This is a genomic window from Bradyrhizobium sp. CB3481, from assembly GCF_029714305.1.
Classification (GTDB): Bacteria; Pseudomonadota; Alphaproteobacteria; order Rhizobiales; family Xanthobacteraceae; genus Bradyrhizobium.
On the sequence record NZ_CP121647.1, the window covers coordinates 6404241 to 6461508 of the forward strand.

52 protein-coding genes, 1 tRNA gene and 2 riboswitches (2 of these 55 only partly in view) are annotated in these 57268 nt (G+C 63.0%); of the genes, 30 read left to right on the forward strand and 23 right to left on the reverse strand.

Going from position 1 to position 57268, the window contains the following annotated elements:
* The 6 genes from xylB to bluB all read right to left on the reverse strand — a co-directional run.
* On the reverse strand, positions 1 to 55 hold the start of the coding sequence (gene xylB, locus QA643_RS31065; RefSeq protein ID WP_283029476.1) for a xylulokinase. Its footprint begins 1403 nt before the window's first position; the window shows 55 of its 1458 coding nt (coding positions 1–55); the start codon lies at positions 53 to 55; its stop codon lies beyond the left edge, outside the window.
* A gap of 80 nt (positions 56 to 135) precedes the next feature.
* Entirely contained in the window at positions 136 to 1179 is a 1044-nt protein-coding gene (locus QA643_RS31070; RefSeq protein ID WP_283029477.1) for a LacI family DNA-binding transcriptional regulator, read from the reverse strand.
* An 82-nt stretch (positions 1180 to 1261) separates the two neighbouring features.
* Complete coding sequence (locus QA643_RS31075; protein WP_283029478.1) at positions 1262 to 2317, reverse strand: ABC transporter permease; 1056 nt, start codon at positions 2315 to 2317, stop codon at positions 1262 to 1264.
* 11 nt (positions 2318 to 2328) lie between these two features.
* Positions 2329 to 3831, reverse strand: a complete 1503-nt coding sequence (locus QA643_RS31080) for a sugar ABC transporter ATP-binding protein (RefSeq protein ID WP_283029479.1) — start codon at positions 3829 to 3831, stop codon at positions 2329 to 2331.
* A 40-nt stretch (positions 3832 to 3871) separates the two neighbouring features.
* Entirely contained in the window at positions 3872 to 4825 is a 954-nt protein-coding gene (locus tag QA643_RS31085; protein WP_283029480.1) for a sugar-binding protein, read from the reverse strand.
* Positions 4826 to 5229: 404 nt separating this feature from the next.
* Positions 5230 to 5883: a 5,6-dimethylbenzimidazole synthase gene (gene bluB, locus QA643_RS31090; protein WP_283029481.1), complete on the reverse strand. Its 654-nt coding sequence runs from the start codon at positions 5881 to 5883 to the stop codon at positions 5230 to 5232.
* Positions 5884 to 6034: 151 nt separating this feature from the next.
* A riboswitch (cobalamin riboswitch) is annotated at positions 6035 to 6231 on the forward strand.
* A 31-nt stretch (positions 6232 to 6262) separates the two neighbouring features.
* Here bluB and QA643_RS31095 point away from each other — a divergent pair.
* The 3 genes from QA643_RS31095 to QA643_RS31105 are packed head-to-tail and all read left to right on the forward strand — an operon-like array spanning position 6263 to position 10127.
* Entirely contained in the window at positions 6263 to 8332 is a 2070-nt protein-coding gene (locus QA643_RS31095) for a TonB-dependent receptor (RefSeq protein ID WP_283029482.1), read from the forward strand.
* The gene (locus QA643_RS31100; RefSeq protein WP_283029483.1) at positions 8326 to 9348 is read left to right on the forward strand and encodes an iron ABC transporter permease; all 1023 of its coding nucleotides are present in this window, start codon (positions 8326 to 8328) and stop codon (positions 9346 to 9348) included. Before QA643_RS31095 ends, QA643_RS31100 begins: the two co-directional genes overlap by 7 nt.
* Entirely contained in the window at positions 9345 to 10127 is a 783-nt protein-coding gene (locus tag QA643_RS31105; protein WP_283029484.1) for an ABC transporter ATP-binding protein, read from the forward strand. The genes QA643_RS31100 and QA643_RS31105 overlap by 4 nt, the downstream gene beginning before the upstream one ends.
* A gap of 12 nt (positions 10128 to 10139) precedes the next feature.
* Here QA643_RS31105 and cobD read toward each other — a convergent pair whose 3' ends face one another.
* Entirely contained in the window at positions 10140 to 11126 is a 987-nt protein-coding gene (gene cobD / locus QA643_RS31110) for a threonine-phosphate decarboxylase CobD (RefSeq protein WP_283029485.1), read from the reverse strand.
* Here cobD and QA643_RS31115 point away from each other — a divergent pair.
* Both QA643_RS31115 and cbiB read left to right on the forward strand, forming a co-directional pair.
* Positions 11118 to 12002: an ABC transporter substrate-binding protein gene (locus QA643_RS31115; RefSeq protein ID WP_283034981.1), complete on the forward strand. Its 885-nt coding sequence runs from the start codon at positions 11118 to 11120 to the stop codon at positions 12000 to 12002. The genes cobD and QA643_RS31115 overlap by 9 nt on opposite strands.
* 1 nt (position 12003) lies before the next feature.
* Entirely contained in the window at positions 12004 to 12975 is a 972-nt protein-coding gene (cbiB, locus tag QA643_RS31120) for an adenosylcobinamide-phosphate synthase CbiB (protein ID WP_283029486.1), read from the forward strand.
* Here the strand turns inward: cbiB and QA643_RS31125 are convergent.
* From QA643_RS31125 to QA643_RS31150, 6 genes are read right to left on the reverse strand one after another with little or no spacing between them, the layout of a single operon-like run.
* Positions 12948 to 14435: a cobyric acid synthase gene (locus QA643_RS31125; RefSeq protein ID WP_283029487.1), complete on the reverse strand. Its 1488-nt coding sequence runs from the start codon at positions 14433 to 14435 to the stop codon at positions 12948 to 12950. The genes cbiB and QA643_RS31125 overlap by 28 nt on opposite strands.
* Entirely contained in the window at positions 14435 to 15067 is a 633-nt protein-coding gene (gene cobO, locus QA643_RS31130; RefSeq protein WP_283029488.1) for a cob(I)yrinic acid a,c-diamide adenosyltransferase, read from the reverse strand. The genes QA643_RS31125 and cobO overlap by 1 nt, the downstream gene beginning before the upstream one ends.
* Positions 15064 to 18774, reverse strand: a complete 3711-nt coding sequence (cobN, locus tag QA643_RS31135; RefSeq protein WP_283029489.1) for a cobaltochelatase subunit CobN — start codon at positions 18772 to 18774, stop codon at positions 15064 to 15066. The genes cobO and cobN overlap by 4 nt, the downstream gene beginning before the upstream one ends.
* An 18-nt stretch (positions 18775 to 18792) precedes the next feature.
* A complete protein-coding gene (gene cobW, locus QA643_RS31140) occupies positions 18793 to 19806 on the reverse strand; it encodes a cobalamin biosynthesis protein CobW (RefSeq protein WP_283029490.1) in 1014 nt (337 codons plus the stop codon).
* A 13-nt stretch (positions 19807 to 19819) separates the two neighbouring features.
* Positions 19820 to 20344 carry a bifunctional adenosylcobinamide kinase/adenosylcobinamide-phosphate guanylyltransferase gene (gene cobU, locus QA643_RS31145; protein ID WP_283029491.1) on the reverse strand — a complete coding sequence of 175 codons (525 nt, stop codon included), beginning with the start codon at positions 20342 to 20344 and terminating at the stop codon, positions 19820 to 19822.
* Positions 20341 to 20793, reverse strand: a complete 453-nt coding sequence (locus QA643_RS31150; RefSeq protein WP_283029492.1) for a DUF1636 domain-containing protein — start codon at positions 20791 to 20793, stop codon at positions 20341 to 20343. The genes cobU and QA643_RS31150 overlap by 4 nt, the downstream gene beginning before the upstream one ends.
* 109 nt (positions 20794 to 20902) lie before the next feature.
* Positions 20903 to 21095: riboswitch (cobalamin riboswitch) on the reverse strand.
* A 96-nt stretch (positions 21096 to 21191) separates the two neighbouring features.
* Between QA643_RS31150 and cobT the strand changes: the two genes are divergently transcribed.
* Both cobT and QA643_RS31160 read left to right on the forward strand, forming a co-directional pair.
* Positions 21192 to 22247 carry a nicotinate-nucleotide--dimethylbenzimidazole phosphoribosyltransferase gene (gene cobT, locus QA643_RS31155; RefSeq protein ID WP_283029493.1) on the forward strand — a complete coding sequence of 352 codons (1056 nt, stop codon included), beginning with the start codon at positions 21192 to 21194 and terminating at the stop codon, positions 22245 to 22247.
* A 1-nt stretch (position 22248) separates the two neighbouring features.
* Entirely contained in the window at positions 22249 to 23013 is a 765-nt protein-coding gene (locus tag QA643_RS31160; protein ID WP_283029494.1) for an adenosylcobinamide-GDP ribazoletransferase, read from the forward strand.
* On the opposite strand, the gene QA643_RS31165 is transcribed toward QA643_RS31160, so the two are convergent.
* Positions 23003 to 23521: a protein tyrosine phosphatase gene (locus QA643_RS31165; protein WP_283029495.1), complete on the reverse strand. Its 519-nt coding sequence runs from the start codon at positions 23519 to 23521 to the stop codon at positions 23003 to 23005. The genes QA643_RS31160 and QA643_RS31165 overlap by 11 nt on opposite strands.
* A 125-nt stretch (positions 23522 to 23646) precedes the next feature.
* Here QA643_RS31165 and QA643_RS31170 point away from each other — a divergent pair, with 125 nt between their 5' ends.
* The 4 genes from QA643_RS31170 to QA643_RS31185 all read left to right on the forward strand — a co-directional run bounded on the left by QA643_RS31170 (position 23647) and on the right by QA643_RS31185 (position 25710).
* Positions 23647 to 23919, forward strand: a complete 273-nt coding sequence (locus QA643_RS31170) for a hypothetical protein (RefSeq protein ID WP_283029496.1) — start codon at positions 23647 to 23649, stop codon at positions 23917 to 23919.
* 46 nt (positions 23920 to 23965) lie between these two features.
* Complete coding sequence (locus QA643_RS31175; RefSeq protein WP_283034982.1) at positions 23966 to 24154, forward strand: CbtB domain-containing protein; 189 nt, start codon at positions 23966 to 23968, stop codon at positions 24152 to 24154.
* Between the two features lie 6 nt (positions 24155 to 24160).
* Positions 24161 to 24868 (forward strand): CbtA family protein, encoded by a 708-nt coding sequence (locus QA643_RS31180; protein WP_283029497.1) that lies wholly within the window; start codon positions 24161 to 24163, stop codon positions 24866 to 24868.
* 281 nt (positions 24869 to 25149) lie between these two features.
* Positions 25150 to 25710, forward strand: coding sequence for an HD domain-containing protein (locus QA643_RS31185; protein ID WP_283029498.1), 561 nt, complete (start codon positions 25150 to 25152; stop codon positions 25708 to 25710).
* 55 nt (positions 25711 to 25765) lie between these two features.
* Here the strand turns inward: QA643_RS31185 and QA643_RS31190 are convergent, their stop codons facing one another.
* Positions 25766 to 26572, reverse strand: coding sequence for an amidohydrolase family protein (locus QA643_RS31190; RefSeq protein WP_283029499.1), 807 nt, complete (start codon positions 26570 to 26572; stop codon positions 25766 to 25768).
* A gap of 588 nt (positions 26573 to 27160) precedes the next feature.
* A tRNA-Gln gene (locus QA643_RS31195) sits at positions 27161 to 27235 on the reverse strand.
* A 288-nt stretch (positions 27236 to 27523) separates the two neighbouring features.
* On the opposite strand from QA643_RS31195, the gene QA643_RS31200 reads away from it, so the two are divergent.
* The gene (locus tag QA643_RS31200) at positions 27524 to 29305 is read left to right on the forward strand and encodes an acyl-CoA dehydrogenase (protein WP_283029500.1); all 1782 of its coding nucleotides are present in this window, start codon (positions 27524 to 27526) and stop codon (positions 29303 to 29305) included.
* Between the two features lie 310 nt (positions 29306 to 29615).
* Entirely contained in the window at positions 29616 to 30920 is a 1305-nt protein-coding gene (locus QA643_RS31205; RefSeq protein WP_283029501.1) for a peptidase M15, read from the forward strand.
* Between the two features lie 160 nt (positions 30921 to 31080).
* Here the strand turns inward: QA643_RS31205 and QA643_RS31210 are convergent, their stop codons facing one another.
* Both QA643_RS31210 and QA643_RS31215 read right to left on the reverse strand, forming a co-directional pair.
* Positions 31081 to 31455, reverse strand: a complete 375-nt coding sequence (locus QA643_RS31210) for a GcrA family cell cycle regulator (RefSeq protein ID WP_283029502.1) — start codon at positions 31453 to 31455, stop codon at positions 31081 to 31083.
* A gap of 122 nt (positions 31456 to 31577) precedes the next feature.
* Positions 31578 to 32747: a hypothetical protein gene (locus QA643_RS31215; RefSeq protein ID WP_283029503.1), complete on the reverse strand. Its 1170-nt coding sequence runs from the start codon at positions 32745 to 32747 to the stop codon at positions 31578 to 31580.
* 651 nt (positions 32748 to 33398) lie between these two features.
* Between QA643_RS31215 and QA643_RS31220 the strand changes: the two genes are divergently transcribed.
* The gene (locus QA643_RS31220) at positions 33399 to 33614 is read left to right on the forward strand and encodes a hypothetical protein (protein WP_283029504.1); all 216 of its coding nucleotides are present in this window, start codon (positions 33399 to 33401) and stop codon (positions 33612 to 33614) included.
* 97 nt (positions 33615 to 33711) lie between these two features.
* Here QA643_RS31220 and QA643_RS31225 read toward each other — a convergent pair whose 3' ends face one another.
* Positions 33712 to 34665: a ring-cleaving dioxygenase gene (locus QA643_RS31225; RefSeq protein WP_283029505.1), complete on the reverse strand. Its 954-nt coding sequence runs from the start codon at positions 34663 to 34665 to the stop codon at positions 33712 to 33714.
* 110 nt (positions 34666 to 34775) lie between these two features.
* Here QA643_RS31225 and QA643_RS31230 point away from each other — a divergent pair, with 110 nt between their 5' ends.
* The 9 genes from QA643_RS31230 to QA643_RS31270 all read left to right on the forward strand — a co-directional run bounded on the left by QA643_RS31230 (position 34776) and on the right by QA643_RS31270 (position 45318).
* Complete coding sequence (locus QA643_RS31230; RefSeq protein ID WP_283029506.1) at positions 34776 to 35540, forward strand: crotonase/enoyl-CoA hydratase family protein; 765 nt, start codon at positions 34776 to 34778, stop codon at positions 35538 to 35540.
* Between the two features lie 125 nt (positions 35541 to 35665).
* Complete coding sequence (locus tag QA643_RS31235) at positions 35666 to 37330, forward strand: bifunctional metallophosphatase/5'-nucleotidase (protein WP_283029507.1); 1665 nt, start codon at positions 35666 to 35668, stop codon at positions 37328 to 37330.
* A 265-nt stretch (positions 37331 to 37595) separates the two neighbouring features.
* Complete coding sequence (locus tag QA643_RS31240) at positions 37596 to 38522, forward strand: histone deacetylase family protein (protein ID WP_283029508.1); 927 nt, start codon at positions 37596 to 37598, stop codon at positions 38520 to 38522.
* A gap of 57 nt (positions 38523 to 38579) precedes the next feature.
* Positions 38580 to 38831 carry an exodeoxyribonuclease VII small subunit gene (locus QA643_RS31245; RefSeq protein WP_283029509.1) on the forward strand — a complete coding sequence of 84 codons (252 nt, stop codon included), beginning with the start codon at positions 38580 to 38582 and terminating at the stop codon, positions 38829 to 38831.
* Positions 38832 to 39016: 185 nt separating this feature from the next.
* Positions 39017 to 40315, forward strand: a complete 1299-nt coding sequence (locus QA643_RS31250; protein ID WP_283029510.1) for a hypothetical protein — start codon at positions 39017 to 39019, stop codon at positions 40313 to 40315.
* A 326-nt stretch (positions 40316 to 40641) separates the two neighbouring features.
* Positions 40642 to 42588, forward strand: a complete 1947-nt coding sequence (dxs, locus tag QA643_RS31255) for a 1-deoxy-D-xylulose-5-phosphate synthase (RefSeq protein WP_283029511.1) — start codon at positions 40642 to 40644, stop codon at positions 42586 to 42588.
* A gap of 174 nt (positions 42589 to 42762) precedes the next feature.
* Positions 42763 to 43320, forward strand: coding sequence for a nucleoside 2-deoxyribosyltransferase (locus QA643_RS31260; RefSeq protein WP_283029512.1), 558 nt, complete (start codon positions 42763 to 42765; stop codon positions 43318 to 43320).
* A gap of 20 nt (positions 43321 to 43340) precedes the next feature.
* On the forward strand, positions 43341 to 44078 hold the full coding sequence (locus QA643_RS31265; protein WP_283029513.1) for a TlyA family RNA methyltransferase: 738 nt from the start codon (positions 43341 to 43343) through the stop codon (positions 44076 to 44078).
* The gene (locus QA643_RS31270; RefSeq protein WP_283029514.1) at positions 44071 to 45318 is read left to right on the forward strand and encodes a methyltransferase; all 1248 of its coding nucleotides are present in this window, start codon (positions 44071 to 44073) and stop codon (positions 45316 to 45318) included. Before QA643_RS31265 ends, QA643_RS31270 begins: the two co-directional genes overlap by 8 nt.
* Before the next feature lie 35 nt (positions 45319 to 45353).
* On the opposite strand, the gene QA643_RS31275 is transcribed toward QA643_RS31270, so the two are convergent.
* Positions 45354 to 46436, reverse strand: coding sequence for an ISAs1 family transposase (locus QA643_RS31275; RefSeq protein WP_283029515.1), 1083 nt, complete (start codon positions 46434 to 46436; stop codon positions 45354 to 45356).
* A 123-nt stretch (positions 46437 to 46559) separates the two neighbouring features.
* Positions 46560 to 47423 carry a DUF1194 domain-containing protein gene (locus tag QA643_RS31280; RefSeq protein ID WP_283029516.1) on the reverse strand — a complete coding sequence of 288 codons (864 nt, stop codon included), beginning with the start codon at positions 47421 to 47423 and terminating at the stop codon, positions 46560 to 46562.
* A 409-nt stretch (positions 47424 to 47832) separates the two neighbouring features.
* Here QA643_RS31280 and clpS point away from each other — a divergent pair, with 409 nt between their 5' ends.
* Complete coding sequence (gene clpS / locus QA643_RS31285) at positions 47833 to 48138, forward strand: ATP-dependent Clp protease adapter ClpS (RefSeq protein ID WP_283029517.1); 306 nt, start codon at positions 47833 to 47835, stop codon at positions 48136 to 48138.
* A gap of 1368 nt (positions 48139 to 49506) precedes the next feature.
* Here the strand turns inward: clpS and QA643_RS31290 are convergent.
* Complete coding sequence (locus tag QA643_RS31290) at positions 49507 to 50451, reverse strand: hypothetical protein (RefSeq protein WP_349253244.1); 945 nt, start codon at positions 50449 to 50451, stop codon at positions 49507 to 49509.
* Positions 50435 to 51484: a helix-turn-helix transcriptional regulator gene (locus QA643_RS31295; protein WP_283029519.1), complete on the reverse strand. Its 1050-nt coding sequence runs from the start codon at positions 51482 to 51484 to the stop codon at positions 50435 to 50437. Before QA643_RS31295 ends, QA643_RS31290 begins: the two co-directional genes overlap by 17 nt.
* 361 nt (positions 51485 to 51845) lie before the next feature.
* Between QA643_RS31295 and QA643_RS31300 the strand changes: the two genes are divergently transcribed.
* The 6 genes from QA643_RS31300 to QA643_RS31325 form a co-directional block, all read left to right on the forward strand.
* The gene (locus QA643_RS31300; protein ID WP_283034983.1) at positions 51846 to 52085 is read left to right on the forward strand and encodes an AraC family transcriptional regulator; all 240 of its coding nucleotides are present in this window, start codon (positions 51846 to 51848) and stop codon (positions 52083 to 52085) included.
* 110 nt (positions 52086 to 52195) lie between these two features.
* Positions 52196 to 52912, forward strand: a complete 717-nt coding sequence (locus QA643_RS31305) for a hypothetical protein (RefSeq protein WP_283029520.1) — start codon at positions 52196 to 52198, stop codon at positions 52910 to 52912.
* Between the two features lie 152 nt (positions 52913 to 53064).
* Positions 53065 to 54492, forward strand: a complete 1428-nt coding sequence (locus QA643_RS31310) for a DUF1254 domain-containing protein (protein WP_283034984.1) — start codon at positions 53065 to 53067, stop codon at positions 54490 to 54492.
* A gap of 160 nt (positions 54493 to 54652) precedes the next feature.
* Complete coding sequence (locus tag QA643_RS31315) at positions 54653 to 55762, forward strand: biotin/lipoyl-binding protein (RefSeq protein ID WP_283029521.1); 1110 nt, start codon at positions 54653 to 54655, stop codon at positions 55760 to 55762.
* Positions 55763 to 55851: 89 nt separating this feature from the next.
* On the forward strand, positions 55852 to 56286 hold the full coding sequence (locus QA643_RS31320; RefSeq protein ID WP_283029522.1) for a DUF2721 domain-containing protein: 435 nt from the start codon (positions 55852 to 55854) through the stop codon (positions 56284 to 56286).
* A gap of 319 nt (positions 56287 to 56605) precedes the next feature.
* Positions 56606 to 57268 carry the 5' portion of a transporter gene (locus QA643_RS31325; protein WP_283034985.1) on the forward strand. The gene runs 351 nt beyond the window's last position, so 663 of the gene's 1014 nt are visible here — the first part of the coding sequence; it begins with the start codon at positions 56606 to 56608; its stop codon lies off the right edge, out of view.

Sequence of the window (57268 nt, forward strand, 5' to 3'; positions counted from 1 at the left end):
CGTTCACAAGCACCGCCTTCACACCTGACGTGCCGATGTCAATTCCGAGATACACTTCGTCGTCCTCCCTGCCCGCCAGATTGGAGATCTTTGTCGCCTTCTCCTGTCGGGCCGCCTTACAATCAGTTCCGCCGGCTACGGCAGATTGTCCCGCATCACGATGTCGATCCGGATCTTCTCCTGTTCGCTCAGGATCGGCTCGCCGCGGGCGAGCGCGAGCAGCACGCGCACGGCGGCGCGGGCCTCATGTCCCGGGTTTTGCGAGATCGCCGCATCCATCACGCCCTGCAACAACAGCTTGCGCGTCAGCGAGGTGACGTCGTGGCCGACGAACACCACCTGCTTCTCGCGGCCGGAATCGGTTAGCGCCTTGGCAACGCCCTGCGTGCCGGCGCCGACATTGTAGAGGCCGACGATATCAGCATGTTTACCGAGCAGCCGCGACATCAGCCGTTCCGAGCGCTCGTCCTCGTCGCGTCCTTCGAGCAGGGGCAGGACGTCAAGCCCGGGAAACTCCGCTGCCATCACCTGATTGAAGCCGAAGATGCGCTCGGCATGGTCGCGCAGGCCTTGCGATCCGGCAACGATCGCGACCTTGCCGGATCTTTGACCAACGAGCCGCCCGACCAGCGCGCCGGCGGTGCGCCCGGCGGCGATGTTGTCGATGCCGACATAATGATGGCGGCGCGACGACGGCACGTCAGAGACCAGCGTCACCACCTTGGTGCCGCCATCGACGAGATCGTTGATCGCGGCCCGCACGGCGGGATGATCGAGCGCGACGACCGCTGCCCCGTCATACTCGCCGGCAAGCGCTTCCAGCGCGCTCGCGAGAACGGGGCCGTCGAATACGTCGGTCGCGACCATCTTGAGCGCGAGGCGGCGCGCCGACAGCCAGCTCGACATCTCACCGAGATAGGACTCGATCTGCTGCATGAACGGGTTCGGCCCCGACGGCATCACGAAGGCGAAGCGGCGTGAACGGCTACGGGCGAGCTCGGCGCCGGCGACATGCGGCTGAAACGAGTTGCGCGCGATCGTGTCCTTGACACGGCGCACCGTGTCCGGCCGCACGCCGGGCCGGTTGTGCAGGACGCGATCGACCGTCGCGAGGCTGACGCCAGCCTGGCGGGCAATGTCCCTGAGCGTCAGCGGGCTGTCGGTGTCCGGCTCCTTCATGGCTGAAGGCTAGCAGAGGTTATTTGAGGTACGCAACTCATTTTGAGGGACAAACATGGAAGCTGGCCGTAACCCCCAGCCGTCACTCTGCTTTCGCCCGATCGAGCAGCGGCGCGGCCATCTTGGTTTCTGGCCGCTCAGTTTCCGGCCGTTCAGTTTCCGGCCGTTCCCTGGCAACCTTGGTGCGGCGTCCGCGCTGTGTGAGATACTGATCCGCGACAACACCGATGAGGATCACCGTCCCCATCACCGCAAAGTTGAGGGAACTCGGGATGCCCAGCAGATTGACGAGATTTTGCAGCACCTGGAGCAGCACGGTGCCAAGTACGACGCCGATGATCGAGCCCTCGCCGCCACGCAGCGAGCAGCCGCCGAGCACGGCGGCGGCGATGGCGTAGAGCTCGTAGAACGAGCCGTGCACCGCTGGAGAGATGGAGCGCGTGTACATCGCGATCAGGATTGCCGAGAACGCGGTTAGTCCGCCACAGATAATGTAGGCGGAGATGACGACGCGATTGGCGCGAATGCCGGAATAGCGCGCCGCCTCCTCATTCTTGCCGACCGCATAGAGATAACGCCCGAATACGGAGCGGTGCAGCACGACCCAGGCAACCACGGCGACGAGGATCAGCGCCACCACGCTATGTGGCAGTGGAAAGCCCAACACGTTGGTGCGGCCCGCGGTCAGCCATTCGAGCATCGGGAAGCTCGCGCCGAAACCAAAACCCGCCGTGGCATCTTCGGTATAATAGCGTGCGGCGCCGCGGTAGATCAGCAGTCCGCACAGCGTGACCACGAAGGCTTGGATACGCATCCTGGTGACGAGCGTGCCGTGCACCACACCGATCGCCAGCCCGGCGGCAATAATGATGGCGAAGGCCACGAGCCAGTGGACGTCGTGATTGACGATCAGGTCGATGAACAGGACGCCGAGCAGTGCGATCACCGAGCCGACCGACAGTTCGATTCCGCCGATGATGATGACGAAGGCCTCGGCGATGGAGATGATGCCGAACAACCCGATCTGGTTGGCGGTGTTGGAGAGATTGCCGACCAGAAGGAAACGTGGATTGATGAAGGCGACAACGGCGCCGACCACCAGGATCAGGACGAGCAGGCTCAAGTCTTTCTTGTGCAAGGTACCCTCGCCTAGACTGTGTGGCCGACGGCAAGCTGAAGCACATTGTGCTCGCTGAACTGCGTGCGATCAAGAAACCCTGAAATCGCACCCTCGTGCATGACCGCGATGCGGTCACTGACCCCGATAACCTCCTCCATGTCGCTCGAGATCATCAGAATCGCGACACCCGCGTCGGTGAGGCGGCGCAACATGTCGTAGATCTCCGCTTTGGCCCCGACGTCGACGCCGCGCGTCGGCTCGTCAAAGATCAGAACCTTCGGCCGCATCGAGAGCCATTTGGCGAGCACGACTTTCTGCTGATTGCCACCGGACAACGTGCCCACGGGCGTGGCCACATCAGGCGAGCGGATCATAAGGCGCTTGTGCTGGCGCTGGGCGTTCTCGGTCTCGCGCGCGGTGTCCACCATCCAGAAGCGCAGGTAGGATGCCAGATCCGGCAGCGAGATGTTTTCTGCGATCGAGACGTCGAGCAGCAGACCTGACCCCTTGCGGTCTTCCGGAATCAAGTAAATCCCGTGCTCGATGGCCGCGCGCGGCATGGCAATGCGGATCGGTTGTCCATCGAGTTTGATCGCACCGCCGCGGAGCGGATCGATCCCGAAGATAGCGCGGGCAAGCTCGGTACGCCCGGAGCCGACGAGGCCGGCGAGACCGAGGATCTCGCCGCGGCGGACCGACAGGCTCACGGCGCGGTCCGGGTAGGTGTCAGTAACGGCCCCGACGATTTCGAGCACGCTGTCGCCGGGAGGGGCCGCCGGCGGCACGTATAGCGATTTCAGGTCACGCCCGATCATCAGGCGGATCATCGCGGCCGGCGTAAGTTCGGCGCGTTTGAGCGCTCCGACCATGCGCCCGTCACGCAACACCACCGCGCGATCGGCACATTGCATCACCTCGTTCAGGCGGTGCGTGATGAAGATGATGCTGACACCGTCTGCCTTGAGCCCCTCGATGACCCGCATCAGACGGCCGGTCTCGGTCAGGGTCAGGCTGGACGTCGGCTCGTCCATGATGACAAGGCGCGCGTTGAGCGACAACGCTTTGATGATCTCGACGAGCTGGCACTGGGCCAGCGACAGCTCGGCGAGCGGCGCATCGGCCTCGAAATCGGCGCCGAGACGATCGAGCAGCGGCCGCACCTGCGCATGCAGCCGTCTGCGGTCGATGAGTTTCAATAGTCCGCCATGCACGGGCTCGCGGCCGATATAGACGTTACCCGCAACGTCCAGATTGTCGAAAAGATTGAGCTCCTGATGGACAAAGGCGATACCCGCCTTGATCGCGTCGGCCACCGTGAGCGACCGCCGCTCGACGCCTTCGAGCCGGATGACGCCACTATCCGGCTCGACCACGCCACCGAGCACGCGCATCAGCGTCGACTTGCCGGCGCCGTTCTCGCCGATCAGGGCAATCACCTCGCCGCGCGATACGGACAGGCCGACGTGGTCGAGCGCGACCACGCCGGGATAGCTCTTGCTGATATCGACCAGTTCGAGGAACGGCTCTGGCATTTGCGCTGACACCCCGCGAACGGCCTTGGCGCTCCCGCCCTTACTTACGAAGCATCTGCTTCATCTGCCCCATGAAGTCGTCGACGTTCGACTGCTCGATGACCTTGCCGGGCACGATGATGATGCCGTTCGCGGGAATGCCCGACTTGTCACCCTCGATGTATTTCGCCATCAGTTTCATGCCCTGATAGCCCCACTCGAACGGCTGCTGCACGACGGTGCCGACGATTTTGCCTTCCTTGACGCCGCCGAGCGTGATCGGATCTTCGTCAAAGCCGATGATCTTGATCTTGTCGAGCTTGCCCGCCTCCTTCAGCACTTCGTAGATGCGCGGCGTGTTGTAGGAATAGAAACCGACGAGACAGCTGACGTCGGGCATGGCGGCGAGAATGTCTTCTACATTGCGCTTGGCACGGGTCTGATCGATCTCGTCGCCGCGAACGTCGACCAGCTCGATCTTCGACCCCTTGATCGTCTCCTTGACGCCTTCGATGCGCTCACGTGCATTGTCGGCCCCAGGCAGCCCGACGAAGCCGACGCACTTGCCGCCATTCGGCAGAGCCTTCAGCATCAGCTTGCCCGCTTCCTTGCCGAGATCGGTGTTGGAAGAGCCGATATAGGCGACCCGTTTCGATTGCGGAGCGTCGCTGTCGGTCGTGAATAGCACGGTCTGGGAGGCGACCTTGTCGAGCTGCGCCGTCTGGTTCTTCGGATCCACCGAGCTGACCATGATGCCGGCTGCGCCCGCGGCCACGAGGTCTTCCATCACCCGTTGCTGCACGGCGGCTGCGGCCTGTTCAGGATATTTGAACTGAAGATCGTATTTGGGCAGTTCGCCCTGCGCCTTCTTCACGCCGGCCTCGGCGATCTTCCAAAAGTCGGACGCACCATTGACGACGAATGCCAAAACCTTCTTGTCCGCCGCGTTCGCCGAACCGAAACCAAGCGCTGCCGCAAAGGCGACCGAAAGACCCGCAACCAAGAGACGCTGCATTCCACCCTCCCTGTTTTCGTGTGGTCGGCCATCTAAGTGGGGCCAACTCTTCCTACTGTTGAGCGACCGCCCCATCTCCTGCCATCAGAGGCTGCGCTACAGACCGCATCGTCAGCTCGGATCGCGAGATAAATGAGGCACGCACCTCAGATACCAGACGCCCGCCATGCGTGCAACTGCAGGAATCCGCCCTTCTCGCCTGATGGTGGTGAGGACCCGCTGATTCAGGACCTGATCCGCTGCACGCTTACGCCAGCCTGGCAGGGGCGGTGTCGTTGATCGTGGCAGGGCCGCCGGCAACCTGCTTCATGGCCCTGAGGGCCAGCAGGCGGCAGTTTGAGGTGCGAAACTCATTCGAGTACAGTCGGACCGCGGTGCGCAACTGGTCGCATGCATAGAAGCGATCATCGCCGAAAAATGAAATCGCCCGCAGGCCGACGCCCTTCCCAGCCGACACGTTCAAGTTCCGGACGATCGTCGTCAGCCTGCGGATAGCCGAGACAGAAATATCCAATCAGGCGCCAGTCCTTCGGCACATCCAGTATCCCGGCGATTGTGAGGCGATCGAGGATCGATACCCACCCCATGCCGATGCCCTCGGCACGGGATGCAAGCCAGATTGAAAAGACTGCAGTCACGACGGAATAGTCTGCCATCTCGGGCATCGTGCGCCGGCCAAGACCGTGGCCGAGGCCTGTCGAACGATCGGCAAACACCGCCAGATGACATGGCGCCTCGCGCAATCCGGCCAGTTTCAACGCGGCGTACCGAATGGATAAATCGCCAGAATACGCTTTGAGCGCATCGCGGTTGCAGGACTCGAAATTTTCAATCACCTTCTGCCGGCGGCCGGGGTCGTCCACCACCACGAAACGCCAGGGCTGACACAGCCCGACCGACGGCGCCTGACAGCCGATTTCGATCAATCGCTCCAGCAGGCCGGGCGGCAGAGGATCGCTGCGAAACCGGCGCACGTCGCGGCGCCAGCCAAACAGATCGTATAGGCGGGCGCGGAAAGCCTGGTCGAAGTGCGGCGCGGCTGGCGGATCGATGGTCATGACCTTTGCCTATGCTTCGCGGGAATTTCCCGGTCTGGAGCGAGAATCGCGTGAGAACCGCGGAATTCAAAGCCCTTGCACGCCATGACCGTCAACAGGAATAGACGCCGCCGCCTGTTCAGACGTGTTTGAAGTGCGCGCGCTATTGTGCTTATTTGGATTCGTCATCGGTGCCTTCGAAAGAAGGTGAAACGGGAATGCGGTGCGGGGCAATTGCCCCTACTCCGCAGCTGCCCCCGCAACTGTAAGCGGCATTCGCGATCCAAACGGCCACTGGGCTTCAAGCCTGGGAAGGCGGATCGCAGACCACCGCGAGCCAGGAGACCGGCCGCTGACGAGAAATCAACTCGTTCGACGGTGGGTCGACGGAAGGGGCATTATGAATTTGCTAGGATATGCTGCCGGCTCGGCGGCCATTGTTGCGTTGGCTTGTTGTCACAGCGCTGCGTACGCGCAGTCGAACTCGGATCAACTACCGCCGGTGGTGATCAATCCGGACACTCCGCCAAAACCGGCCCGTACAACTCCCAAAGATCGAGATCGAAGCAGGGTCGGCCCGGTGCGGCCGGCTGCGAATAACGTTCCCGCCCAGCCCGCGGAGGTGGTGGTAACGGCCGACAGGGAGCCCGAGCCCATCAGCCGCACCGGCAGCTCGATCAGCGTCGTCAAGGGCGAGACGCTGGCAACCAGCAATCCCGGCTCGCTGGTCGACGCACTTAGAACCGTTCCCGGCCTCGATATCTCTGAGAGTGGCGGTCCGGGTTCGACCGCGAACATCCGGCTGCGCGGCGCCAATACCGGCCAGACGCTGGTGATGATCGACGGCATCCGGATCAACGACCCGACCGCCGCGAGCGGCGATTTCGATTTCGCGATGTTTGCCCCAAGCGCCATCGAGCGGATCGAGGTGCTGAAAGGCCCGCAAAGCGCGCTCTATGGTTCGGACGCGATGGGCGGTGTCGTCAACATCATCACCAAGAAGGGTACGGGCCCGGCGCAATTCAATGTCCGCACCGAAGGCGGAAGCTACGGCACGGTCTCGACAACCGGATCGATGATCGGATCGCAAGGACCGTGGTCCTATGCGTTCACCGGCGGCGGCCAGAGCAGCGAAGGCTTTTCGCGGTACGGCTATCGCATTCCCGCTATTGAAGCGAAAAATCGCAATCTTGAACCGGATGGTTTCAGTCGATTGGGAGGTTCCGCACGGGTTGGCTACGATGCCGACGGCGTGCGGGTTGAGACCGGCATATTGTCGACGCTCACCCGGTCGAACTATGACGCGTCGGGTGCGGATGCTCCTTTCTTCAAGGCGCGGCGCCTGCTCGATCAGGTGTGGGCGAAAGCTTCCGTGGATACGCTCGACGGCAGGTGGACACACAGTCTCAATACATTTGAGACCCAGGCCGTCCGTTCCTTCAGTGAACTGTCCTATCCCCTGGTCAAGTCTTCGACCATCACGGACTATACCGGAAACAGCATGGGGGCCGAATATCAATCGACCCTGCGCATGGGTACGTTCGGTTCGCTGATCTATGGCGCGAAAACGCAGCACGAGACCGCGGATATTTTCCAAACCAGTTTCGTGCCGAAATTTGCCGCCTATGTGCCTCAAGTGCGCGGCAAGCAGGACACCAACTCCCTGTTCGGGCTGTGGCAACTGCCGATCGGAGAACGTCTGACGATCACCCTGGGGGGCCGCGTCGATGACGTGGTGGGCGTCTCCCGGTTCGAGACCTGGCGGGCTACCGCAGCATATGCGATCTCTGAAACCGGCACCAAATTGCACGCGAGCGCGGGAACGGGCGCGAAAGCTCCCACCTTGTTTCAGCTCTACTCTAGCAACCGCGGGGCATCGCTTGCCCCGGAGGAGAGCTTTGGATACGACGCCGGCATCGACCAAAGTCTGTTCAATGGCCGCGTAGCTGTTTCGCTCACTGGCTTCGCGAACAAATTCACCAACCTCATTGATTTTGTGAGCGCCGGTTCCGGCGTCTCCTGTCCCGTGTTGAATGCGTCGGGATGCTATTTCAATGTCTCACGGGCCGAGACTAATGGTCTGGAAGTCGGATCCAACATCGATCTTCTGCCCGGCTACGTGAAATTCAATGCGGCCTACACCTATCTGCACGCGGTCGATCTCGCGACCGGGCTGGTGCTGGCGCGGCGGCCGAAGAATCTGGCGCGATTTGCGCTCACCATCACGCCTACCGACAGATGGCTGATCGAACCCCGTGTACTCACCGTTTCCAAGCGCTTCAGCAGCGCCGGCCAGACCAACCGGGTCGATGCCTATACAAGGGTCGATCTCTATACCGAGTACAAGATCGATAAGAACTGGAAGGTGTTCGCGCGCGGCGAGAATATCCTGAACGAACACTATCAGGAGGTTTTCAACTTCGGTACCACCGGTCCGGCGGCGTATGCGGGGTTTAGCGCCACATGGTGAGCGCCGATCCCGCAAGACGACAGGTGATCGCAACCGCCGGGCTTGCTGCGCTGGTGGGACTGCTGGCACTTGGCTCGCTCGGCATTGGACCCGTGCGGCTGTTGCCGCTCACCGTGCTCGACGCCCTGCTCGGCGGCGGAACCGACGTCCAGCTGATTATCGTCGCGGAAATTCGGCTTCCGCGAACGATTCTGGGACTGGCAATCGGCGCGATACTCGGCCTGTCCGGCGCTGCGCTGCAGGGCCTGCTGCGCAATCCGCTGGCCTCGCCTTCCCTGTTCGGCGCGCCGCAATCGGCCGCGTTCGGAGCCGTGCTGATGATTGCGCTCGGCTTAGCCGACGTCCGGTCCTACGCGCTGCCGGTCGCAGGCATTACGATGGCGTTCGCGTCGGTGTTCGTGCTGCTCGGCATCGCCGGAAGAAATGCCGGCCTGCTGTTGTTGATCCTTTCGGGCCTGGCAATTTCCAGTCTCGCGGGAGCGGCGACCGCGCTGGTGATGAACCTGTCGTCCAACCCCTTTGCCGCGCTTGAAATCGCGTTCTGGCTGCTCGGCTCGCTGGAGGACCGTAGCTTCCGCCATGTCATGCTCGCATTGCCGTTCATCATCGCAGGCGCCACGATCCTGATCAGCCAGCGCAGCGCTTTTCGCGCACTGAGCCTCGGCGAAGAGACCGCACAAAGCCTTGGTGTCGATGTCGGCCGGTTGAGGCTAATGGTGATCGCGGGCGTCGCGCTGGGGGTCGGTGGCGCGGTCGCCGTCAGCGGGACCATCGGCTTTATCGGCCTGGTCGCCCCGCATCTGGTGCGGCCCTTGATCGGCCACGATCCGGCGCGCCTGCTGGTCCCGAGTGCGCTGGCCGGCGCGGCGCTGCTGCTGGCCGCCGATATCGCGGTGCGGGTCATTCCGTCCACGACCGACATCAAGGTGGGCGTGCTCACCTCGATCATTGGCGTGCCGTTCTTCCTCTATCTGATCGTGCGCGAGCGGCGGGCGCTCGGTGGAGGCGTCGCATGAGCGGAAAACCGATGCTGGCTGCGGAGCGGCTCGAAGTGACGCTGGCGGGCCGAACTGTGCTGCACGATGTTTCGCTGTCGCTGGCCTCAAGGCAGCTTGTCGCGTTGGTGGGACCGAACGGCGCCGGCAAGACCACCCTGCTTCGCGCGCTGGCAGGACTGGTGTCATCGACCGGCACGATCGAGGTTAGCGGCGATCATTTGTCGTCACTATCGCTGCGGGAGCGTGCCAAGCGTTTTGGCTACCTGCCGCAGGGCCATCTGGTTCACTGGCCGTTGCCGACCAGTGACGTGGTCGCGCTCGGACGATACCCGCACGGCGCCACCGATCCGGCGCGACTATCCTCGCGCGACGAACAGGCCGTGTTGCGTGCAATGCAGGTTACCAATGTTGCTGCGTTTTCCGAACGCCCTGTTACGGAATTGTCCGGCGGCGAACGCAGCCGGGTCGCGCTGGCGCGGGTGCTGGCGGTCGAGGCGCCGATTGTGCTGGCGGACGAACCGACCGCCTCGCTCGATCCGCATTACCAGATCGACGTCATGCTCAACCTGCGCAGCGCCGCCGACCGCGGCGTGCTGGTCGTGGTGGTGACGCATGATCTCGGCCTCGCCGCACGGTTTGCCGACACCGTGCTCGTGCTGTCGAACGGCCGGCTCGTGGCGCAAGGAAAGCCTGCGCAGGCACTTTCCGAGCAGGTCATGGCCGAAGTGTTCCGGATCAGCGCCTACCGCGCCGATTATCGCAACGAGGCCGTGATCGTGCCCTGGGCCGGGGCTTGACCGATGGCCCGGCTAATCGCTCAACGCGGCCGCCAGACGGTCAAGACCAGCGGCGTCGGACGGCAGGCCAAACCGCAGGAGGTCGTCGGCCCAGTCGAAACTCCGGCACCAGATATGCCGCTGCGCCAGCGCGGCGTGCAGCCTCGAAGCATGGGGATGCCGGGCAAGCCGGAACAGCAATGTGCCTCCGGCAATCGCAAAACCCGCATTCGCCAAAACCTTGTCGAGCTTGCGGGCCTGCTGTTCAAGCTTGCTCCGCGTATGATCGGCCCATGCTTGATCGCCGAGCGCCGCGGTGCCTATCAACAATGCCGGCCCGGAACACGGCCATGGACCCAGCGCCGCGGCGATGCGCTCGATGGTGTCAGGCGCTCCGACCGCAAATCCCAGCCGCAATCCGGCGAGGCCATAGAATTTCCCGAACGAGCGCAGGATCACTATAGGCCAATCGGGGCACAACGCGACCGCGCTGATGGCCGGATCGACATCGGCGAACGCTTCGTCGACGACAAGCCAACCGCCACGTTCCTTCAGTTGCGTCGCAATCCGTGTCAGCGCGGCGCGATCGGTGACGCGGCCATCGGGATTGTTGGGATTGACGACGACCGCGTGAGCGGCATCTGGAGGACAAACTGCGAGATCGTCGATCGCGATCACCGGATGCCCCGCACTGCGCCAAGCGAGCGCATGTTCGCTATAGGTCGGTCCGACGATCGCTACCGGCCCGGGCGCCGCCAGATAGGGCAGCAACTGAATCAGCGCCTGCGTCCCGGCCGCCGCGGCGATGCCGGCGCCACCGGGCGCGCCATAGGCCTTTCGCGCCGCCCAAAGCAATGCCTCCGATTCAGCGCGCGAAGGCAAACACTGCCACGCGCGTTCCGGCAGATGCTGCGGAATCGGCCACGGCCAGGGGTTGATCCCGGTCGACAAATCCAGCCAACTGCCGGGATCGCCGCCATGGCGCGCGATTGCCTCGGTAAGGTCACCACCATGCTTCATGCGCGCTTCTTGCCATCATCGGCCTTAAAATGCGAGAGGCTGCGAAGCGTTCTTGTCGCCCTCGCTATTCTCTGCTGCATCGGCCTGCAAAGCACTTCATATGCCGCCGAGTTGCCGCGGCTTGCGTCGATCAATCTGTGTACCGATCAGTGGCTGGTGACATTGGCGGATCCGGAGCAGATTCTCGGTCTCAGTCCCTATTCCCGCGATCCGGCCCGGTCCTGGGACCCGGTGAAGGCCGCGCAATTCCCGAAACTCTCCGGCGAAGCCGAAGACGTGTTGGTTCTGAAGCCGGATATCGTCGTCGCCGGACGCTTCACCAAGCGCGCGACACGGCAATTGCTGAAGGAAAAAGGACTTGTTGTCGTCGAGTTCGATGCTGCCCGCTCGCTCGATGAGGTGAAAAAGCAGATCCGGCAGATGGGCGATCTCGTGCAGCATCCTGACCGGGCCGCTGCCGAAATCAAAAGGCTCGATGCGGCGATAGCGCATGCGCGCGAAGTCGTGTCGCGCAAATCTTATCGGGTGCTGGCGCTGTCCAGGCGCGGCTGGGTGCCTGGCGGCGACAGTTTGATGAACTCGCTGCTGGCCACCACAGGCCTCAGCAATGCAGCCGCCGATCTCGGTTTCAAACTAGGTGGGTTCGCCTCGCTGGAAGCGATTGTCAGTCTGAGGCCCGATTTCCTGCTGGTATCCGAGGCCGGTGATGTTGCCGAAGACGAAGGCAGGGCTTTCCTGCTGCATCCGGCGCTGGAGCACTTCTACCCGGCATCGAAACGTATCGTCGTTCCTGAAAAGCTGACCGTATGCGGCGGCCCGAGATTGTCGGAAGCCCTTGATCGGCTCGCTTCCGAACTCGAGCGCGTGGCGCGCTGACGTGTTGATCTGGGGCGATACGCTCGTTGTTGTTGTAGCGGCCCTGGCATTCGACGCCTTGATCGGAGATCCGGCCTGGCTATGGCGGCGGCTACCGCATCCGGTGGTCCTGGTCGGCGCGCTCATTGGATTTCTCGACCGCACGCTTAATCGCGACGCATGGCCGCCGATGCACCGAAAATTGGCCGGCGCAAGTGTCGTCGGCTTGTTGCTGGTTATTTCGGCCGTGTGCGGATGCTTGATCGAGTTGGTATTGCGGCAGGTCGCGTTCGGCCATCTGCTGGTTGGACTGGTTGCATCGACGCTGATCGCGCAGCGCAGCCTCTATCAGCATGTCGCACGGGTACGCGCGGCGTTCGCCGATGGCGGGCTTTCCAAAGCACGCGGTGCCGTTTCCATGATCGTCGGCCGCGATCCGGATCAGCTCGACGAGGCGGGCGTCAGCCGCGCGGCCATCGAATCCTGCGCCGAGAACTTCTCCGACGGCGTGGTGGCGCCGGCATTCTGGCTGGCGCTCCTGGGGCTGCCGGGCCTGATCGCCTACAAGGCCATCAATACCGCCGATTCCATGATCGGGCATCTCAGTCCGCGATACCAGTCCTTCGGTTGGGCTGCCGCCCGGTTGGACGATCTCGTCAATCTGATCCCGGCGCGGCTATCGGGATTGCTCATCGCGACGGTTGCACCGGTCGCAGGAGGCTCGACAGTAACGGCACTCAAGGTGATGTGGCGCGATGCCGGAAAACATCGCTCCCCCAATGCCGGGTGGCCGGAAAGTGCCACCGCCGGCGCGCTCGGCTTGGCGCTGGCGGGTCCGCGCCGCTACGCCGAACGGATCGTCGACGATGCCTTTCTTAATGCGAAGGCACGCAAAGAGGCGACTCCCGGCGATATCGGCCGTGCGCTCAACTTGTTGATCGCAGCTTGCCTGATGCAGGCAGCAGCCTACGCCGCGTTGGTGCTGGCCGCCTGACGGCTGCGGGCAATCTTCAAGATTTGCTCGATGTCGAGATGCTGTTCCAGATGGTCGGCGAGTGCGTCCAGCGCCGCTTCGATGCGGGCCTCATAGGCCAGCGACGATGCGATCCCGAAATGCATGAGCCAGGCCTTGCGAAAGGTATCGCCGGTGAACAGGCCATGGATATAAGTACCCTGCACGCGGCCATCGGCCGAACTGGCGCCGTCAGGACGGCCGTCGATGTCAAGCAAGGGCCGCGCGCAATCTTCGCCTTCGCTGCGGCCGAGATGAATTTCGTAGCCGCTGATCGCGGTTCCCGTCGCGCAATGCCTGCCGCTGATCAGCGTGGTGGATTTTTCTGCGCTCATGACCGTCGTGATGTCGAGCAAGCCCAGGCCCTCGACCATGCCGGCCCGGCCATCTACGCCGTCCGGATCGGCGATGTTGCGGCCGAGCATTTGATAACCACCGCACAGCCCGAGCACATGGCCGCCACGGCGCACATGCGCCTTGATGTCGGTGTCCCAGCCCTGCGCGCGTAAGAAGGCGAGATCGCCGATCGTGGACTTGCTGCCGGGCAAAATGACGATTTGCGCCTCGGCGGGGATCGGCTCGCCGGGCTTGATGAATACCAGCTTGACGCCGGGCTCCATCCCCAGCGGATCGAGATCGTCGAAATTGGCGATGCGGGCGAGAACCGGCACCGCGATGACGCGCGTGGACGATGATTCATGTGCACGATCGAGATCGACGGCGTCTTCCGCCGGCAGCCATGCGGCCTGCGGCAACCACGGTACGACGCCGAGCGATCGCCAGCCCGTGTAGCGCGTGATTGCCGCGAGCCCCTCGCCGAACAATCCAACGTCGCCGCGAAACTTGTTGACGATAAAGCCGTGGATCCGCGCCAGCTCCTCCGGCTCCAGAACCAGATGCGTACCGGCCAGGCTCGCAATCACGCCGCCGCGATCGATATCCCCGAGCATCACCACGGGCACATTGGCGGCTGCCGCAAATCCCATATTGGCGATATCGCCGGCGCGAAGGTTGATCTCCGCCGGGCTGCCGGCGCCCTCCACCAAAACGATATCGGCATCTCGCGCGAGATGAGCGAAACTCTCCAGCACCGCCGGCAGCAGGGCGGCTTTCTTGTCCAGATAGTTTTTTGCGCGCAGCGTACCCCAGCGCTTGCCCTGCACAATGATTTGCGCGCCGGTGTCGGTCTCCGGTTTCAGCAGCACCGGGTTCATGTGAACGCTCGGCGGCACCCTCGCCGCCCTCGCCTGCACGGCCTGGGCGCGGCCGATCTCGCCGCCGTCGACCGCTACGGCGGCATTGTTCGACATGTTCTGCGGCTTGAACGGCGCTACCCTCAAACCACGCCGCACCAGCGCCCGGGCAAGCCCTGCGACAATCGTCGACTTGCCGGCGTTGGAGCCGGTGGCCTGGATCATCAGCGCAGGCGTCGGCCGCTCCATCAGAATTCGATACCCTTCTGCGCCTTTACACCCGCGCGGAACGGGTGTTTCACCAGCGTCATTTCGGTGACGAGATCGGCCATCTCGATCAGTTCCGGCTTGGCATTGCGGCCGGTGATGACGACGTGCTTGTCGGCTGGCTTTTCCTCGCGCAGGAAGGTCAGGACGTCGTTGAGGTCGAGGTAATCGTAGCGCAGCACGATGTTGAGTTCGTCGAGCAGCACCAGGCGATGGCGATCGTCGCGGATGAGTTCCTTGGCGCGTTCCCAGCCTTTGGTGGCGGCGGCGATGTCGCGCTCGCGGTCCTGGGTTTCCCAGGTGAACCCCTCGCCCATGATGTGCAGCGTCACCAATTCCGGGAATTTCGCCAGCACCTTGGCCTCGCCGGTGTCCCACGCCGGTGATTTGGTGAACTGCACGACCGCAACGGGATAGCCGTGGCCGATGTGACGGAACACCATGCCGAGCGCGGCCGATGTCTTGCCCTTGCCGGTCCCGGTGTTGACGATCAAGAGTCCCTTCTCGCCGGTCTTGGTCGCCATGATCTTGTCACGCGCCGCCTTGTGTTTGCGCGCCTTCTCGCGGTGCCGTTCGTTCTCGGCTTGATCTGCTTCAGTTGGGATTCCGGTCATGCGATTTCCTTCTGTGCTATCGGCAAGAGTTCGGCGATCAGGTCGGCGGCGCGATTGGAGCGCGGGGTCCACAATCCGCGCCGGATCGCCTCGGCAAAGCGCTCCGCAGTCTCGCGTAGCGCCGCCGGATTGGCTGATAACATGAAGTCTCGTACGCGCTCGTCTTCCAGATAGGAAGCGAACAGTTGATCGAAATGATGGTTGGAAACGGCGTTGGTCGAGGCTGCGAAGCCAAACAGATAGTCCACCGTGGCGGCAATCTCGAAGACGCCCTTGTAGCCGTGGCGCATCACGCCGGCGATCCATTTCGGATTGGCGGCGCGGCCGCGCACCACGCGAGAGATTTCGTGGCTGAGCGGCCGCGACAGCGGGGCTTCCGGCCGCGAGGTATCGATATGGGCAACACGCGGCGCCTGTCCTCGCAGGGTCTGCACCGTCGCTGCCAGACCGCCCATGAACTGATAGTAGTCGTCGGAATCCAAGATATCGTGTTCGCGATTGTCCTGGGTCTGCGCGACGAGATCGACGCCCTTGAGGCGCTCGGCGAAATCGTCGCGTGCGCCCTCGCCTTCGCTGCCGCTGCCATAGGCAAAACCGCCCCAATCGAGATAGACGTCGGCAAGGTCGGCGCGCGAATTCCAGCCCCCTTCGTCGATCAGCGCCTGGAGACCCGCGCCATAGGCACCGGGCTTCGAGCCAAACACGCGATATGCAGCGCGGCGTTGCGCGACCTTGCTGTCCATGCCGCCGGCCTCAAGCGCATTGCGCCGGATACGAACATTGGCGGCAATCGGATTGGCTTCTTCCGGCTCATCGAGCATTGCGATGGCGTTGACGGCGCTTCCGATGATGTCCATCTGCGTCGGAAACGCATCGCGGAATAGTCCTGATACGCGAAACGTAACGTCCACCCGCGGACGCTTCAATTCACTGAGCGGCGTAATGGCGAATCCCGTGACGCGGCCCGACGTCTCTTCCCATAACGGGCGTGCGCCGATCAGGGCAAGCGCTTGGGCGACATCATCGCCGCCCGTGCGCATGTTGGCAGTGCCCCACGCCGACAGCGCGATCGCGCGCGGCCATTCGCCGGCTTCCTGCCAATAGGCTTCGACCAGGCGTTCCGCTGCCAGTTGGCCGATCCGCCATGCCGAAGGCGTCGGCACCGCCCGCACGTCGACCGCGAAGAAATTACGGCCCGTCGGCAGCACATCCGGCCGTCCCCGCGTCGGCGCACCGGATGGACCGGGCCGAACGAACCGGCCATCCAGCCCGCGCAGAAATGCGCCGATCTCGGCCGCCCCGCAGGCGTCAATGACTGGACCGAGTTTGGCATCGATCCATTCCAGCACCTCCCGCGTCCGGCTCCAGCCGTCATCGCAGGGCAGCGCGCCGGCGACCAGTTGAAGGGCGAGCCATTCGATCCGCTCGACGGTATCACCCGCTGTGCGCCATGCAGCACTGCTGGCTTTTTCCAGGATTGCCGGCCGCGGTCCTTCGAACCCGGCGGCGAGATCGCGGGTCAGCGGATCGAATTCGCCAAGGCCGAGATCGCGCGCAAGCGCCCGATGCAGTGAAGCATCCTGCGGCTTCAGATCCGAGCGTGGCAGTCGTGCGATCGAAACGATGAGGTCGTTGCGCTGGCCGTCGGCCGGCACGCGGCCAAACACATGCAGGCCGTCGCGGATCTGCATTTCCTTGAGATCGCAGAGATGCGCGTCGAGCGCGCGCAGGGCCTCGTTGGTCGGCGTGTCCCGCGTTACATTGACGTCCGCATCGAGCCGCTGCGCCCGCGCCAGCGACAGGATATCCTCCGCAAGAACGGTGGCCCGCTTCGGGTCGAGATCAGCGGCGAGCGCATATTCGTCGACCAGCGTCTCCAGCCGCGCCAGGTCGTCGTGCAATTCGGCACGGGTCATCGGCGGCGTCAAATGATCGATAATGACGGCGCTGGTGCGGCGCTTGGCCTGGATGCCCTCGCCGGGATCGTTGACGATAAAGGGATACAGATGCGGCAACGGCCCCAGCACCACATCCGGAAGGCAATCCACAGATAGGCCGGTGCTCTTGCCGGGCAGCCATTCGAGATTGCCGTGCTTGCCCAGATGCACGATGGCATGCGGAGCGAATTCGCGCCGCAGCCACAGGTAAAATGCGAGATAGTGATGCGGCGGCGCCAGGTCGGGATCGTGATAGGTGCTCTTGGGATCGATATTGTAACCACGTGCCGGCTGCACGCCGACGACGACGTCGCCGAAGCGATGCAGGCCGAGGCGAAATTCTCCTGCGATGACATGCGGGTCCTGCTGCGGCTTTCCCCATCGAGAATTAACCGCGCGCTGCACGTTCTCAGGCAGTTCAGCGAACGCAGCCGCGTAATTCGCGAGCGGCCACGATACGCCGCCGGAACGTAACGCGCGGCCCTCGATGGCGTTGGTCGGACCTTCCTGCAACAGCGCCAGCATCGCGGCGGCGTCATCCGGCGCCTCGCCGGTGAGATAGCCTTCGCCGCGCATCGCGGCGAGAACATCGATCAGGCTTTGCGGCGTATCGAGACCGACGCCGTTAGCGAGCCGGCCGTCGCGGTTGGGATAATTCGCGAGCACAATGGCGACGCGGCGTGCAGGCGGCTCAGCCCGGCGCAATCGCACCCAGGCCAGCGCGAGTTCGGCGGTCGCGTTGATGCGATCGGCGACAGGCTGGAATGTCGTCGGCGCAAAACCGGCCGCGCTCTCGCCGCGCTCCTTGAAGGCGATGACGTTGGCAAAGATGCGGCCATCGACTTCCGGCAGCACCACATGCATGGCGAGATCGCGCGGATTAAGTCCGCGTGACGAGCCTTCCCAATTCGCGCGGGATATGCCGGCCTGCGCCACCTGCAGAACCGGGCAGTCGGATGTCGCAAGGATGCCCGCATCATCGTCAGCGGTTGCCGTGGCAAATGCGGTGGCGTTGACGATGATATCGGGCGGATACGCCGACAGCGCCGCACGCAGGAACGCCGCCGACCGTTGATCCTTCAGGCTGGTGACGAACAGGCAGACTGCATTGAGACCTCTCGCCAGAAGCGCCGCCCGCAACGCATCGATCCCGGCGGTATCGCCACCCGCGACCAGCGCGCGGTAGAAGATGACAACGGCATTGGGCCGTGCATCGTTATCAGGTTCACCGCGCCAGAAGCCGGCCGACGGCATCGGCCTCGCCGGCGGCGGTGCCTCGCCGTGTCCGATCAAATGCGCAGCGAAACGCAGCGCGAGTTCTGCATTCTCGACGCCGCCTTCGCTGCAATAGCGCCAGAGCGCGTGGGTTTCATCACGGCCGAGCGTGCCGCGCGCCGCAAGGGCGGCGTTCCAGTCCATCTCGCCGGGTATGCATGCGAACAGCGCGCCGCGACGCAGCGCGTCGGCACGCAGGCTCTCGACACCGTGCGGCCAGTAGCTTTCACCACCAAGCATTCTGAGCACCACGATCCTGGCCCTGCACAGCGTGCGCTCGACATAGAGATCGACGGAAGCCGGATGCCCGAGCGCCAGCAGGTTGGTCAGCCGCACGCTCGGAAAGCTGCCGGCCAGCGTCGCATGGGCCGCACCGAAGGCGGCGAGGTCGCTATCGGCCGCCGACAGCACGACGATATCGGCAGGCTCCTGCCCGAGATCGCGGGCGACGTCGCCATCATCGATACTGCCGCCGGTGTCGAGCTTCAGGTGCATCCGCGTGCAAGTCCTTTGCTACCCCTGCAGAGCCCGGCGAACCGCATCGCTATCAAAACCCTTCAGGCCGATCACCACCAGATGCTCGGCCTGCTTCGCGTCGGGACGCGCGAATGCGAGATCAACCCGCCCGCCCACGCCCTGCACCACGATCGGTGCTGACTTGTCGTGGATGCGGGCGTGCCCTTTGACGCGCAACACGCCAGTGAGATTCAGGGCGCTAGTGACGCGCGCGCGCATGGCATCGACGCTGGCTGCCGCGGGCGGCATCACGACGATGCTGTCGAAATCGTCGTGGTCGTGCTCCTCCTCCTCGCCGTGATGGCCGGCGCGCGCTGCCATGTCGTCTTCCGCGGCGGCGTTCAGGCCGATCAAAACCGGCGCCGCCAGGTCGCCCTTGGAACGCACCATGTTGACGCCGGGTCGCAGCACGGCCTTGAGACGCGCCTCGATTTCAGCCAACGCCGCCGGTGAAACCAGATCGCTCTTGGAAAGCACCACGAGATCAGCGCAGGCAAGCTGATCCTCGAACACCTCCTCGATCGGATCATCGTGATCGAGGGAATCATCGGCGGCCCGTTGCGCGGCAACAGCATCCTCATCGATGGTGACGCGGCCTTCCGACAGCGCCAGCGCGTCGACCACCGTGACCACGCCGTCGACCGTGGCACGGGTGCGCACGGCGGGCCAGTCGAACGCCTTCAATAGCGGTTGCGGCAAGGCCAGGCCCGAGGTCTCGATGACGATAGCATCCAGCGGCCGGTCGCGCGCCAGCAATTTGTCCATGGTCGGGATGAAATCATCGGCCACCGTGCAGCAGATACAGCCGTTGGTGAGTTCGACGATATCACCGGGCGCGCAGGCCTTTGCGGCGCACTCCTCAACAAGTCCGCCGTCAAATCCGGCGTCGCCGAATTCATTGACGATCACGGCGATGCGGCGGCCATCGGCCTGCGTCAGCAGCGAACGCAGCAGCGTGGTCTTGCCGGCGCCGAGAAAGCCGGTGAGCACGGTGACGGGGACACGGGACATTGCAATATTCTCCTTAAGGCGACCGCTTCAGCCAGAGCGGAAGCCCGGCAGCGACAAACACAACATTGGGAACGGTGGCGGCGACGATCTGGTTGAGGCGGCCCTGGGCGTCGCGAAAGCTGCGGCCGAGCGGCGTCTCGGGCACGAGACCGAGGCCGACCTCGTTCGAGACCAGAACGACGGGATATTGGGCCACTCCGAGAAATCGCGTGAGCCGGCGCGCTTCCACTTCGACATCGCGCTCGGCGAACATCAGGTTTGACAGCCACAAGGTCAGGCAGTCCACCAGCACGGCACGGCCATGGGTGGCCTCCCGGGTCAGTGCATCGACCAGCGCCAGCGGCTCCTCGACAGTGATCCAACCGTCGCCCCGCCGCTGACGATGATGGGCGATGCGCGAGCGCATCTCGTCATCATCAGCAGTCGCAGTAGCCAGATAGACCCGCGCGAGTCCGCTGTCGCCGATCAATCGCTCGGCAAAGGCGGATTTGCCGGAGCGCGCGCCGCCCAGCACAAGTGTGGTGGCAAGAACTGTCATTTCGGTGCGCTGCCATCGTCGGGCGACCAGCGCATCGGCGGCACTCGCGCCACCATGCCCTTGCGCAGCACCTCGGCACGTTCGCGCCACGGCACCAGGCCGTAATCGGACGTCCGGTACGACTCGACGAACGCTACCAGCGCCGCGGTGCCGCTCTCGGTCTGCAGGTCGCCGAACAAAAAAGTGTAACCATCCGCGCTTGACACCGCGACGGTTGCGGGCCGCTTGCAGACGCTAAGGCATTGCACCGGCCGCACCTGAACGTGATCGGACGAACCGATCGCGGCCTTGACCGCTTCAAACATGTCAGGGCCGACCACCGCACCGCCATCGGCGGTCTTGCAGGTGATGCACACGCTTACGAATGTGGGGCCGTTCGGCGCATTGACACGCGCAGCTTCAGCCAACGCCAAATCAGCGGGATTTTGCTCAGCCTTCTCGCGATCCATCACAGGCTCACATCACGGCCGTTGGGCCACGAGCTTTGTTGGGTCGCGCCGACGGCTCGTCGCCGTCAGGCTCGCTCCCGTCCGGTGCACCCCGCCCCGACGACGCCTCCAAAGCACAGTTCGTGATGGCAGGTCTCCTGGCTCGCGGGTCGTTGCCATCAGCCGCCTTCCCGGGATTACCCAGTGGCATCGGCTCGGGGCTCGTCGCTTACAGTTGCGGGGGCAGCGCCGGCATTGAGAGAACTCGCACCGGCTTCCCTTTTCACCTCCCTCGCGGGAGGACCATCGCCGATGACGCTAGCCGCCGCAGTAGCTGGGGTCAACCGGTGTGGCCTTGGGTCTGGTCGGATTGACCTGACACGGGCTGTTGGGTCAGGTAGGCCCCGCAAAGGAACCCCATGACGACTGAATCCCGACCGCTTTGGCAACCGCCGCTCGTTCCCCCGCTCAATCAGGAGTTGGAGGCAACGATGCGCGCGCGAATCGACGGGAAGGCCAAGCCTCCGGGTTCGCTCGGACGCATCGAGGACCTCGCTGTCCAGCTTGGCATGATCGCGCATCCGGCGCCCCCCAAGGCCGACAAAGCCGTGCTGCTGGTGTTCGCCGGCGACCATGGCCTCACCGAGGAAGGCGTGTCGCAATATCCGTCGGCCGTGACGGTCGCGATGGTGAAGACCTATTTGGCAGGCCGCGCCAGCGCCAATGCGTTTGCCGCCGCAGCCGATGTCGAGATTCGCGTCGTGGACGCCGGGGTGGCCGCCGAACTGCCCGCGCATCCCGATTTGATCGGCGCCAAGGTCCGGATGGGCACCGCCAACGCCGCACGCGAGCCGGCGATGACGATGCAACAGGCCCGGGATGCGCTAGCCAAAGGCTGTGCGCTCGCGATTGCCGAGATTGCGGCGGGCGCCGATATCATCGCGCTCGGCGAAATGGGCATCGGCAACACCGCCTCCTCTGCCCTGCTGGTGCATCGCCTGGCACCGGCGCCGCTTGACGAATGTATTGGGATCGGCGCCGGGCAGGATGATCCGGGCATGGCGCGCAAGCATGCCGCCATCGCCAAAGCCGCGGCGCGCAGCAACGCCAGCTCTCCCCTGGACGTCCTTCGCGAGTTCGGCGGGCTCGAAATTGCGATGATGGCCGGCGCGGTGCTGGGGGCGGCCTCAAAGCGGCGCCCGGTCGTCATCGACGGCTTTATCTCCAGTGCGGCTGCGCTGGTGGCGATCCGCCTCTGTCCAGATGCTCGCGATTATTGCGTGCTCGCGCACCGCTCCGCCGAAAAGGGCCACGACATCGTGCTCGCCGCGTTCGGCGCGAAGCCATTGCTCGATCTCGGGCTGCGGCTCGGTGAAGGCACCGGCGCCCTCCTCGCCGTGCCGCTGCTGCGCGCGGCCGCGCGGCTCGTGACCGACGTCGCCGACCTCAGCGACGTTCTGGCCGGGAATATCTGACATGAACGAGACCGAGCGCTTATTCGATGCCGTGCGGTTTCTCACCATCCTGCCCACGCCGCCGACAAAAGCCGCGCCACAGCCGGACTGGCTGGCCCGATCCCTAAAATATTTTCCGCTGGTGGGAATCGGCATCGGCGCCAGCTCGGCGGTCGTGCTGCTGCTTGCCGGACAAATCTGGGGGCCGCTTGTTGCGGCGCTGCTCGCGATCATCGCAGGCGCCATCACCACAGGTGCGCTGCACGAGGACGGCCTGGCCGACACCGTCGATGCCTTCGGCGGCGGCTGGACCGTCGAACGACGGCTGGAGATCATGAAGGACAGCCGAATCGGAACCTACGGCGCGCTGGCGCTGGGTTTCGGCGTCGCCTTGCGCATCGCGGCGCTGACGCAGCTGCCGCTATGGGCAGGCGCCTTCGCACTGGTCGCAAGCCACGCCGCAGCGCGCGCCACGCCGGGCTTTGTCATCAACGCCATGAACTACACGGGCGATACCACGGCAATGAAGGTCAATTATTCCGAGGTGCCCGTTCGCGCTCAGGAAATACAGTTTGCCCTGATCACCGTCGCCATTGCGGTGCTGCCGCTGGCGTTCATGTCCGCCTCTTCGGTGCTCGCAGGAGCGCTGCTCGGCGCCGCGCTGGCCGCAGCCCTCGCGATATGGTCGCGCCGGCTGATCGGCGGATATACCGGCGACGTGCTCGGCGCCATCGAGCAGGTGTTCGAGATCGGGTTCCTGCTCGGCGTCGCCGCCGTCATCCGATAGGCCACGACAACGGCAGCTGATAAGGTTCGCCTTCGAATGCGTCGGCACCGCGGCCGATCCGATCGATCGCCTCCGCCATCCGGCCCCCACGTCCGAGCAAATCATCGGCCAGCGACACCATCAGCCGATTCGGCGTCACCGATGGCGCACGGCGGCGCAATTCCTCGGCGATATCGCGCTCGAAGCCGGGATTGCGGTCGCAGGCGATCACATAGGCCGCAGCGCTCGAGCGACTGATGCCGGCCCAACAATGGATCAGCATGGTGCGGTCATGCGCCTCGCGCCCGAAATCGAGGATCGCCTGCATCGCTGTACGGTCGGGCGCAACAAGACCCGGCCTCGCCTCCGTAATGTCGTGAAACGACAATTCCGCACGCCGCTCGCAGGCAAGCGCGCGATGGTCCTCGCCCTTGTGATCCGGCGACAACAGAGTCAACAGGTCGAACCGGTTGAGCCCGGCCGCAACACCGGACAATCCGCTGAGCGGGCAGACGTAAAGACATGGCATGCGTATGGTACCGGGCTTCACCATTTGAATGATGCGGCGACGTGGCATCGGATGGTGTAAAGAGTCAATCGACCGGCGCCTACTAACGGACAGCAAGCCCTCGGGGCCACACCGAAGATCGATTGATGCCATCAAGCAAACCACCCATTTGGCGGAATGACATCGACGCGCTGGCGTTCCGGCCGGAGGAGCACAATGGCCTCTGCATGGTGCATCGCCGGGCGTTCCGCACCTTGTTGCGGGTAATGCCGTCGCCGCGGCAATGCGTCGAATTCTTCAACACTCATCAGGGGGTGTTTCAGGCGGCGGCCCGCGCGAAACTGCTGCGAACAGAAGTGGCAACGACTGCGAATTTCCACCTGACCAGCCGGGATGTCTCCCGGCAGCTAAAAAAATGAGGTCGCGCTCGCAGTCTATCTGGGCTAAAGATGAACATCTTCGAGGATAGCCATGCAACAATCCCAAACCGTCAACGCCCCCGCCAGCTCAGTCGATTCGAACACCATTGCGCAAGCTGTGCTGGCGATGGCCTTGGGGCTATTCATCGTCGGCGTGGTCGGCTTCTCGCATATCAGTGCGGTTCACAATGCCGCGCACGATGTCCGCCACGCCAATGCGTTTCCCTGTCACTGACGACACATGCCGGTTTTCAGGTCGATCGTATTTTCAGCCGCGCTGGCCGGCTTGATCGTCGGCGTGATTATTTCGATTGCGCAGTTCTTTGGCACCGTGCCGCTGATCCAGCAGAGTGAGGTCTACGAACGCAAGGCCGCCGCCACGCATAGCCACGCCTCGCCCGCCAACGATCAAGACAAGGCCCATCGTCAGGAGAGTGAGTGGGAACCTGAGGAAGGCTTTCAGCGCAACGCCTTCACAGTCGGCGCCAATATTCTGACCGCGATCGGTTTTGCGCTGCTGCTCACCGGCATCTATGCGATTCGGGGCCGACATGTGACGTGGCGGGAGGGCTTGTTGTGGGGCCTTGCGGGCTTTGTGGTTTTCACGGCCGCCCCCGGCCTCGGCTTGCCTCCCGAATTGCCGGGCATGCCTGTGGCCGATCTGACGGCGCGGCAGACCTGGTGGATCGCTACCGCCGCCGCCACGGCAGGCGGGCTTGCTCTGCTGGTTCTCATCCCGGCCGCCTGGTCGGCGGTCCTCGGTCTGGCACTGATCGCGCTGCCGCATCTGATCGGCGCGCCGGTGGCACCGGAATCTCACAGCGCGGTCCCTGCCGCGCTGTCCCATCGATTTATCGTCGTGGTGACCCTCACGAGCCTGTTGTTCTGGGCGCTGTTAGGCGTCGCGACCAGCCTGGCGTTCGAGCGCATCTCGCGTTCGCGCGCGTAGTCTTCAAAAGCAGATTGGAAAAACGCGGCACCTGCGCGGCAGCGCTGTGCATCAGCTCGCAGCCGGGCCGAGTTTCCGGTGGTTTCACCTGATGTCGGCGGGCTGGCTCGGGCGGGAGGGTACTCAGCCAGAATCAGCGCTCCGCGCGACCGCTGAAAACGCTAGGAAAACTAGGAAACGGCTCTTGGATCTTGAGAAGATAGGACGGACCGCGAGACCCGTATCGGCACGTGCTCCACGCGCGGAGCCAAACGGCCGGATACCATGTTAAAGGAGAATCGATGGCACTTTCCAGATTATATGACGAAGCCCTTGTCTACGCCTCCGATCTTCACCGGACGCAGATCAGGAAAGGAAGCGGCACCCCGTATATCGCGCATCTGTTGAGCGTCTCCAGCCGGGTGCTGTCCGCCGGCGGGACCGAGGTGCAGGCCATCGCCGGGCTCCTCCACGACGCCGCCGAGGATCAGGGAGGCCAGGCGACCCTCGATGAGGTCAGGAAACGGTTCGGCGCCGATGTCGCGCAGATCGTGGCCGATTGCACCGATTCCTGGATCGAGCCTAAGCCGGCCTGGCGACCGCGGAAGGAAGCCTATCTCTCGCTGCTGCCGAAAAAGGCGCCCCCGTCGTTGCTCGTATCCCTTGCCGACAAGGTCGACAATGCCGAGGCGATCTTGAACGACTACCGCAATATCGGCGACGAGCTATGGGGCCGGTTCACAGGCGGACGCGACGGAACCATTTGGTACTACCGCCAGCTCAGTGAGATTTTCAACGCGGTGCTCCCTGGCGCTCTGGCGCAGCAGCTTGCGCTGACCGTCTCTTCCCTTCCTGCCGAATAGGGCCGGTCTGTCGACCGGCAGGATTGCTGCAAATGAAGGCGCGTTGCGCCTCACGCTAAAGGCGGAAGACGCGCGCGGCGTTGCCGCCGAGAAATGCTGCCTTGATCTCTTCGGTGAGGCCGAGCGCATCGAGCCCTTCGAGCGCTTTGTCGGGTACGATCATCGGATAGTTGGTGCCAAACAGCACCTTCGCGGCGCCGTGACTGCGGAGATATTCGAAGAGCGCCGGCGGATAGCGCCGCACCGTATATGCCGAGGTGTCGATATAGACGTTCTCGTGCTTGGTCGCGATGGCGACTGCTTCATCGGTCCAGGGATAACCGATATGGCCACCGACGATGACCAGTTCTGGAAAATCGAGGGCGACACGATCGAGGTAGATCGGTCGCCCGACCTCGGAGGGCATCAGGGGGCCGGTGTGTCCGATCTGCGTGCAGAACGGCACGCCCTCCTCGACGCAGGCGACATAGACCGGATAGAATCGCCGATCGCTCGGCGGGACCTCCCATAGCCAGGGCAGCACCCGGATCGCCTTGAAGCCGAGTTCGCGCACACAGCGCCTGACTTCGCGAATTGCTTCCATCGGCCTGGAAATATCCACCGAGCCGACGCCGACCAGTCGTCCGTTGGACTCGGCAACGAAGGAAGCGACCTCGTCATTGGATATCATGACATTGCGCGGCGCGACCCAGGCGCTGATCAGCATGCGATCGACGCCTCCCTTGTCCATCGCGGCCAACGTCACCGATACCGGCGGCGCCTCGGTCGGCGCGGTGCGCTTGGTCCAGCGTCGCAGCGAAGCAAAGATCGGATCCTGGCTATGGCGCAATGTGGGATGCTGTCCCCAGGCATCGATAATCATAGATACCTCGCCTCAACAGTTCCGAACGGTCCAAAATCGGGAACGAACGTCTCACCTCGGTTCGCCGCAGCATCCCCGTCAGCGTGCGGATCGATTCATCGTAGTCACCTCACCGGTAGCATTGGGTATGACTTGACACCGCCGCACGCAAACGACTTCTAGGGTCGGTGGGTTGAGCCAAAGTCAACGCCCGGCCGCCTGCACTTCGTTCTCGAAACCGAGCAACGGATGCTGACGATCCCTGCATGATCGCCTTCGCCGCGTTCCGATCATGTCGGGTCCGCCAAATCTCCACCAGTCGAGATAAGACTGCGATCACCGAGTGGATTGCGTGGAGAGATAGCGCGACTGCAATTGCCCCGTGTGGGCCACGTCTTCCGATTGCGTTGCTCTTTGTCGGCAAGGATATGTCTCTCCCGCTTTCGCCCATTTATCGTGCAGCCCACACGACATTGGCGGCCGATCCCATTTCTGAGAGCTGCCGCATAGGTCGTTGAGCTGCACTTTCATTTTATCGATCGACAGGCAGCGAAATCCGCCATTTCCAAATGCAGCAAGAAAGAACCGATTTAGCGCAGCAATATCAACTGGCTGGGGCGGGAGGGATCGAACCTCCGAATGGCGGAATCAAAATCCGCTGCCTTACCGCTTGGCTACGCCCCAACGGCCCGGACCGGATGCGCCGGAGAGGAAATGCGCCCCGCGCGAACCGGTTTCGGACAACGCCGGTCTATAGAGGGACTTCAGCCATTTCAACTGGTTAGAAGCGCAAATCTCGCCTGAAATCCGCCCCGGCAGGCGCGAGCCTTTATATTAGGATCGTCTACGCGGCAATCCGCGGCCGGTTTCGCACCCACAGCGCGGCCGAATACCGCCCGGCGGAGAGTTGAGAGAACCCCGGTTTCGTGAGAAGACGGCCACAGATCATTGTCCCCAAAGCGAGATTTCGTCATGACTTACCGCGCGCCGATCTCCGATATCCTGCTCGCGCTGAACCACGGCGCAGGGCTGCAGGCGGCCGTCAAGGCCGGCCACTACGGCGATTTCGACGGTGACATTGCCGCCGTCGTGTTGGAGGAAGCCGGCAAATTCGCCGGCGACGTGCTGGCGCCGCTGAATCGGGTGGGCGACGAACACGGCATCAAGCTCGAAGACAACAAGGTGACGACCGCGCCAGGCTGGCCGGACGCCTATCAGCGCTGGGCCGCCGCCGGCTGGAATGCGGTATCGGGCCCGGAAGCCTTCGGCGGCCAGGGACTGCCGCTGGCGATCAACGCCGCCTGCACCGAAATCTGGAGCGCGTCCAACATCGCGTTCGGCCTTTGCCCGCTGCTGACGCTGTCCGCGATCGAGGCGCTCGACGCCCACGGCAGCGAGGAGCTGAAGAAGATCTATCTGGCCAAGCTGGTCTCCGGCGAGTGGACCGGCACCATGCAGCTCACGGAGCCGCAGGCCGGCTCCGATGTCGGCGCGCTGCGCACCCGCGCCGAGCGCGCCGCTGACGGCACCTACCGCATCAAGGGCTCCAAGATCTTCATCACCTATGGCGACCACGACATGACCGACAACATCGTGCATTTCGTGCTGGCGCGCCTGCCTGATGCGCCCGCGGGCACCAAGGGGATTTCGCTGTTCCTGATTCCGAAATTCCTCGTCAATGCCGACGGCTCGCTCGGCGCACGTAATGACATCTATCCGTCGGGCGTCGAACACAAGCTCGGCATGCACGCCTCCCCCACCTGCACCATGACGATGGGCGATCAGGGCGGCGCGATTGGTTACCTGATCGGCGAGGAAAACAAGGGCATGCAGTGCATGTTCACGATGATGAACCAGGCCCGCCTTGGCGTCGGGCTCGAAGGCGTCGGCATCGCCGATCGCGCCTACCAGCAGGCGCTGGCCTATGCGCAGGAACGCCGCCAGGGCCGCGCCGTCGGCAAGAAGGGCGACGGGCTCGATCCGATCATCGTCCATCCCGACGTCAAGCGCATGCTGCTGCAGATGCGCAGCATGACGGCGGCGGCGCGCTCGATCTGCTACGCCACCGCCGTTGCGCTCGACGTCGCCGCGCGCGCCACTGACCCGAAGGTGCGGGCCGATGCCGCCGCGCGCGGCGCGCTGCTGACGCCGATCGCCAAGGCGTTCTCCACCGACATCGGCAACGAGGTGGCCTATCTCGGCGTGCAGATTCACGGCGGCATGGGCTTCATCGAGGAAACCGGCGCCGCGCAGCATTATCGCGACGCCCGCATCACCTCGATCTATGAGGGCACCAACGGCATCCAGTCGATCGACCTCGTGACGCGCAAGCTCGCCGTGAATGGCGGCGCATCGGTCTGGGCGTTGCTTGCTGAGCTCAGCGGCATCGTCAAGCAGGTCGAAACCTCGAACGATCCCGCTTTCGGCACCACGGGCGCAAAGCTGCGCGACGCGCTTGGCTCGCTGGAGCGCGCCAGCAAATGGCTGCTGGAGCGCGTCGGCTCGGCGCCGAACGACGCGCTCGCCGGCGCGACGCCTTACCTGCGCCTGTTCGGCGCGACGCTCGGCGGCTGCATGCTGGCCGGCGAAGCGCTCGCCGCCAAAAGCCATGGCGAGGCCGGCGATCCCCAGCGCTATGTGACGGTGGCACGGTTCTTTGCCGAGAACATCACCGTGCAATCCGCCTCGCTGGAGAAGACCGTGACGGAGTCGGCGGACGCCGTGAACGGAGCGGATGCGGTGTTGCTGGGATGAGGATTCGTGGGGTGGATCACAGGAAACGTAACCACCGTACCGCCGTGACCCGAGGAGATATTTCGGCGGACTACGCTGTCCGCTCCGCCCTATTACACCGCTCATGTTTCTATCGCGTGGAGCACATAACGTCCCGAAATTGCACAATAAGTTCCATCGCAGCGCGTGATATCGAAGCAACACCGATGAAAAAAGGGGCCACTCCCGTAATGTCGGCCGTTGCGCATTCATTTCGTAATCCGAACAATATGCGTCGTCGCGTGCTTGGCTTGTAATCGGGCTCCCTGTGGAGCCATGGGGAGGCCGGATCATGGACCCTTGGCGATTGGCGACGAAGGCGCAACGCCGAATCAATGCTCTCGCGGGCACGGCTCTTGCGAGTTGTGTTCTCGCCTGGCTCGCCGGCCTCGGCTCAGCTCCGATCCAGCAGGTCAGCGCGTCGGTCGAGAGGACCGGCGCGGTGCCGGCCGTGGAACGCAGCGCGCCAGCTGTCGTCGTAAACGTTGCACCGGCGGACCCGCCGCAGATCGACACACCCCAAAAGATCGTTCTGGCCAGTGCCGACACCGCTGAAATCATTGTGCCGGCGGCGCCTGAGTCCGTAATGAAGAAGGTCGCCGAAACGGCGGCGCAGCTTGCCACTTATGAGCCGATATCGCTTTTCGAGATCTCGCCGATCGATTCTGCGCAGGTGCTGCCGCCCGAGCCACCGTCCACCGAATTGGCAATGATAACCCCGGCTGATGCGGTGGCCGACAATCCCCAGCCAGGGGTGCCCATCCTCGAAATCAACGAGGAGTGCCTGGTCGCGGAGATCTGCATCGACCGCTATCTCTGGACGCTCTACGAACGGGCACCCAAGATCGACGCCATCGCGGTGCATGAACGGCGCAAGGTGACGATCAAGCGCAAGGGCAAGATGAGAACGGTCACCAGAACCTTCACCAAGCGTGTCGACCAGGACTTTACCTGGAAGGATCCGAAGGCCGCCGAACGAGCCGGCATGACGATGATGGATTATGTGATCGGCGGCATGGACCGAACCTTCAAGCTGAAGCTCTTTCATACGCTTCATGCCGCGGAACAGGCCGGGCTGCACCCCGGCATCACCAGTGCGTTCCGCGATGACTACCGTCAGTCGATCGCGAGCGGTTTGAAGGCGGCCAGCGACCGATCCTACCATGGCGGCAGCACGCGCGGCGGCTATGGCCACGGGCTTGCGGCCGACATCGTGAGCGTCAAGGGCGCGACCCGGGCGCAGCGATGGGTCTCCACCGAGAAGCTCTGGAAGTGGATCGACGCGAACGGCAAGGATTTTGGGATCGGACGGCCCTATCTCGACCGAGACCCGCCCCACGTCGCGCCGATGGACGGTCGGGAATATGTCTCCCGCCGCGGCGGCGCGAAGACGGAGGTCGCGGAGGCCAAGGGCAAGAAGACCGAGGTCGCGGAGACGAAGGCCAAGGATAGGAAGAAGCACGTCGCGGAGACGAAGGCCAAGAAGAACAGCCGGCAGGCGGCGCGGGACGATCGCAGCAAGGCGAAGCACGGCAAGACCGCTAAAATCGCCAAGGGGGCCAAGACCGCGAAGCTCGCGCGAGCGAGGACCATGTAAGCGGTTCGATTTGATCCGGAGAACTCGTCATGCCCGGGCTTGTCCCGGGCATTCACGTTTTTGGTCGCCGAATAAAAAGACGAGGACGGCCGGCCGTGGCAAGCGCAAGCGGCGCCATCCGTCAGACGGCTATGCCCGGCCTTGACAGGTACTTCTGAATTCAGCCGGTGTTCCTGACCGCATCAGCCAGCATGGCGAAGAGTTCGCGTTTGGTGAACTCCCGCGTCGGCGCCGCGACCGTCTTGGACTTAGACGTCCTGGACCTGGAAGTCTTGGACTTCGACGCCTTGGGCCTGGACACCACCCTGTCCACAGGACGGTCGCAGGCTGCCGCCAGCTTTGGCCTTCGCATCGGCACTGAAACGATCTTCGGGCTGGCTGTCGGCGGCTTGTGACCCCGCTTGTGCCCCAAGCGTTTCAGCTTGGCGCTGACGGCGTTACGGCTGTGACCGAGCCTGCTTGCGATCTGACCGGCGCTGTGGCCTTCGGCCCAGAGCTGTTTGAGCAGTGCTACGTCGTTCGCATCCCAACTCATGGGAACACTATACGCCTGATCTTTGCGAGAGGCCAGTCATTGCTGATATCGCGCCGCCGACACTTCATCTCGTCGTTAATGCAGCGATCATCAGTGCCGACTCGAACCGGCGACGTCGGTCGTTACCTCGACTCTCTTGCGCGCGAGCCGGCCGCAGCGACCGTCAGCGCGATCGCTGCGGGATCGCAGCACAGCACCATCAGCAGTATCAGCCAGCGCACCGCGACTTCGGGCGCGGCGCCGACCATCATCGCAAGATACTGGATCGGGCCCGCGGAGGCTTCGATGCGCGAGCGCTCGCCGGCCAGCGCGGCGCGCTGCGCCTGCAATCCAACCAGGGCTGCGGTAGCCGCCTGCCGCTGCGTATCCAGCCCGTCCCGTGTCGCGCGCTCTTGCGTCACGATGTTGAGGGCCCGCGTCACCCGGCCGCGCCGTGTCGATTCATCGACGGCCCGGTCGATCTGCGCGATCCGACTGGCGAGATCGGCGACGGCGGCGGTTTGCGCCACCACGCGGGCGTCGAGCGCTTCAATGCGCTCGCCGACACCCGAGCGCGCGGTCGCCGCGACGCTGACATGCGCTTCGACCAGCTTGCCGAACACGCCGGCGGCGTTGATCAGCGCAAGGCCGGCGACAAGAGCGACCATGACCGAGCGCATTTTCCAGCTGGTCTGGCGCCAGTGCGCGGCCAGCCAGCCGGCGATCACGAGCTTGCCGGCCTCCATCGTGGCGGCGAGCACCATGACCCCGACCGGATCGCCGGGAAATATTTCCGCCATGCCGGCGACCGAGAAATAGGCCGCCACCGTCGCCAGCGCGAGCGCGGCCACGACGGCAAAGGTGCGGCTGGTGCGTTCGCGCCTTGGTGAGACCGGAACTGTGGAAACGGCCACCGGTGCGACGGGCGCGACCGAAATCGGCGGCGGCTCAAGCGGCATGGCCGCCTCCGGCTCGACATCGGGCTCGGCTGCCTTGACGTCGGCTGCGCCGGCCTCGACCGTCTTCGCCGTGGTTGTCTTCGCCGTAGATGCCTTGGCCGTGGATGTCTTGGCCGCCTTGGTCTTGGTGCCCTTGGCGCGAGTTGCGGCAGAACCGGCGCGGGTGCGCTTTGTGGCCGGCACCGGCGCCTCCGCAGGGGCCTCGACGCTCACCTCCTCGGCGGGTGCCGTCACCAACCTTGGCGCGCGATTCGCGGCGCTAGCCAGATCGTCAAGAAGCCTGCGGCGCACGGCACCACCATCGTCCGTCAGCTCAGCCGCGGATATCGCACGCGGAATTGGCCGACTGGTCATGCAGCCCCCCATCTCGCCCGTGTGAAAGTCAACTTCGCCGGTCGTCGGCCGCCAGCGACGCGTCGCGTGCCCATCGCAAACTTCGACATCGAGAATCCCCTACTCGAACTGTTGGCCGCGGATTATATCCGTACGCGCAGCCCATCGCTGCCTAACGATGCGCCTTGCTGAATTTAGGACGACAGTTGTTGCACGAATGCCGCATCCTGCGCTTCAGCACGGAACAGTCTCACACGCTGCGAGCGAGATGAGCACGGCGCGATGTTGGAATTGAGTCGGAATGCGGATCGCGAACCAACAATTCGTTCTCGGCTGGAGCGAGTTCTCCTGCAAGGATGCAATTCCCGCCGCTGCAGGCATCGGCGCGTCCCGAACGACGCCATCCAGCACTGTTGCCGCATAATGACAGTGGCGACTAATCCGGCGCGGAGGCCGTAGTTCTACGCTTTGCGAATCGGCCGCTGCCGGATTCTACTTTTACAGCAATCGTTTTTCCGTTGAGTGCTCGAATAGACCGTCCCGTGCCGGAAACGGCGCGGTTTTGAAGTGCGTAGTTTTACGGGCCGATTTTTTGAAGGCCGCGCGTACACCATCGCTGGCACGAACCCTGCATGGCGTGAGCGAGCCGGAGATTCAACAACGAAGGTTGCCATGCTCGTTACTCTTATCGCCGTTCTCTGCAACAGCCAGCTCTGCCTCGAAAAGGTCGTCACCACCAGCGAGCAGTCCGGCATCACGATGGGCGCCTGCGCCGTCAACGCGCAAATCGGCATCGCCGACTGGCTCGCCAAAGGGCCGTATCACGCCTGGCGATTGCAGAGCTACAAATGCGTGCTCGGCAAATACGTGCCGAAGAACGAAGCGTAAGCTCGTAGGATGGGTAGAGCGAAGCGAAACCCATCATCGTGCCGCATGCGCGGTACCAGTTGATGGGTTTCGCTTCGCTCTACCCATCCTACGAAATTCATTCGATCGGCTTCAGCCCGGCCTCGATCGCCGCGCGGCGCGGTTCGAGGAAGGGCGGCAGCGCCAATCGCTCGCCGAGACTTTCCATCGGCTCATCCGTCGCAAAGCCTGGGCCGTCGGTGGCGATCTCGAACAGGATGCCGTTGGGCTCGCGGAAATACAGGCTGCGGAAATAGAAGCGGTCGATCTCGCCGCTGTTGGGCACGCGCAGCTCGTTCAGGCGCTGTGTCCAGGCGTGATACTGCGCCTCGTCAGGCGTGCGGAAGGCGACATGATGCACACCGCCGGCACCCTGCCGTGCCACCGGAGCAGCCTTGTCCTCGAGCACATGCAGTTCGGCGGCAAGGCTACTCTCTCCCCTTGCCTCACCCATCTCGAAGACATGGATCTCCGCGCCATGCGCCGCATACTCGCGCACGCGGCGCATGTTCATCACCTCGGTCAGCACAAAGGCGGTGCGCGACAGCTCATGCACGGTCAGCACGATCGGGCCGAGCCCGCGGATCTGGTGCTCCAAGGGCACCGGACTTCGCTCCCAGGGCGAAGCCGAGCCGCGACCGCCGTCGTCGATCAGCACCAGACGTTGCCCCTCGCCGTCCTCAAACGGTAGCGTCAGCCGCCCGTCGACTTCGACGACATCGCGGGCCGCCACCCCGGCCTTCTTGAGGCGATCCCGCCACCAACCGAGGCTCTCCTCGCCGGCGACGCGCAGGCCTGTGCGCGAGATCGAATTGGTTCCACGACGCTCGGGCGGGATGGGAAAATCGAAGAAAGTGAGATCCGTGCCAGGACTGGCTTTGCCGTCCGCATAGAACAGGTGATAGGCGCTGACGTCGTCCTGGTTCACGGTCTTCTTGACCAGCCGCATGCCGAGCAGGCCGGCGTAAAAAGCCAGATTCTCCCGCGGCTTCGCGGAGATCGCGGTCAGATGATGAATTCCGCCTAGCTGCATTGCATTAACCCTGTGAACGCGGACGGTTTGGCCCCTTGCCGGATCATGTAGGATGTGGCCCGATGATTGACCAGCGGCAGCGTTGCCGCCGGCGTTCCAGGGACAAGTTCATGACCGGGCACCTCATTGTTTCAGACGAAGACGCGACGCGCGTGATCAAGCTGCGGCGGCCCGAGAAGAAGAATGCATTCACCCAGGACATGTATCGCGGAATGAGCGATGCGATCGACACGGCGCAGAACAATCCCGATATCCGCTGCATCATCGTAACAGGCGGCTCCGGCGTGTTCACTGCCGGCAACGATCTGGAGGATTTTCTCAAGGAGAGCACTTCGGATGCCGACACGCCACGCGGCGCCTCCAACGCGGTGAAGCTCCTTTATTCGCTGGCGCACAACGTCAAGCCGATCATCGCCGCCGTCGACGGTGTCGCGATCGGCATCGGCACCACCATGCTGTTTCATTGCGACTATGTGCTGGCCAGCACGACGGCGACGTTTTCCACGCCGTTCATCAATCTCGGGCTGGTGCCGGAAGGCGCCTCCAGCCTGCTGATGCCGCGCACCATGGGTCACCAGCGCGCTTTCGCCATGCTGGTGATGGGCCGCAAATTTTCCGCCGACGAGGCGCGCGAGGCCGGCTTCGTCAACGTCGTGGTCGCCCCCGGCCATACCGAGGCCGAGGCGCGCAAGGTCGCGCGCGAAATCTGCCACCTGCCCGCGGAAGCTGTCGCGATCACGCGCAAGCTGCTAAGGCTGCCGCCGGAGGACATGACCCGCCGGATCGACCAGGAAGGCCATCTGTTCGGCGAACGGTTGCGCTCCAAGGAAGCGGTGACGGCGTTCAAGGCATTCTTCGAGCGGAAGAAGGGGTAGCGGGCAGGACGCGTTCGTCCCCACCGTCATTGCGAGCGCAGCGAAGCAATCCGTCGCGCCGCATCAAGAAAAACTGGATTGCTTCGTCGCTGCGCTCCTCGCAATGACGTGGAAACATCAACGTCATGAAACGTCCATTCCGTCTCCTCCTCGCATTCGCGATCACACTCGCGCTTGCCGCGCCTTCCCGCGCACAACCACCCGCGCCGGTGGACGTGCGTATGCTCGCGATCAACGATTTTCACGGCTACCTCCGCCCGTTCCCGGGCGGGATCACGATCACAGATCCCGAGGACAAGACCAAGAAGATCACGGTGCCCGCCGGCGGCGCCGAGCATATGGCGACGCTGCTGCGCGAGCTTCGCGACGGGCACAGGAACACGATCTTCGTCGCGGCCGGCGACCTGATCGGCGCCAGCCCGTTCCTGTCGGCGATGTTCCATGACGAGCCGACGGTCGAGGCGTTGTCGATGATGGGCTTGAATATTTCCTCTGTCGGCAACCACGAATTCGATGAGGGCAAGGACGAGCTGCTACGGATGCAGAATGGCGGCTGCCATCCGGTCGACAAGTGCCAGGGACCGCATCCGTTCACCGGCGCGAAATACCGCTACCTCGCCGCCAGCACGTTCGAGAAGGCGACCGGCAAGACGGTGTTTCCCGCCTACGACATCAGGGCGTTCGACGGCATCCCGGTTGCCTTCATCGGCCTGACGCTGAAGGGGACGCCGAACCTTGTCTCTCCGGTCGGCATTGCCGGCCTCGAATTCCGCGACGAGGCCGAGACGGTCAACGCGCTAATCCCCGAATTGAAGGCCCGCGGTGTCGAGGCCATCGTCGTGCTAATCCACGAAGGCGGACTACCGACCGGCGATTACAACGACTGCCCCGGCATCTCCGGGCCGATCGTCGACATCGTGAAGAAGTTTGACAAGGCGGTGGACGTCGTCGTCTCCGGCCACACCCACCGCGCCTATGTCTGCGAAATCGACGGCCGGCTCGTCACCTCAGGCGACAAATACGGCACGCTGGTCACCGCCATCGACCTTAAGCTCGATCCTGTCACGCGCGACATCATCAGCGCCAAGGCCGATAACAACATCGTGCGCACGGCCACGCTGGCAAAGGACCCCGAGCAGACCGCGCTGCTGGAGGCCTATGACAAGCTTGCCGCGCCGATCGCCAACCGCCCGGCGGGATCGGTGAGCGCAACGCTATCGCGCGTGCCGAACGCCGCCGGCGAAAGCCCGCTCGGCGACATCATCGCCGACGCACAGCTCGCTGCGACCAGCGCTGCGGACAAAGGCGGCGCGGTCATCGCCTTCACCAATCCCGGCGGCGTGCGCACCGACATCACGCGCAAGGAGGACGGCGCCGTAACCTATGCCGATCTGTTCGCCAGCCAGCCGTTCCGCAATCAGCTGGTGACGCTGACGCTGACGGGCAGGCAGATCAAGGACATGCTGGAGCAGCAATGGCTCGATCCGAAGCGGCCGCGGATATTGCAGGTATCGAGGGGTTTTTCCTATGCGTGGGACAATGGCCGACCTGACGGCGAACGCGTACTCGCGGAGCGGATGTCGCTGAACGGGCAGCCGATCGATCCCGCCGCGAGCTATCGCGTCACCGTCAACAATTTCCTATCCGTCGGCGGCGATGGCTTCACCGTGCTCACACAGGGAACCGCGCCGCTGATCGGCGTCTACGATACCGACGCACTGCACGCCTATTTCCAGGCCAACAGCCCGGTGGGACCCACCGCTGCTGATCGCATTGTCAGGACAAATTAGCGTCGCGCACCGGTGCGTTCCCCGGATGCTGCGCAGCGCGCCGCCCTTCGCGGCGTGATGCGCGGCTGATCCGGTGTCCACGCGTTGCCATTGTGGATCCCGGCTCTGCGGTGCATCGTCAAGAGACGCTGCACCGCGTCCGGGACACGAAAACTGCAAGAAAAGCCTCATAGTCGTGAGCGATGCCGTGGGCCTTTCCGAGCGGCCCCTAACCGCCTAGATTAGCCGCTTCTTGCCGGCGCGCACCTTTACGCCAGGATTTCGCATGACGCTGCTGCTGACCCATACCGCCTGTCTCGACCATGTCACGCCGCCGGGGCACCCCGAGCGTCCCGACCGGCTGCGCGCGGTGGCCGAGGTACTTGGGGAGGAGCGTTTCAAGCCGCTGGTGCGCGGCGAAGCTCCGGAAGGCAGCCTTGATTCCGTCACGCTGTGCCATGGCGAGCATTATGTCGGCGAACTCCGTCACATCGCGCCGCAGAGCGGGATGATCTATATCGACGGCGACACCTCGATGTCGCCCGGCACCTGGGAAGCGGTGATGCGAGGCGTCGGCGGCGCGGTGGCGGCGACCGACGCGGTGATGTCTGGCACCCACCCAAATGCCTTCGTCGCGGTGCGTCCGCCCGGTCATCATGCAGAGGTCTCGAAGCCGATGGGCTTCTGTTTCTTCGACAATGTCGCGATTGCCGCCCGTCACGCGCAGCGCAAATACGGCATTGGCCGGGTCGCAATCGTCGATTTCGACGTCCATCACGGCAACGGCACGCAGGATATCTTCTGGCATGATCCGACCGTGATGTACTGCTCGACGCACCAGATGCCGCTGTTTCCGGGCACCGGCGCCAGCGGCGAACGTGGCGAGCACGACACCATCGTCAATGCGCCGCTGGCCTCCGAGGACGGCAGCGCCAAGTTCCGCTCGGCGTTTGAAAATCTGATCCTGCCGCAATTGCAGAAATTCTCGCCGGAACTCCTCATCATCTCTGCCGGCTTCGACGCGCATTACCGCGACCCGCTCGCCTCGCTCAACCTGAAGGCGGATGATTTCGGCTGGGTCACGCGCAAGGTTATGGATGTGGCCGAGACCAGCTCGGGGGGACGGGTTGTCTCCGTGTTGGAGGGCGGCTACGACCTGCAGGGGCTGAAAGAATCGGTTGCAGCCCATGTCACCGCGTTGATGGGCGCATAAGTTCTCGCCCTGACGCAAGCTTTTGCTCTCGACCGGGGGCGCATCCGGGAACCCGATATGGCCGAAAATACCCAGGCGGACGTCAAGAAGCTCTCCTTCGAACGCGCGATGGAGGAGCTTGAATCCATTGTGACCCGGCTCGAGGGCGGCAAGGTGCCGCTTGAGGAATCGGTTGCGATCTATGAGCGCGGCGAGGCGCTGAAGCGGCGCTGCGAAGAACTGTTGCGGCAGGCCGAGGCCCGCGTCGACAAGATCACCACCGATGCGAGCGGCCAAGCGACGGGGACCGAGCCGCTCGACGTGCAGTAATTTCCGGCCAAAGCTCGTCCTTCGCGAGGCTAGGCCGGCACAAGTGAGGCAAGGTGGGGCGAATCGGCACTGCCTTCGGCCAAAACTCCAAATAGCCAGCCGATTCGGTCCCATCTTTAGTTCCCTATTTAGTTCTTGGCCCCCCGTCCGGCCTGTTATAGTCACCCATCATCCGGGGACAGTACGTGCGCGTCCAGCACCGCCATATCATCTATATTCAGGGCTACGATCCGCGCGGGCTGGCGCAATATTACCGCATGTTCCGGACCGAGCTGCGCAAGTTCGGCCGGCTTTATCAGCTCCAGGCCACCATCAGCCGGCCCAAGGTCGCTTCTGACGACGAGATCGCGTCCTGGACCATCGATACCAAGGCCGAGGACTGGCAGAGCCGTACCTCCTATGATTTCCTCCGGTTCGAGGATTTCATCCAGCAGGACCTGGCGTCGCCGATCTGGCGCACCGTAATCAGCGCGGTGTGGATCTACTGGCGCCTTGTCTTCGCCGGCACCATCGCCCGTTTCGGCAAGGCGAACTGGCGGTTCGCGACCTTCATCACCTACCCCCATCTCATGCTGCTGCTGGAAGCCGCCTGCGCCGGCGCCATCGCTTTTGTGTTCGAGAAAGGGCTGAACGCGCTCGGCATTCCCAACGTTTTCAGCATCGCCATCGCGACCGTGCTGTTCGTCGCCCTGCTCGGCGTCGTGCTGAAATACACCGAGAACGCCACCTACGTGCTCTATCTCTTGTGCGACACCATCTGGACCTGGGAATTCTCGCACCGCCAGCGGCCGGAATGGGATCAGCGTATCGACCGCTTTGCGCAGCACCTCGTCAAGACAGCCGAAAGCAGCGATGCCGACGAGATCGTTATCGTCGGGCACAGTTCCGGATCGTTCCTGTCGACGGAAATGCTGGCGCGCGCGCTCAAGCTCGATCCGGCGCTCGGCCGTCACGGCCCGCGGATCGTGCTGCTCACCATCGGCGGCAATTTCCCGATCGTCGGCTATCACGCCGTGTCGAAACAGTTCCGTGACCATCTGCGGCAGCTTGCCATCGAGCCGTCGATCGACTGGATCGACTGCCAGGCCCGCAAGGACGTCATGAACTTCTACCAGTTCGATCCAATTGCGAGCCACGGCATCGACGTCGGCGCCGCAAGGCGCAATCCCAAGATCGTGCCGGTCCGCTTCCGCGACATCATCCGCGCCGAGCACTACGACAAGTTTCGCTGGCAGTTCTTCCGCGTGCATTTCCAGTTCGTGATGGCCAACGAACTGCCCAACGCCTACGACTTCTTCATGATCGTCTGCGGTCCGGTCCCGCTCACCGCGCGCATGGCGGTCCCCGACGCCGCCCTTGAGGTTGCCGCCGGCGATTCTGTCGCGCGCGAGCGGGCATGGAAGCGAATCGAGGCCGCCACAATGGCCGCCCCAAGTGTCGACGATTTGAGCAAACTGGAACCATCTGCGCGCCGCAGCGGTTGAAAACCCTGGCCTTTTTAAGCTCGCGTCCTGGAACCGAATCCCCGCTCCGGGTTGGCTTTGGCGGCGGCTTTGGTGTAAAGCTGGGGGTTCAATGGGCTGGGGAGAGCAGCTTTCGGCCGGCGTTGTACGGCGGCAAGCACTTCAAATAGCTGAAGAAATGAACCGGGAAGGGTTAGAAGCTACTAACGTGATGCATATCACAGGGTTCAAACTGGAGTGCATCTAAGCTTTCAAATCAGGTACCAGCCTGCCGGGGTGGCAGACGGGTCCGGATTTTCGCGGCGCGGTTAACGCGCTTCCCATCTCGCGTCGGGCCTTCATCCGACATGCAAAATTGGAATATCGCTGTGACCACATATAGTAAAACGCCGCTTCTCGACACCATTCGCACGCCCGACGACCTTCGCAAGCTCAAAATCGAGCAGGTGCGGCAGGTCGCCGACGAACTCCGCCAGGAAACCATCGACGCCGTGTCGGTGACCGGCGGCCACTTCGGCGCCGGCCTCGGCGTCGTCGAACTGACCACCGCGATCCACTACATCTTCGATACGCCCCGCGACCGCCTGATCTGGGACGTCGGCCACCAGGCCTATCCGCACAAGATCCTGACCGGCCGCCGCGACCGCATCCGCACGCTGCGCACCGGCGGCGGCCTCTCCGGCTTCACCAAGCGCACCGAGAGCGATTACGACCCGTTCGGCGCCGCGCACTCCTCGACCTCGATCTCCGCCGGCCTCGGCATGGCCGTGGCGCGCGACCTCTCCGGCGGCAAGAACAATGTGATCGCCGTGATCGGCGACGGCGCGATGTCGGCCGGCATGGCCTATGAAGCCATGAACAACGCAGGCGCGATGAATTCGCGGCTGATCGTCATCCTCAACGACAACGACATGTCGATTGCGCCGCCGGTCGGCGCGATGAGCGCCTATCTCTCCCGCCTCTACTCCGGCAAGACCTACCGCACGCTGCGCGACGCGGCCAAGCAGATCAACAAGCGCCTGCCGAAGATTCTCGCCAACCGCGCCAACCGCGTCGAGGAATACTCCCGCGGCTTCATGATGGACGGCGGCACGCTGTTCGAGGAACTCGGCTTTTATTATGTCGGCCCGATCGACGGCCATAACCTCGACCATCTGCTTCCGGTGCTCAAGAACGTCCGCGACATGGAAACCGGCCCGATCCTGGTCCATGTCGTGACGCAGAAGGGCAAGGGCTACGGCCCGGCGGAAGCCTCCGCCGACAAGTACCATGCGGTCGTCAAGTTCGACGTCGCCACCGGTGCCCAGGCCAAGGCCAAGCCCAACGCGCCCGCCTACCAGAACGTGTTCGGCCAGAGCCTCGTCAAGGAAGCCGAGAAGGACGACAAGATCGTCGCCATCACCGCGGCGATGCCGTCCGGCACCGGCGTCGACATCTTCAACAAGTCGTTCCCCAACCGCACCTTCGACGTCGGCATCGCCGAGCAGCATGCGGTGACGTTCGCCGCCGGCCTCGCCACTGAAGGCTACAAGCCGTTCTGCGCGATCTATTCGACCTTCCTGCAACGCGGCTATGACCAGGTGGTCCATGACGTCGCGATCCAGAGCCTGCCGGTCCGCTTCGCGATCGACCGCGCCGGCCTGGTCGGCGCCGACGGCGCGACTCATGCCGGCTCGTTCGACAACGCCTATCTCGGCTGTCTGCCGAACTTCGTCATCATGGCGGCTTCCGACGAGGCCGAGCTGGTCCACATGGTCGCGACGCAGGTTGCGATCAATGACCGGCCGAGCGCGGTGCGCTATCCGCGCGGCGAAGGCCGCGGCGTCGAGATGCCCGAGGTCGGCATTCCCCTCGAGATCGGCAAGGGCCGCATCGTCCGCCAGGGCAACAAGGTCGCCCTGTTCTCCTTCGGCACCCGCTTGGCCGAATGCGAGAAAGCCGCGGATGAACTGGCCGCCCATGGCCTCTCCACCACCATCGCGGATGCCCGCTTCATGAAGCCGCTCGACGTCGATCTGCTGCTCAAGCTGGCGCGCGACCATGAGGTCCTGCTCACCATCGAGGAAGGCGCGATCGGCGGCTTCGGCTCGCACGTCATGCAGACGCTGTCCGACCACGGCATGCTCGATGGCGGCTTGCGGATGCGCTCGATGATTCTTCCCGACGAGTTCCTCGACCACGATTCGCCGAACGCGATGTATGCCCGCGCCGGCCTCGACGCCAAGGGCATTGTCGCCAAGGTGTTCGATGCGCTCGGCAAGGACTACAAGACCGAGTCGGTCAAGCTCGCTTAGTTAGGTCGATCCGCGGACACGGTTCACCTCTCCCGCTTGCGGGGAGGTCGGATCGCATCGAAGATGCGATCCGGGTGGGGGATATCTCCACTCGAACAGTGTCAATCGCGGATGCGCCCCCACCCCAGCCCTCCCCTGCAAGCGGGAGAGGGAGCACTTTTCGCTGGTAATCCCATGAAGATCTATCTGGCAGGTCCCGATGTGTTCCTGCCGGACGCCATCGAGATCGGACGCCGCAAGGCCGCGATCTGCGCCCGATATGGCCTTACCGGGCTCTATCCGCTCGACAACGCCATCGACCTCGCCGCCGCCGATGCCTCGCTCGCCATCTTCAAGGGCAATGAGGCGATGATGGAGGCGGCGGATGCAATCATCGCCAATCTGACGCCGTTTCGCGGCCCCAGTGCCGACGCAGGCACCGTTTATGAACTCGGCTACATGGCCGGCCGCGGCAAGCTCTGTTTCGCCTACAGCAACGATCCCGCCCTCTATGCCGATCGGGTCGCGCGATCCTTTGCGGTGACGAAAGGCGCCGCGGGCCATCTGATCGACGATGACGGACTGACGGTCGAGGATTTCGGCCTGCCGGATAATCTGATGATGATCCACACGCTCGACCTCCATGGTGCTAAACTGGTGACGCCGCGGCAGCGGCTCCAGGATATCTGGCACGATCTCGCCTCGTTCGAGGCCTGTGTCGCGCTCGCGGCCGATCGCCGCACATCGGACTGACATTGGCTGACAGAAACGACATGGAGACTTCAGCCCGCAAGCGCGTGGACGTGCTCCTGGTCGAGCGCGGCCTGTTCGAAAGCCGTGCCCGCGCCCGCGCCGCGATCGACGCCGGCGGCGTAACGGCCGACGGCAAGCCGGTAAAGAAGGCGTCGGAGCTGATATCCGCCAACGCAAAATTGTCGGCGCATCCGGCGCACCCCTACGTCTCGCGCGGCGGCGTCAAGCTTGCCGGCGCGCTGGAGCAGTATCCGATCGATATCGAGGGCCATGTCTGCCTCGACGTCGGCGCTTCCACCGGCGGCTTCACCGAGGTGCTGCTGGCCAACGGCGCCAGCCTCGTCTTCGCCATCGACGTCGGCCGCAGCCAGTTGCATCCCTCGCTGCGCGACCATTCGCGCGTCGTGTCGGTGGAGGAGACCGATATTCGCAAGCTGGAGGGCACGCGGCTGCCGGCGCGGCCCGATATCGTCGTCATCGACGTCAGCTTCATCTCGCTGAAAGCGGTGCTGCCGGCGGCGCTCTCGCTGGCGGCGGCACCGATGCACTTGCTCGCGCTGATCAAGCCGCAGTTCGAGGCGGATCGAAAACATTCCAAGCACGGCATCATTCGCAACGCGATGGTGCATCAGGAGATCTGCGACGACATCTCGGCATTCGCCACGTCCCTCGGCTGCACCGGTATCGAGGTGTTTCCATCATCCATCACCGGCGGCGACGGCAATATCGAATTCTTCATGGGCGCCCGCCGTGGCTGATAGCGAGCGCCTCGTCATCGACCATGTCGGCCATCATGGCGATGGCGTCGCCCTCGCCCGCGGCGGCAATATCTATGTGCCGTATGCGCTCGGCGGTGAAACGATCGAGGCCGGCCCGGTGCCCGGGCACCATCCCGACCGGCGGCGGCTGCTCAAGGTCGAGGTCGCGAGCGAAGCGCGGATCGCGCCGTTCTGCCCGCATTTCGGCGTCTGCGGCGGCTGCGCGATCCAGCACTGGGACGCCGAGCCCTACCGTGCCTGGAAGCGCGGGCTGGTGGTGACGACGCTGGCACAAGCCGGGATCGCGTGCGAAGTGGCCCCGCTGGTCGACGCGCATGGCGCGGGCCGGCGCCGCATCACCCTGCATGGGCGGATGGGAACGCATGACGTGCTCAAGGTCGGCTATGCCGCGGCCGGCTCGCACGACATCATTCCGATCGACCGCTGTCCGATCCTCGATCCGCAACTCGGCGGCGCGATCGAGGCGGCCTGGGCCGTCGCCGAGCCACTGATCGCGATGGGCAAGCCGCTCGACATCCAGATCACGGCGACCAATAGCGGGCTCGACATCGACGTGCGCGGCTCCGGGCCATTATCGACCGCGATGATCACGCGGCTGTCGCGAATCGCCGAGCAGCACAGACTGGCGCGGCTGACGCGCCACGGCGAACTGGTCCTGATGCGAACGCCGCCGACGATCAGCATCGGCACCGCAAACGTCGTGCTGCCGCCCGGCTCGTTCCTGCAGGCGACTATCGCAGGCGAGGAAGCGCTGGCGGCGCAGGTCTTCGAACATTGCAAGCGTAGCAAGACTATCGCTGATCTCTTTTGCGGCGTCGGCCCGTTTGCGCTGCGGCTCGCGGCAAAGGCAAAGGTTGCGGCCTTCGACAGCGATGCCGGCGCGGTGGCGGCGTTGCAGAAGGCCGCGACGTCCACGCCCGGACTGAAACCGGTCAAGGCCGAGGCGCGCGACCTGTTCCGCCGCCCGCTGATGCCGCAGGAGCTACGCGACTACGACACCGTCGTGTTCGATCCGCCGCGGCAGGGCGCGCAGGCGCAGACGACGCAGCTCGCCGCCAGCAAGGTGCCGACGGTGGTCGCGGTATCCTGCAACGTCACCACCTTCGCCCGCGATGCGAAGACTTTGATTGAAGGGGGCTACAAGATCGATGGCATCACGCCGGTCGATCAGTTCCGCCACACGCCGCATGTGGAATTGGTAGCGCGGTTCAGGAGGTAAGCGCACGGGTCTTCACCCTCCCCTTGCGGGTAGGGTTATCGCATATGGGCGAGGGCGGAGAGAAGGAAGTCATTGTTCCATCTGGCCTGAAGCATTTTGTGGCTGATGCGAGCAGGTCCTGGTGTGGCTTGCAGGGTGTTGATGGCGAGCTTGCGGATGGCGGCGAGATTTTCCGGCGCGTGATCCTTGCGGCTGCGGCAGGCATCTTCGTCGAACATCGTATCGAGGACCCAGTGCAGGTTGTTCTCGATGCCCCAGTGGGCACGCACGACCTCGAGCAGCTTCTTGGGCGACAGCAGGCGCGAAGCCAGGAAGTATCGCACCTTGTGCTTGGCCGCCTTGCCAGCGTTGGCGCGCCAACTGTCGATGCGGCCGACGGCAGCGATAGCGAGGAAGCCGTATTGCTTTGCCAACTGTGGTGCCGGCACGACGATGGCCTGCCGGCGCTCGACGCGGTCGTGAGCGGAGGTCTTTCGCTGGCTCGCCCGCGCTGGCTTTCGGGCGGTGTCGAGCAGGGCTTTGACGGCCTTGAAGAGCTTGCCGCGATTGCTCTTGATGGCCAACACATAGTGGCCCTTCCGGTCGCGGATGACTTGCGCCATGTCGGGCCGGCAATGCAAGGCGTCGGCGGTGACAAGCGCACCGTCCAGATTGAGTAGGCCCAGGACTTCGAGAGCGCCGGCGATCTCGTTGCGATTGGGGGCCTTCCTTTGAGCCAGCGCCATGCGCGTGCCCGCCGCCCAGACATTGACCATATGCAGCGGCGTGGCCCGCCGGCCGCGTGTGAAGGCGCCGCGCAGCGCCTTGCCGTCGATGCTGACCACCCCCTTGACGCCGAAGCTCTTGCTGAACTTGCGCAAAACCGCTTCCAGCCCCTTCGGGTCCAGCGCACGCAAGACGTTGCTGAACGTATCGTGGCTGGGGATGCCGTGTCTGAGTTCCAGAAACCGCCGCAACAGCTCCTCTCGGCCTTTGCCGAAGAACTCGAACTCGGTGCAGGTCTTGGCGCCGGCCAGCGTGGCCGCCAAGGCGATGACGAGGATATCCACTAGGCTGTGCTGGGCGTTGCTGGCACGCGGATCCTTGAGCGGTCGAAACATGCGCCTGAGATTGCGCATTTTGGTCTCCTTCGGGAATCGGCGGACACCCGAAGAATCCAATTCCCACCGCTATGCAACACCCCTTTAAGGCCACATGCGATTCCCCCTACCCCTCCAGGGGAGGATAAGGGTAAGAAAAATCTACCTCCCCCACCTGTCCTGCCAGATCTTCTCGCCGATCATGCAATTGACGCGCGGCTCCTTGCCGGCAACGGGCACGACGTGGTGTTCGGGGGTGCGACCGGCGATTTCCAAGAGCAGCTTGGTGCGGATCGCTTCCTTGAACTTCTCCCGGTCCTTGATCGTCACCACGAACGCACCGGGGCCGCCGATGACGCAATCCTCATAGTAGTAATCGAGATTATCGATATCCATGGTGGAGTAAGACGGCTCTTTCACCATGATCGGCAGGCCGTTGATGACGATGCCTTTTTCCAGCGCGGCATCGCGCGCCAGCGTCACCGGCATGCCGTTGTTGTTGGGGCCGTCGCCGGAAATGTCGATCACGCGACGCAGGCCGCGATGCGGGCTCTCGTCGAACAGCGGTATGGCGAAATTGATCGCGCCCGAGATCGAGGTGCGCGAGGCCCGGCGGATCGGGGTCTTGATGATTTCGTTGGCGACGGCATCCGCCGTCTCAGGCCCGTCGATCAGGCGCCACGGTATGATGATCTTCTGGTCGGTGGAGGCGGCCCATTCGAAATAGGTGATCGCGATCCGCCCGTTTGGGCCGCTCTTCAGCGCCTGCAAAAATTCCTTGGAGACGATCGCCTGGGCGTAGCCTTCCCGCTGCAGCGCGAGTTCGTCCATGTCCATCGAATAGGAGACGTCGACGGCCAGCACGAGTTCGACGTCGACGGTGGGATTGGCGTCCTTTTCGGCGGCCAGTTGGTGATTGTCAGCACCGGGCTGGTGGCCCGCCCGGTTCGGCGCGGCAAACCCCGCCACGTCGCCGGCAAGCACGCCGGCTACAAGCACGACCCCGATCGAGACATACCAGCGCATTGCGGCCCTCCCGTCGAATGTCAGCGATGGTGACATGCAAAATGGCCGACGCAAAGCGCTGAAATCATTTGTCCTTCACATTCGGGTTAGGATCAGGCCTGATTCCGCAACCAGACCTGTTCATCAGGTTCCGCACCACCAATTTGCCGACCTGGCGTTTGATTTTCCCGGTTGAACGATCCGCGTGCCGGTCGCAACGGATGCGACGCGGCCGAGCAAGACGGCGGTATGGATCGAGCTGGAACGGTCGGCAAACGCCCAGTTTGAGGACCTGGCCCGGAGCCTGTAAACTGATCGAGACGGCCGTCAGCCGTGGCGATCACAGCATGGCGGAGCGTCTGGCGGAGTGCCGCAGGAGCTGACGGTAACCGCCGCCCCTCGGTTCGTTCGCTGCGAGGCTCTACCTGATATGGCCGATACCGTCGTCACGCCAAAGACCAAGGTCAAAACCAAGACCGAGCGGCCGCGCCTGCACAAGGTGGTCTTGCTCAATGACGACTACACGCCGCGCGAATTCGTCGTCACGGTGCTGAAGGCCGAATTCCGCATGACCGAGGACCAGGCACACAAGGTGATGATCACAGCGCACCGCCGCGGCGTCTGCGTCGTCGCCGTCTTCACCAAGGACGTCGCCGAGACCAAGGCAACGCGCGCCACCGACGCCGGCCGCGCCAAGGGCTATCCGCTGCTGTTCACCACCGAGCCGGAGGAATGATTTTTTCCAGCGCGCTGGCTCTCGGCGTGATGCTTCGCCGAACGCCCAAACAAAATATCGAAAACAACCCCATGCAAAGTAGCCGTCAAGGGTCGGCGCAGCGCGCGATGTTCCGAAACCATTTGACCCGTCGGGCAAGTCACCGGCACAATGGCACCATGGCCGCGGCTGGGTTGGTTCGGACGTGGACAGCCTGACTGACGCAAGATGGACCGACGCGCCGTCGGCCCGCGCAAGTCCACACCGCTGCTTTCGCCCCTCAGCCATGACTCGGGCAACATGGTGCCAGAACGAGGATCTGCGAGACAGGTGTTCAAACTCAATCGCATCATCGGTTTCGTAATACTGGTAGCCGTCGTCTACGGCGTGCTTCAGACTTAGGGGTTGCTTCCTGACGGCGCTCCTCAGCTATTTCCTCAACGCAGCGACTCGCCTGCGGCCTGAATAGACACTCACTCCGAATATCCGCTCGCGGCCTTATCGGACATCTAGCAAAAGCGTGTCTGATGACCGCTAATGGGGCCTGGCGGAGCTTGTGCGCCACCGCCGCCAAGGTCGGCTTTTGGACCCGGAGTCGACGTGTGCTCTTCCATTATCGGCCGTCACCGAACGGCTATGCTATTCCAGTCAAGCCGAACGACTTGGCCTATAGCTAGTTCTTCCCCACTCCTTGCGGAATGACAGAAGCTTTGTCCACGTCGGAGGCACAAGGGCAGTTTCCACCCTTCTCCCGCCCGCGCACAAGAGTCGCCACAGGACCTCTTCGTGTGGTCGTACTTCATGTAGGGCTTTCTGGAATGCGCCAACTATGGCCTCCGCTTCCGACAGATACCGCTCATTTTCCTTGATGATCTGTGCCGATCTCTCGTTCGCTTTCGGCTTTTGTCGCCCTTCGATCACCTCTACGCTGGAGAACTTGGCCCCGGCGGCGATTGATCCCCAGAAACCCCGTTGAAGGCACATGCCTTTCTCCACGACAAAGTGGATCAGATCATGGGGCGGCGAGAACTTTCGGTCAGGCGCCCGCACACGCAAGCTCACGCCGTCATCACGAACAGCAACGATGGTTGGCCGGTCAATGGTCTTCTCTATGTTTACGTGCATGCTAAGAACGGTACTCGCAATGAGCGATCTCCGCAACGTCCGCCTCTGGCCCCTTAGCCGAAGATCGCATTGGCCGCCGACCCGTCGGCTCGTGGGGTAGATAGGACGTAGCTCAGCGCGGCCTTCAACGCCGGCTTTTGGACCCACAGCAGACGGGCAGTTGCAATGCTTGATGTCTCCTTTCGTTCTTACTGCGGAAATTGGCCTCAGCGGCAGCCGCGCGGGGTTGTCGAACTGCTCAGTCCGACTGGGATAATGCCGGCGCTAATTGCGAACCGCATATAAGGGCGTTCTGACCGTCAACTGATAAGCGGGCTTTGGCGTCCACATGATTTCCGCAGTGACGCCAAACAAGCGATTGTCGTTATCGTCCATATGATCGAGATCGAACCGGACAATCGGTTGCGTGAAGGGCTGAATCGACCCGAGGTTCAGTAGCTGCGCGCCTTCGAATGATTGCACGCCCGCGCGGCCGGTAAATTTCCAATTGTCCGGCCATTGATAATAAGCGCCGATATAGGCGATCGTATTGGGTTTGATCTTGACGAATTTGTTGCCGACTTCTGTGACTGTGTACTGAAATCCGGCGAGGAAACCTCTGGTCTCATCGGAATTGAGAGCGTAGTCGAACTCGATGATGTTATTGAAAGAGGTCGTGCCCAGAGAATCATTGGGGATCGACTGTGTGAGGGTCGATTGCAGCGTTACTGTAGGAAGGGGACCGCCGTTCTGCTGATAAACATCCGCCTGGAAACCGATGTTCCAGCTTGTGATTTGAAAGGACGACCACCCGGCGCCACCGAACTCCGAGGAATTGCCGGAGACGCCGGCATATAGGGAGACGCTGTCGGTGACATCGACCGTTAGTGGGACATCCAGGTTGAGAGATTTCGCTGCTGGCAGGCTAGTCGGAAATGCCGCGCCATTCGATCTCGCCAGCAACAGCGCACTAAATGGCGTTGGACGTCCGAAGCCGAATGCAAGCGAACCCGCCGGAGCTTGCGCGTAGATCGTCCTCAGGTCGAGATAGATCGCCGGCACTGGCGCCTCAACAGTGGCTCCGTTGTCGTTTGCACTGAAGGCCATTCCAGCCTGGAAGATCAATATCGCCGATGATCCGGCCCTCAAGATCGATCTGAAAGCCGAAGACTTGGCGCTGCTGCATAGAGAGACGTCCAAGGCGCGACCCTCTCTAGAGACGATCATCATTCGATGGTGCCACGGTGCGATTGATCTCGACTTGTCCGCTCCTCGACCTCACCCGAAACTCTCGCGGGGTGCAGCCGGAGATCCGACGGAAGGCACGGGCAAAGTGGGCGGGATCGCCGTAGCCCGATGAGAACGCGATATCGATAATCTTGATTTCGGTATGGCCCAGAAGTCTTATCGCGTTGTTGAAGCGGGCCCGCTCGATCAGGCCGGCGTAGGTCATTCCAGCCAGCGAAAGTTTTCGCTGCAGACTTCTGACGCTGAGCCCAACCATCTCGGCCGCCTGCATGATCGAGAGTCCGCCCTCGTCGAGATAGGCGGGCAATGCAAGCTTGAGCACGCTGACGATGTCCGTTCCGATCGGCTGCGGCTCGTTCCTGGACGGCGTTTGCAGAATATCATTTGTCGGATTAGCGAGGCTTACGAGTTCCAACGGCACTTCGATCCACGAGGCCTTCTGACGCGACAGGAAGCGCGTATTCGGCCAGAACGACTGCACTTCGATGCCCGGTGCATAGTTTGCTTCAAACGCAATGACACGCGGTGACCAGTTCGCTCCAGCGAACTGACGGACGATGTGTATGGCGAACATGTTCTGCAGCCACTGGGATATCTCGAGGCGCGGAATACCGTCCGTTCCGATGAGCCTGCTGCAGATATTGATGTTCTCTCCGCACGGCTCCATCCACAGATGGAGGGTCGTGTCTTCAAGCGATGCCAACCGGCACGCGTGCTGCAGCGCGACCAAGAGAGTCGGTGCGTGGCGGACACGTGTCTGCGTGACTTCGCTCAAATGCTCGAATGACGTCAGTTGGGCTGCGCGAAAGGCGAGTTCCGACAAGCCCTGCTTGTCCTGCGCAGCCACCGCAAACTGGACGGCCGGCAGCAAGGGCACGAAGAGATGCGCTTTTTCTTCCAAGGAGGTTGGCAGCTGAAATTTCGCGAGCAGCGACGCCGTGGGGCCGCCGATGTTAGAGTGAAGATCGGCGAAAGGCATGAGAAACTGACAACGAGTTAGCGGAATAACGGTCATTATTACCTTGCCTGCAAATGAACCGCGCAGTGTTCCAGACTAACAGACCGTCAACGCTCTCGCCCTCGCTTGTGGTGCTGCACTGGTATGCGCGGCGACGACTAACTCTCTTCAAACTGTAATTGGCGCCTGATGGCCAGACTCGTCGCCGAAATGCCATTAGCCTCGGCGCATCGGTTTTTCCTTTAGGGAGCATGGGCTTCGCGCCTCATTTCAACCGATGAGAGCAGTCCGCTTGCCTTCGTCGCGGTTGATCCGCGCGGCAATTGTCGCGTCGCTGCGGCATGGTGACGCAACCCTCGATGGTACCGCCCGCGCACTCAAAGTCAGCTCGCGAACTTTGCAACGTCATCTCGCTGTCATGGGCACGAGTCATAGCGAGATGCTTGCAGAGCTTCGCTTAAACATTGCTTGCCGCCTCCTCGCGGAATCAGACAAGCGTCTGTCGGATATCGCCAAATCTCTCGCGTATACCAACGCAAGCAGCTTCAGCCGCACCTTCGCGCGTTTGATGAAAGTTCAACCCGTCATTTACAGACAACAGCAACGCGCCCGTAAGCATAGGATGGCATGCCAGGAGACTCGCGCGATTGATCGCTGATTATTCCCGATGATTGGCGCGAAATGGCAAGACGCGCGATCTGAATTGGCGCGAAATGTTAAGCGAAGAATATTCGAGACGAGGAAGATATTCGAGCGATTTCAAAGGCCATGTGCGCCGGTTCAAAAGAAAAAGCAGCCCAAAAAAGGAGATTAGCCGTGACTTTTCGTTCAGTTCTGATTGCCATTTGTGCCGCCGGCCTGGCAAGCTTCCCCCAATCGCTCCTTGCTCAATCGGCCGCCGAACCAAAGCCTCACGTTCCGCTCGAGAAATCCATTGGCCAGGCGAAGCCGGAAGTGGTGCCCTCCCTCTTTGTCCTCAATTCGCGCGGCGGGAGCCTGAAGGACGGCAAGCTTGTGCTGACGGGCGTTTCGCCCAATGCGATCGTGTTTGCGGATCGGCCCGTTCGCGCAGCCGGCCATGATCTCACGTCTCGCATCGTCGAGGATTGGGGCAGCGGCAGCGACAACTTCGCGAAGGACCCGCCAAACGCCACCGTGTCCGGATTCAAGAAAGACGGATCGTCGGTGGCCGACGCTGTGGTCGTGCTTAAATCGCCGAGGCTTGAAGGCGACAAGCTGACCTTCGACGTCGACGTGTTGGAAGGCGACCTCGCGGGCGCCGATGGACCGGCCTCGGTCTTTATCGACATCATCGGGCGGCCGTTCACGCCGCTGTCCTTTGCCGGGGTCGCCCGGCGGACGGCCTGGCGCGGCGCTTTCTATCGTGGTGCCGCCTATGCGGGAGCGGCGGCCGCCGTCGGAGCCGCGGCCTATCCGTACTACGCGCCCCGATGCGGATACTATCCCTATCCGCCCTGCTATTGAGCCGCGCGGACCAGACGGCATTGTAGCGGCCGCTACCGCTGCCACTGTTCTTGCAACCTGTCATTGATAAAAATCAAGGTGTCCTTGACGGGCTATGCCCGAGTCTGAAGTCGCCGCCGTCATTGAGAGTTTGTTTCAGGAAAGGAAATATAATGAACATCACCCGTCGATCGCTCGCCTTTGGTGGAATGGGGCTGCTGGCAGGAGCGGCCGCAACACGATCGGCCCTCGCCCAGGATTCGTTCCTTGGTATCGGTCAAGGTCTGGAGGATTTCTGGCTCGCGAGCGACGCCTACATCTTCGGCTATCCACTGGTGACGATGGAGATGACCCGACGGATTATCACCAACGTCGCCGAACCCGTTGGTACGCGCGGGCCGATGGGCCAGATGATCAAGCTGCGCCAGTATCCAGACGCCTCATTCAGGGACGTCACGGCGCCGAACGCAGACACCCTCTACACGACGTCGTTTTTCGACGTCGGAAAAGAACCTTGGGTCCTCAGCATACCCGACATGAAGGGCCGCTATTTCCTGATGCCGATGCTAGATGGCTGGACGACGGTGTTCCACGTGCCAGGTAAGCGCACCACCGGCACCGGCGCACAGACCTACGCCATCACCGGACCGGGCTGGAAGGGCACGCTGCCGGACGGCGTGAAGGAGTACAAGTCGGCCACCAACATCGTCTGGCTGCTCGGCCGCATCTATTGCACGGGCACGCCGGAGGATTACGCGGCCGTCCACAAGCTGCAGGACGAGTGCAAGCTCGTTCCGCTCAGCGCCTACGGCAAGCCGTACACGCCGCCTCCGGGCAAGGTCGATCCGTCGATCGATATGAAAACGGCGGTGCGCGAGCAGGTCAACCGCTTGGACGCGGTGTCGTATTTCAAGCTGCTCTGCGAGCTCATGAAAACAAATCCGCCGTACGCCGCAGATGCGCCTCAGCTTGCCAAGTTCGCGCGCATTGGCATCGTTCCTGGACAGGATTTTGACGAAAGCAAGCTTAAGGCGGACTTCCTCAAGCGCCTGCCGGAGACGTCCTTCGACAGGATCATGCTCCAGTTCAAGATCAACAAGGCCATCCACGACGAGAACGGCTTTGCCTTCACGACGAAAACCGGCATCTACGGCACCGACTATCTGATGCGGGCTCTGGTTACCGCGATCGGCCTCGGCGCCAACCGTCCGCAGGATGCGGTCTATCCGACTTCGCAGAAGGATGCGGAGGGCCACAAGTACAATGGCGCGAACAAGTATGTGATGCGGTTTCCCAAGGGCCACCTGCCTCCCGCCGAAGGATTCTGGTCGCTCACCATGTACGACAGCGGCTACTTCTTTGTGAACAATCCGCTCAACCGATACTCGATAAGCGCGCGTGAGAGCCTGAAGGAAAATCCGGACGGCTCGACCGATCTCTACATTCAGAAGGACTCGCCGGGTAAAGACAAGGAATCCAACTGGCTTCCGGCCCCTCCCGGCGATTTTATCCTCATGCTGCGCATGTACTGGCCGCAGGAGACAGACCCGTCGATCATCAACGGCACGTGGACGGTTCCTGCCGCCAAGAAGGTCGGTTGATAATTTGCCTTCATGCCGGCCCTTGGATCTGGGCCGGCATGAAGGCTGACGATGCGGCTGGCCGAAGACTTAAACCACCTTCGCTCCTGCCGCCCTGGCGAGGGCACATGGAAGCCGCCATGGACCGCAGCCATTGGAAACTCTGCCCCGAGTGACCGCGATGCTTATTATCCTGACGCTCTATGTTGTCGTGGTGTGGCTCGTCTTCTCGAAACTCCAGCTGGCCAAATGGAGCTGGGGCACCGGGACCGTGGCGGTGCTGATCGGCGCGTTCATCCTCGCGGTATTCCTGGCGATGTTCAATTACCTAACTCCGTCGGGAAGCTTCATCGTGATTTCCCGCGTTCTGGAAGTCACGCCCAATGTCTCCGGCCAGGTGGTCGAGATACCAGTCAAGCCGAACGAACCGGTGAGGGCCGGGGCTGTCCTGTTCCGGATCGATCCAGCGCCGTTCCAGTACAAGGCCAGTCAGCTCGAGGCGTCGCTCGCTCAGGCACAACAACAGGTCAGGCAACTTGCGGCCAACTACGAGCAGGCAACTGCGAATGTCGAGGGGCTGGCCAAGCAACTCGCCTATCACACGCAGCGGCTTGCCGATTATCGCAAGCTCGTCGGTGAGCAGGCGCAAACCGAGTTTCGCGTACAAGACACGCAGGTTCAATACGAGACGGTAGAGTTCCAACTTCAGGCGGCCAAGGCCGCACAGTTGAACGCGCGGCTCGCCATGCAGTCGGAGATCGGTGGCGTTAATACGACCGTCGCTCAAATCCAGGCCCAGCTCGACAATGCCAAATGGGAGCTTGACCAGACGACCATCCGGGCCCCTTCCGACGGTACCGTTACGGTGATGGCCCTGACCGTCGGCGACCGCGCCCTGCAGGCGCGCTCAGTGATGTCGTTCATCGTCGCCAACGAAATCGCCATCGTAGGCATGTTCTCGCCGAACGGCTTCCGCACCATCAAGCCCGGCGCCCGGGTAAAGCTGGTGTTCGACGACGACCCCGGCCGTATTCACGAGGCGGCTATTGCGGAGATCCCGCAGGGTGTCGGGCAAGGCCAGATTGCCACCTCGGGGACATTGGCACGGGTGGGGTCGATTGGCGGCGTTAAAGCCTATCCCGCGGTAATTTCCATACCGAAGGACATCGACCGCAGCCAGCTCAGGCTCGGGATGCCCGGAACCGCCACCGTGTTTGCAGAGAACGCCGGCGTCATTGGCTTGCTCATGTCGATCCTGGTCTGGATCAGCTCTTATACGGCTTATCTTTAACAGTCTTCGTCGATGAACATGGTCGATGGGGGCCCATTTCCAATTTTCGGGCTGGTAATCTTCAACTGGCTAACCTCGGGTTTGAGCTGATGTTACCGGATACTCCATCGATTAGTCAGCTCTCCCTTGTTATTTCGCAGGCGGCCGCACCTGCGTTTCTTCTTGGTGCTCTGGCAGCCTTCATCGCTGTGCTGATCGCCCGCCTGAACAGGATCATTGATCGATCGATTTACCTGAACGGAATCCCCGACGAAGATTCGGTCAGGTGCCGGCTCAAGGCAGATTTGCCGCGTCTTGCCCGACGCGCCGCCATGATGAACCGCGCGATCTTCTGGTCCGTAGCGGCGAGCATCTCGATAAGCATCGTCATCGTCGTTGGGTTCGTGAGTGCGTTCTTTCACATTCAGCATGAGCGCGGCGTTGCTATCCTGTTCATTGTCGCCGTTGCAGCATTTACCGTGTCGTTGGTGGACTTTGCGCGGGAAGTCCGTATTGCACTGAGCGAGTTCGATCATTACGGCTAGGACTGCGTCTCGGCGGATGCCGAGCGCTGAGCTATTCCGGATCATTGGCGTGAAATGGCAAGACTCCTCCCTCCGAACTGGCCGAAAATGCTAGGAGTGCGTGCCGAATTGGTTGCCACGCTCCTTGAGGAGCCGCCGCTTGTCGCCAACTGATCGCAATTTGCGTCGCCGATCACGCCGGCATAACCGTTTCGCGACACGCTCAAAAATGCTGGAGGGGGTTATGTGGATCGTTGATGGTAGGAGACAGGGACAGTCCAGCAGACAGGGGACAACAAAATCCGGAGCTCGCCTGACATTCAGACCCTCGGTCATTGCCATGGTGATGGTGATGGCATCATCGTCGACTGCGGCCGTCCATGCCGACGAAGGCGGCGTTTCATATTGGCTTCCCGGCCGCTTCAGTAGCCTTGCGGCGACCCCTCAGGTCCCCGGTTGGTCGATGGCGGAGGTTTACTATCACACAAGCGTAAGTGCCTTTGGCACCGCAGCGGCCGCTAGGGAAATCCACGTCGGCAGAATCCCCGCCACGGTCAATGTCGACCTGAACTTGCGTTTGAATGCGCAGGCGGATCTCGTGTTTCTCAACCCGACTTACACATTCGCGACGCCAGTCCTGGGCGGCCAACTCGCCATCGGCGTGATCGGACTGTTCGGGCGATCGAGTGCAGATCTTGCCGGTACGCTGACAGCGGCCGTCGGCCCGCTGGCGGTAACGCGCACAGGTAGTTTTGGGGATTCGATCACCTCAATCGGTGATCTGTACCCGCAGGCGACGCTGAAGTGGAACGCTGGCGTGCACAATTTCATGACCTACGTCACGGGAGACATTCCCGTTGGGGCGTACAGCCCGACCCGCCTCGCCAATCTCGGCATCGGTCACGCCGCGATCGACGCCGGCGGCGGGTACACCTACTTCAATCCGCAAACAGGGCATGAGTTTTCGGCAGTCGCTGGTTTCACCTACAATTTCAAGAATCAG

Excerpts from the sequence above, each read along its gene's own strand:
- QA643_RS31070 (WP_283029477.1), bottom strand. The coding sequence starts at position 1,179 with ATGAAGGAGCCGGACACCGACAGCCCGCTGACGCTCAGGGACATTGCC.
- QA643_RS31080 (WP_283029479.1), bottom strand. The coding sequence starts at position 3,831 with ATGCCAGAGCCGTTCCTCGAACTGGTCGATATCAGCAAGAGCTATCCC.
- QA643_RS31085 (WP_283029480.1), bottom strand. The coding sequence starts at position 4,825 with ATGCAGCGTCTCTTGGTTGCGGGTCTTTCGGTCGCCTTTGCGGCAGCG.
- bluB (WP_283029481.1), bottom strand. The coding sequence starts at position 5,883 with ATGACCATCGATCCGCCAGCCGCGCCGCACTTCGACCAGGCTTTCCGC.
- QA643_RS31095 (WP_283029482.1), top strand. The coding sequence starts at position 6,263 with ATGAATTTGCTAGGATATGCTGCCGGCTCGGCGGCCATTGTTGCGTTG.
- QA643_RS31100 (WP_283029483.1), top strand. The coding sequence starts at position 8,326 with ATGGTGAGCGCCGATCCCGCAAGACGACAGGTGATCGCAACCGCCGGG.
- QA643_RS31105 (WP_283029484.1), top strand. The coding sequence starts at position 9,345 with ATGAGCGGAAAACCGATGCTGGCTGCGGAGCGGCTCGAAGTGACGCTG.
- QA643_RS31115 (WP_283034981.1), top strand. The coding sequence starts at position 11,118 with ATGCTTCATGCGCGCTTCTTGCCATCATCGGCCTTAAAATGCGAGAGG.
- cobD (WP_283029485.1), bottom strand. The coding sequence starts at position 11,126 with ATGAAGCATGGTGGTGACCTTACCGAGGCAATCGCGCGCCATGGCGGC.
- QA643_RS31125 (WP_283029487.1), bottom strand. The coding sequence starts at position 14,435 with ATGGAGCGGCCGACGCCTGCGCTGATGATCCAGGCCACCGGCTCCAAC.
- cobO (WP_283029488.1), bottom strand. The coding sequence starts at position 15,067 with ATGACCGGAATCCCAACTGAAGCAGATCAAGCCGAGAACGAACGGCAC.
- cobN (WP_283029489.1), bottom strand. The coding sequence starts at position 18,774 with ATGCACCTGAAGCTCGACACCGGCGGCAGTATCGATGATGGCGACGTC.
- cobW (WP_283029490.1), bottom strand. The coding sequence starts at position 19,806 with ATGTCCCGTGTCCCCGTCACCGTGCTCACCGGCTTTCTCGGCGCCGGC.
- cobU (WP_283029491.1), bottom strand. The coding sequence starts at position 20,344 with ATGACAGTTCTTGCCACCACACTTGTGCTGGGCGGCGCGCGCTCCGGC.
- QA643_RS31150 (WP_283029492.1), bottom strand. The coding sequence starts at position 20,793 with ATGGATCGCGAGAAGGCTGAGCAAAATCCCGCTGATTTGGCGTTGGCT.
- cobT (WP_283029493.1), top strand. The coding sequence starts at position 21,192 with ATGACGACTGAATCCCGACCGCTTTGGCAACCGCCGCTCGTTCCCCCG.
- QA643_RS31160 (WP_283029494.1), top strand. The coding sequence starts at position 22,249 with ATGAACGAGACCGAGCGCTTATTCGATGCCGTGCGGTTTCTCACCATC.
- QA643_RS31165 (WP_283029495.1), bottom strand. The coding sequence starts at position 23,521 with ATGCCATGTCTTTACGTCTGCCCGCTCAGCGGATTGTCCGGTGTTGCG.
- QA643_RS31170 (WP_283029496.1), top strand. The coding sequence starts at position 23,647 with ATGCCATCAAGCAAACCACCCATTTGGCGGAATGACATCGACGCGCTG.
- QA643_RS31180 (WP_283029497.1), top strand. The coding sequence starts at position 24,161 with ATGCCGGTTTTCAGGTCGATCGTATTTTCAGCCGCGCTGGCCGGCTTG.
- QA643_RS31185 (WP_283029498.1), top strand. The coding sequence starts at position 25,150 with ATGGCACTTTCCAGATTATATGACGAAGCCCTTGTCTACGCCTCCGAT.
- QA643_RS31190 (WP_283029499.1), bottom strand. The coding sequence starts at position 26,572 with ATGATTATCGATGCCTGGGGACAGCATCCCACATTGCGCCATAGCCAG.
- QA643_RS31200 (WP_283029500.1), top strand. The coding sequence starts at position 27,524 with ATGACTTACCGCGCGCCGATCTCCGATATCCTGCTCGCGCTGAACCAC.
- QA643_RS31205 (WP_283029501.1), top strand. The coding sequence starts at position 29,616 with ATGGACCCTTGGCGATTGGCGACGAAGGCGCAACGCCGAATCAATGCT.
- QA643_RS31210 (WP_283029502.1), bottom strand. The coding sequence starts at position 31,455 with ATGAGTTGGGATGCGAACGACGTAGCACTGCTCAAACAGCTCTGGGCC.
- QA643_RS31215 (WP_283029503.1), bottom strand. The coding sequence starts at position 32,747 with ATGACCAGTCGGCCAATTCCGCGTGCGATATCCGCGGCTGAGCTGACG.
- QA643_RS31220 (WP_283029504.1), top strand. The coding sequence starts at position 33,399 with ATGCTCGTTACTCTTATCGCCGTTCTCTGCAACAGCCAGCTCTGCCTC.
- QA643_RS31225 (WP_283029505.1), bottom strand. The coding sequence starts at position 34,665 with ATGCAGCTAGGCGGAATTCATCATCTGACCGCGATCTCCGCGAAGCCG.
- QA643_RS31230 (WP_283029506.1), top strand. The coding sequence starts at position 34,776 with ATGACCGGGCACCTCATTGTTTCAGACGAAGACGCGACGCGCGTGATC.
- QA643_RS31235 (WP_283029507.1), top strand. The coding sequence starts at position 35,666 with ATGAAACGTCCATTCCGTCTCCTCCTCGCATTCGCGATCACACTCGCG.
- QA643_RS31240 (WP_283029508.1), top strand. The coding sequence starts at position 37,596 with ATGACGCTGCTGCTGACCCATACCGCCTGTCTCGACCATGTCACGCCG.
- QA643_RS31245 (WP_283029509.1), top strand. The coding sequence starts at position 38,580 with ATGGCCGAAAATACCCAGGCGGACGTCAAGAAGCTCTCCTTCGAACGC.
- dxs (WP_283029511.1), top strand. The coding sequence starts at position 40,642 with ATGCAAAATTGGAATATCGCTGTGACCACATATAGTAAAACGCCGCTT.
- QA643_RS31260 (WP_283029512.1), top strand. The coding sequence starts at position 42,763 with ATGAAGATCTATCTGGCAGGTCCCGATGTGTTCCTGCCGGACGCCATC.
- QA643_RS31265 (WP_283029513.1), top strand. The coding sequence starts at position 43,341 with ATGGAGACTTCAGCCCGCAAGCGCGTGGACGTGCTCCTGGTCGAGCGC.
- QA643_RS31275 (WP_283029515.1), bottom strand. The coding sequence starts at position 46,436 with ATGCGCAATCTCAGGCGCATGTTTCGACCGCTCAAGGATCCGCGTGCC.
- QA643_RS31280 (WP_283029516.1), bottom strand. The coding sequence starts at position 47,423 with ATGCGCTGGTATGTCTCGATCGGGGTCGTGCTTGTAGCCGGCGTGCTT.
- clpS (WP_283029517.1), top strand. The coding sequence starts at position 47,833 with ATGGCCGATACCGTCGTCACGCCAAAGACCAAGGTCAAAACCAAGACC.
- QA643_RS31290 (WP_349253244.1), bottom strand. The coding sequence starts at position 50,451 with ATGATGATCGTCTCTAGAGAGGGTCGCGCCTTGGACGTCTCTCTATGC.
- QA643_RS31295 (WP_283029519.1), bottom strand. The coding sequence starts at position 51,484 with ATGACCGTTATTCCGCTAACTCGTTGTCAGTTTCTCATGCCTTTCGCC.
- QA643_RS31300 (WP_283034983.1), top strand. The coding sequence starts at position 51,846 with ATGGGCACGAGTCATAGCGAGATGCTTGCAGAGCTTCGCTTAAACATT.
- QA643_RS31305 (WP_283029520.1), top strand. The coding sequence starts at position 52,196 with ATGTGCGCCGGTTCAAAAGAAAAAGCAGCCCAAAAAAGGAGATTAGCC.
- QA643_RS31310 (WP_283034984.1), top strand. The coding sequence starts at position 53,065 with ATGAACATCACCCGTCGATCGCTCGCCTTTGGTGGAATGGGGCTGCTG.
- QA643_RS31315 (WP_283029521.1), top strand. The coding sequence starts at position 54,653 with ATGCTTATTATCCTGACGCTCTATGTTGTCGTGGTGTGGCTCGTCTTC.
- QA643_RS31320 (WP_283029522.1), top strand. The coding sequence starts at position 55,852 with ATGTTACCGGATACTCCATCGATTAGTCAGCTCTCCCTTGTTATTTCG.